Source organism: Streptomyces sp. NPDC048584, assembly GCF_043199595.1.
In the GTDB taxonomy this organism is placed as follows: domain Bacteria; phylum Actinomycetota; class Actinomycetes; order Streptomycetales; family Streptomycetaceae; genus Streptomyces; species Streptomyces edwardsiae.
This window is the reverse complement of sequence record NZ_JBICWF010000021.1, coordinates 1-54,605: the sequence shown is the minus strand read 5'-3', so window position 1 is coordinate 54,605 and position 54,605 is coordinate 1. Positions and strand designations below refer to the sequence as shown.

General features: G+C 70.2%; 54 protein-coding genes and 1 pseudogene (1 of these 55 running past the window's edge). 30 read left to right on the top strand and 25 right to left on the bottom strand.

Features of this window, described 5'->3' with window-relative positions:
- Window positions 1-777: the 3' portion of an ABC transporter permease gene (locus ACGFR9_RS33595; protein WP_030222384.1), read on the top strand. The gene continues 42 nt to the left of window position 1, outside the view; the window shows 777 of its 819 coding nt (coding positions 43-819); its start codon lies beyond the left edge, outside the window; it ends in the stop codon at window positions 775-777.
- On the opposite strand, the gene ACGFR9_RS33590 is transcribed toward ACGFR9_RS33595, so the two are convergent.
- The gene (locus tag ACGFR9_RS33590) at window positions 778-4,056 is read right to left on the bottom strand and encodes a BTAD domain-containing putative transcriptional regulator (RefSeq protein WP_393216388.1); all 3,279 of its coding nucleotides are present in this window, start codon (window positions 4,054-4,056) and stop codon (window positions 778-780) included.
- A 176-nt stretch (window positions 4,057-4,232) separates the two neighbouring features.
- On the opposite strand from ACGFR9_RS33590, the gene ACGFR9_RS33585 reads away from it, so the two are divergent.
- Window positions 4,233-5,033, top strand: a complete 801-nt coding sequence (locus ACGFR9_RS33585; RefSeq protein WP_393216385.1) for a site-2 protease family protein — start codon at window positions 4,233-4,235, stop codon at window positions 5,031-5,033.
- Here ACGFR9_RS33585 and ACGFR9_RS33580 read toward each other — a convergent pair.
- Complete coding sequence (locus tag ACGFR9_RS33580; protein WP_393216382.1) at window positions 5,023-5,241, bottom strand: hypothetical protein; 219 nt, start codon at window positions 5,239-5,241, stop codon at window positions 5,023-5,025. The two genes, ACGFR9_RS33585 and ACGFR9_RS33580, sit on opposite strands and share 11 nt — an antisense overlap.
- Before the next feature lie 98 nt (window positions 5,242-5,339).
- Complete coding sequence (gene npdG / locus ACGFR9_RS33575; protein WP_393216379.1) at window positions 5,340-6,059, bottom strand: NADPH-dependent F420 reductase; 720 nt, start codon at window positions 6,057-6,059, stop codon at window positions 5,340-5,342.
- 143 nt (window positions 6,060-6,202) lie between these two features.
- Here npdG and ACGFR9_RS33570 point away from each other — a divergent pair, with 143 nt between their 5' ends.
- Window positions 6,203-6,805: a hypothetical protein gene (locus ACGFR9_RS33570; protein WP_393216376.1), complete on the top strand. Its 603-nt coding sequence runs from the start codon at window positions 6,203-6,205 to the stop codon at window positions 6,803-6,805.
- 8 nt (window positions 6,806-6,813) lie between these two features.
- Here ACGFR9_RS33570 and ACGFR9_RS33565 read toward each other — a convergent pair whose 3' ends face one another.
- Entirely contained in the window at window positions 6,814-7,044 is a 231-nt protein-coding gene (locus ACGFR9_RS33565) for a hypothetical protein (RefSeq protein ID WP_030222400.1), read from the bottom strand.
- A gap of 68 nt (window positions 7,045-7,112) precedes the next feature.
- Here ACGFR9_RS33565 and map point away from each other — a divergent pair, with 68 nt between their 5' ends.
- Together map and ACGFR9_RS33555 are read left to right on the top strand one after the other, a co-directional pair.
- Window positions 7,113-7,970, top strand: a complete 858-nt coding sequence (gene map, locus ACGFR9_RS33560) for a type I methionyl aminopeptidase (RefSeq protein ID WP_393216373.1) — start codon at window positions 7,113-7,115, stop codon at window positions 7,968-7,970.
- Between the two features lie 138 nt (window positions 7,971-8,108).
- Window positions 8,109-8,756, top strand: a complete 648-nt coding sequence (locus ACGFR9_RS33555) for a heme oxygenase (biliverdin-producing) (RefSeq protein ID WP_393216370.1) — start codon at window positions 8,109-8,111, stop codon at window positions 8,754-8,756.
- Window positions 8,757-8,983: 227 nt separating this feature from the next.
- Here ACGFR9_RS33555 and ACGFR9_RS33550 read toward each other — a convergent pair whose 3' ends face one another.
- Genes ACGFR9_RS33550 through ACGFR9_RS33540 form a run of 3 tightly spaced genes read right to left on the bottom strand, consistent with a single transcriptional unit; the run spans window position 8,984 to window position 10,450 of the window.
- Window positions 8,984-9,199: a hypothetical protein gene (locus ACGFR9_RS33550; protein ID WP_393216458.1), complete on the bottom strand. Its 216-nt coding sequence runs from the start codon at window positions 9,197-9,199 to the stop codon at window positions 8,984-8,986.
- A complete protein-coding gene (locus ACGFR9_RS33545) occupies window positions 9,171-10,286 on the bottom strand; it encodes an AAA family ATPase (RefSeq protein ID WP_393216368.1) in 1,116 nt (371 codons plus the stop codon). Before ACGFR9_RS33545 ends, ACGFR9_RS33550 begins: the two co-directional genes overlap by 29 nt.
- A gap of 23 nt (window positions 10,287-10,309) precedes the next feature.
- Window positions 10,310-10,450: an AAA family ATPase gene (locus tag ACGFR9_RS33540; protein ID WP_393216365.1), complete on the bottom strand. Its 141-nt coding sequence runs from the start codon at window positions 10,448-10,450 to the stop codon at window positions 10,310-10,312.
- 27 nt (window positions 10,451-10,477) lie between these two features.
- On the opposite strand from ACGFR9_RS33540, the gene ACGFR9_RS33535 reads away from it, so the two are divergent.
- Window positions 10,478-14,611 carry a polymorphic toxin-type HINT domain-containing protein gene (locus tag ACGFR9_RS33535; protein ID WP_393216362.1) on the top strand — a complete coding sequence of 1,378 codons (4,134 nt, stop codon included), beginning with the start codon at window positions 10,478-10,480 and terminating at the stop codon, window positions 14,609-14,611.
- A complete protein-coding gene (locus ACGFR9_RS33530) occupies window positions 14,583-15,119 on the top strand; it encodes a hypothetical protein (protein ID WP_393216359.1) in 537 nt (178 codons plus the stop codon). The genes ACGFR9_RS33535 and ACGFR9_RS33530 overlap by 29 nt, the downstream gene beginning before the upstream one ends.
- Window positions 15,120-15,239: 120 nt before the next feature.
- On the opposite strand, the gene ACGFR9_RS33525 is transcribed toward ACGFR9_RS33530, so the two are convergent.
- Genes ACGFR9_RS33525 through ACGFR9_RS33515 form a run of 3 tightly spaced genes read right to left on the bottom strand, consistent with a single transcriptional unit; the run spans window position 15,240 to window position 18,456 of the window.
- Window positions 15,240-16,547, bottom strand: a complete 1,308-nt coding sequence (locus tag ACGFR9_RS33525; RefSeq protein WP_393216356.1) for a tyrosine-type recombinase/integrase — start codon at window positions 16,545-16,547, stop codon at window positions 15,240-15,242.
- Complete coding sequence (locus ACGFR9_RS33520; protein ID WP_393216355.1) at window positions 16,547-16,738, bottom strand: helix-turn-helix domain-containing protein; 192 nt, start codon at window positions 16,736-16,738, stop codon at window positions 16,547-16,549. Before ACGFR9_RS33520 ends, ACGFR9_RS33525 begins: the two co-directional genes overlap by 1 nt.
- On the bottom strand, window positions 16,735-18,456 hold the full coding sequence (locus tag ACGFR9_RS33515) for a replication initiator (RefSeq protein ID WP_393216352.1): 1,722 nt from the start codon (window positions 18,454-18,456) through the stop codon (window positions 16,735-16,737). The genes ACGFR9_RS33520 and ACGFR9_RS33515 overlap by 4 nt, the downstream gene beginning before the upstream one ends.
- A gap of 319 nt (window positions 18,457-18,775) precedes the next feature.
- Here ACGFR9_RS33515 and ACGFR9_RS33510 point away from each other — a divergent pair, with 319 nt between their 5' ends.
- The 8 genes from ACGFR9_RS33510 to ACGFR9_RS33475 all read left to right on the top strand — a co-directional run bounded on the left by ACGFR9_RS33510 (window position 18,776) and on the right by ACGFR9_RS33475 (window position 23,688).
- A complete protein-coding gene (locus tag ACGFR9_RS33510; RefSeq protein WP_393216349.1) occupies window positions 18,776-19,207 on the top strand; it encodes a GntR family transcriptional regulator in 432 nt (143 codons plus the stop codon).
- Window positions 19,208-19,859: 652 nt separating this feature from the next.
- On the top strand, window positions 19,860-20,243 hold the full coding sequence (locus tag ACGFR9_RS33505; RefSeq protein WP_393216346.1) for a type II toxin-antitoxin system RelE/ParE family toxin: 384 nt from the start codon (window positions 19,860-19,862) through the stop codon (window positions 20,241-20,243).
- 50 nt (window positions 20,244-20,293) lie between these two features.
- Window positions 20,294-20,578: a helix-turn-helix transcriptional regulator gene (locus ACGFR9_RS33500; protein WP_232381479.1), complete on the top strand. Its 285-nt coding sequence runs from the start codon at window positions 20,294-20,296 to the stop codon at window positions 20,576-20,578.
- A 14-nt stretch (window positions 20,579-20,592) separates the two neighbouring features.
- Window positions 20,593-20,829, top strand: a complete 237-nt coding sequence (locus tag ACGFR9_RS33495) for a helix-turn-helix domain-containing protein (protein ID WP_393216343.1) — start codon at window positions 20,593-20,595, stop codon at window positions 20,827-20,829.
- Between the two features lie 501 nt (window positions 20,830-21,330).
- Window positions 21,331-21,837 carry a hypothetical protein gene (locus ACGFR9_RS33490; protein WP_393216340.1) on the top strand — a complete coding sequence of 169 codons (507 nt, stop codon included), beginning with the start codon at window positions 21,331-21,333 and terminating at the stop codon, window positions 21,835-21,837.
- Window positions 21,838-21,992: 155 nt separating this feature from the next.
- Window positions 21,993-22,538: a transposase gene (locus ACGFR9_RS33485; RefSeq protein ID WP_393216338.1), complete on the top strand. Its 546-nt coding sequence runs from the start codon at window positions 21,993-21,995 to the stop codon at window positions 22,536-22,538.
- Window positions 22,448-23,086, top strand: coding sequence for a transposase (locus ACGFR9_RS33480; protein ID WP_393216335.1), 639 nt, complete (start codon window positions 22,448-22,450; stop codon window positions 23,084-23,086). The genes ACGFR9_RS33485 and ACGFR9_RS33480 overlap by 91 nt, the downstream gene beginning before the upstream one ends.
- Window positions 23,087-23,166: 80 nt before the next feature.
- A complete protein-coding gene (locus tag ACGFR9_RS33475; RefSeq protein ID WP_393216332.1) occupies window positions 23,167-23,688 on the top strand; it encodes an SUKH-4 family immunity protein in 522 nt (173 codons plus the stop codon).
- Here ACGFR9_RS33475 and ACGFR9_RS33470 read toward each other — a convergent pair.
- From ACGFR9_RS33470 to ACGFR9_RS33455, 4 genes are all read right to left on the bottom strand, one after another.
- Window positions 23,685-23,876, bottom strand: a complete 192-nt coding sequence (locus ACGFR9_RS33470) for a hypothetical protein (RefSeq protein WP_393216326.1) — start codon at window positions 23,874-23,876, stop codon at window positions 23,685-23,687. The genes ACGFR9_RS33475 and ACGFR9_RS33470 overlap by 4 nt on opposite strands.
- Window positions 23,873-24,112 carry a hypothetical protein gene (locus tag ACGFR9_RS33465; protein WP_393216324.1) on the bottom strand — a complete coding sequence of 80 codons (240 nt, stop codon included), beginning with the start codon at window positions 24,110-24,112 and terminating at the stop codon, window positions 23,873-23,875. Before ACGFR9_RS33465 ends, ACGFR9_RS33470 begins: the two co-directional genes overlap by 4 nt.
- A gap of 112 nt (window positions 24,113-24,224) precedes the next feature.
- Window positions 24,225-24,869 (bottom strand): PhzF family phenazine biosynthesis protein, encoded by a 645-nt coding sequence (locus ACGFR9_RS33460; protein ID WP_393216321.1) that lies wholly within the window; start codon window positions 24,867-24,869, stop codon window positions 24,225-24,227.
- Window positions 24,870-24,904: 35 nt separating this feature from the next.
- Complete coding sequence (locus ACGFR9_RS33455) at window positions 24,905-25,225, bottom strand: hypothetical protein (protein WP_393216318.1); 321 nt, start codon at window positions 25,223-25,225, stop codon at window positions 24,905-24,907.
- A 106-nt stretch (window positions 25,226-25,331) separates the two neighbouring features.
- On the opposite strand from ACGFR9_RS33455, the pseudogene ACGFR9_RS33450 reads away from it, so the two are divergent.
- From ACGFR9_RS33450 to ACGFR9_RS33430, 5 genes and pseudogenes are all read left to right on the top strand, one after another.
- Window positions 25,332-25,598: pseudogene (locus ACGFR9_RS33450) on the top strand (hemin ABC transporter ATP-binding protein); the annotation flags it as partial.
- Window positions 25,599-25,807: 209 nt separating this feature from the next.
- A complete protein-coding gene (gene efeO / locus ACGFR9_RS33445; protein ID WP_393216315.1) occupies window positions 25,808-26,959 on the top strand; it encodes an iron uptake system protein EfeO in 1,152 nt (383 codons plus the stop codon).
- A 10-nt stretch (window positions 26,960-26,969) separates the two neighbouring features.
- Window positions 26,970-28,211 carry an iron uptake transporter deferrochelatase/peroxidase subunit gene (gene efeB / locus ACGFR9_RS33440; protein WP_393216312.1) on the top strand — a complete coding sequence of 414 codons (1,242 nt, stop codon included), beginning with the start codon at window positions 26,970-26,972 and terminating at the stop codon, window positions 28,209-28,211.
- A 3-nt stretch (window positions 28,212-28,214) separates the two neighbouring features.
- A complete protein-coding gene (efeU, locus tag ACGFR9_RS33435; RefSeq protein ID WP_393216309.1) occupies window positions 28,215-29,096 on the top strand; it encodes an iron uptake transporter permease EfeU in 882 nt (293 codons plus the stop codon).
- Complete coding sequence (locus tag ACGFR9_RS33430; RefSeq protein WP_393216306.1) at window positions 29,047-30,033, top strand: hypothetical protein; 987 nt, start codon at window positions 29,047-29,049, stop codon at window positions 30,031-30,033. The genes efeU and ACGFR9_RS33430 overlap by 50 nt, the downstream gene beginning before the upstream one ends.
- 4 nt (window positions 30,034-30,037) lie before the next feature.
- On the opposite strand, the gene ACGFR9_RS33425 is transcribed toward ACGFR9_RS33430, so the two are convergent.
- Entirely contained in the window at window positions 30,038-30,775 is a 738-nt protein-coding gene (locus ACGFR9_RS33425) for a bifunctional DNA primase/polymerase (protein ID WP_311644764.1), read from the bottom strand.
- Between the two features lie 123 nt (window positions 30,776-30,898).
- On the opposite strand from ACGFR9_RS33425, the gene ACGFR9_RS33420 reads away from it, so the two are divergent.
- Complete coding sequence (locus ACGFR9_RS33420; RefSeq protein ID WP_393216303.1) at window positions 30,899-31,738, top strand: glycerophosphodiester phosphodiesterase; 840 nt, start codon at window positions 30,899-30,901, stop codon at window positions 31,736-31,738.
- Here ACGFR9_RS33420 and ACGFR9_RS33415 read toward each other — a convergent pair.
- Window positions 31,716-32,336, bottom strand: coding sequence for a TetR/AcrR family transcriptional regulator (locus ACGFR9_RS33415; RefSeq protein WP_393216300.1), 621 nt, complete (start codon window positions 32,334-32,336; stop codon window positions 31,716-31,718). The genes ACGFR9_RS33420 and ACGFR9_RS33415 overlap by 23 nt on opposite strands.
- A gap of 99 nt (window positions 32,337-32,435) precedes the next feature.
- On the opposite strand from ACGFR9_RS33415, the gene ACGFR9_RS33410 reads away from it, so the two are divergent.
- Window positions 32,436-32,693 (top strand): DUF6243 family protein, encoded by a 258-nt coding sequence (locus tag ACGFR9_RS33410; protein ID WP_393216297.1) that lies wholly within the window; start codon window positions 32,436-32,438, stop codon window positions 32,691-32,693.
- On the opposite strand, the gene ACGFR9_RS33405 is transcribed toward ACGFR9_RS33410, so the two are convergent.
- The 3 genes from ACGFR9_RS33405 to ACGFR9_RS33395 form a co-directional block, all read right to left on the bottom strand.
- Window positions 32,621-33,613 (bottom strand): small ribosomal subunit Rsm22 family protein, encoded by a 993-nt coding sequence (locus ACGFR9_RS33405; protein ID WP_393216294.1) that lies wholly within the window; start codon window positions 33,611-33,613, stop codon window positions 32,621-32,623. The two genes, ACGFR9_RS33410 and ACGFR9_RS33405, sit on opposite strands and share 73 nt — an antisense overlap.
- A gap of 376 nt (window positions 33,614-33,989) precedes the next feature.
- The gene (locus ACGFR9_RS33400; RefSeq protein WP_393216291.1) at window positions 33,990-35,156 is read right to left on the bottom strand and encodes a serine hydrolase domain-containing protein; all 1,167 of its coding nucleotides are present in this window, start codon (window positions 35,154-35,156) and stop codon (window positions 33,990-33,992) included.
- Complete coding sequence (locus ACGFR9_RS33395; RefSeq protein ID WP_393216288.1) at window positions 35,117-36,469, bottom strand: multidrug effflux MFS transporter; 1,353 nt, start codon at window positions 36,467-36,469, stop codon at window positions 35,117-35,119. Before ACGFR9_RS33395 ends, ACGFR9_RS33400 begins: the two co-directional genes overlap by 40 nt.
- 141 nt (window positions 36,470-36,610) lie before the next feature.
- On the opposite strand from ACGFR9_RS33395, the gene ACGFR9_RS33390 reads away from it, so the two are divergent.
- Window positions 36,611-37,693, top strand: a complete 1,083-nt coding sequence (locus ACGFR9_RS33390; protein ID WP_393216286.1) for a Gfo/Idh/MocA family protein — start codon at window positions 36,611-36,613, stop codon at window positions 37,691-37,693.
- On the opposite strand, the gene ACGFR9_RS33385 is transcribed toward ACGFR9_RS33390, so the two are convergent.
- Window positions 37,680-39,320, bottom strand: coding sequence for an alkaline phosphatase D family protein (locus tag ACGFR9_RS33385; RefSeq protein ID WP_393216283.1), 1,641 nt, complete (start codon window positions 39,318-39,320; stop codon window positions 37,680-37,682). The two genes, ACGFR9_RS33390 and ACGFR9_RS33385, sit on opposite strands and share 14 nt — an antisense overlap.
- 134 nt (window positions 39,321-39,454) lie before the next feature.
- On the opposite strand from ACGFR9_RS33385, the gene ACGFR9_RS33380 reads away from it, so the two are divergent.
- Window positions 39,455-40,222 (top strand): SDR family oxidoreductase, encoded by a 768-nt coding sequence (locus ACGFR9_RS33380; RefSeq protein WP_393216281.1) that lies wholly within the window; start codon window positions 39,455-39,457, stop codon window positions 40,220-40,222.
- A 231-nt stretch (window positions 40,223-40,453) separates the two neighbouring features.
- On the opposite strand, the gene ACGFR9_RS33375 is transcribed toward ACGFR9_RS33380, so the two are convergent.
- Entirely contained in the window at window positions 40,454-41,434 is a 981-nt protein-coding gene (locus tag ACGFR9_RS33375; RefSeq protein ID WP_393216278.1) for an aldo/keto reductase, read from the bottom strand.
- A gap of 78 nt (window positions 41,435-41,512) precedes the next feature.
- On the opposite strand from ACGFR9_RS33375, the gene ACGFR9_RS33370 reads away from it, so the two are divergent.
- Complete coding sequence (locus ACGFR9_RS33370; protein WP_393216276.1) at window positions 41,513-41,881, top strand: MazG-like family protein; 369 nt, start codon at window positions 41,513-41,515, stop codon at window positions 41,879-41,881.
- Window positions 41,882-41,972: 91 nt separating this feature from the next.
- Window positions 41,973-42,635, top strand: coding sequence for a LysM peptidoglycan-binding domain-containing protein (locus tag ACGFR9_RS33365; RefSeq protein WP_393216273.1), 663 nt, complete (start codon window positions 41,973-41,975; stop codon window positions 42,633-42,635).
- Between the two features lie 645 nt (window positions 42,636-43,280).
- On the opposite strand, the gene ACGFR9_RS33360 is transcribed toward ACGFR9_RS33365, so the two are convergent.
- Window positions 43,281-44,012 carry a hypothetical protein gene (locus ACGFR9_RS33360; RefSeq protein WP_393216270.1) on the bottom strand — a complete coding sequence of 244 codons (732 nt, stop codon included), beginning with the start codon at window positions 44,010-44,012 and terminating at the stop codon, window positions 43,281-43,283.
- Window positions 44,013-44,196: 184 nt separating this feature from the next.
- Here ACGFR9_RS33360 and ACGFR9_RS33355 point away from each other — a divergent pair, with 184 nt between their 5' ends.
- Window positions 44,197-49,242: a class I SAM-dependent DNA methyltransferase gene (locus tag ACGFR9_RS33355; protein WP_393216267.1), complete on the top strand. Its 5,046-nt coding sequence runs from the start codon at window positions 44,197-44,199 to the stop codon at window positions 49,240-49,242.
- 68 nt (window positions 49,243-49,310) lie between these two features.
- Here ACGFR9_RS33355 and ACGFR9_RS33350 read toward each other — a convergent pair whose 3' ends face one another.
- The 3 genes from ACGFR9_RS33350 to ACGFR9_RS33340 all read right to left on the bottom strand — a co-directional run bounded on the left by ACGFR9_RS33350 (window position 49,311) and on the right by ACGFR9_RS33340 (window position 51,200).
- The gene (locus ACGFR9_RS33350) at window positions 49,311-49,505 is read right to left on the bottom strand and encodes a DUF397 domain-containing protein (protein WP_393216264.1); all 195 of its coding nucleotides are present in this window, start codon (window positions 49,503-49,505) and stop codon (window positions 49,311-49,313) included.
- Window positions 49,502-50,353: a helix-turn-helix domain-containing protein gene (locus tag ACGFR9_RS33345; protein ID WP_393216261.1), complete on the bottom strand. Its 852-nt coding sequence runs from the start codon at window positions 50,351-50,353 to the stop codon at window positions 49,502-49,504. Before ACGFR9_RS33345 ends, ACGFR9_RS33350 begins: the two co-directional genes overlap by 4 nt.
- 466 nt (window positions 50,354-50,819) lie before the next feature.
- Window positions 50,820-51,200 carry a winged helix-turn-helix transcriptional regulator gene (locus tag ACGFR9_RS33340; protein WP_393216258.1) on the bottom strand — a complete coding sequence of 127 codons (381 nt, stop codon included), beginning with the start codon at window positions 51,198-51,200 and terminating at the stop codon, window positions 50,820-50,822.
- 97 nt (window positions 51,201-51,297) lie between these two features.
- Between ACGFR9_RS33340 and ACGFR9_RS33335 the strand changes: the two genes are divergently transcribed.
- The 3 genes from ACGFR9_RS33335 (at window position 51,298) to ACGFR9_RS33325 (ending at window position 54,515) form a co-directional block, all read left to right on the top strand.
- Complete coding sequence (locus ACGFR9_RS33335; protein WP_393216255.1) at window positions 51,298-52,227, top strand: NADP-dependent oxidoreductase; 930 nt, start codon at window positions 51,298-51,300, stop codon at window positions 52,225-52,227.
- 206 nt (window positions 52,228-52,433) lie between these two features.
- On the top strand, window positions 52,434-54,152 hold the full coding sequence (locus ACGFR9_RS33330; RefSeq protein WP_393216252.1) for a SulP family inorganic anion transporter: 1,719 nt from the start codon (window positions 52,434-52,436) through the stop codon (window positions 54,150-54,152).
- 12 nt (window positions 54,153-54,164) lie between these two features.
- Complete coding sequence (locus ACGFR9_RS33325; RefSeq protein ID WP_311647769.1) at window positions 54,165-54,515, top strand: metalloregulator ArsR/SmtB family transcription factor; 351 nt, start codon at window positions 54,165-54,167, stop codon at window positions 54,513-54,515.
- Window positions 54,516-54,605 lie beyond the last annotated feature (90 nt).

Sequence of the window (54,605 nt, the reverse complement as noted above, 5' to 3'; positions counted from 1 at the left end):
CGCATCCCGTTGCGGGCCCATCTGCGGCACACCGGGGCGCTCGTACGCCGCAATCTGCTGTGGATCCGGCAGGACCCGGAGTCGATGTTCGACGCCGTGCTGTTCCCCATCGTCTTCACCCTGCTGTTCGTGTACGTCTTCGGCGGCTCGATCGGGCAGTCGCTGGGCGGCGGGCAGGACGCCTATGTGCAGTACATCGTGCCCGGTCTGATGGCCATGATGGGCATGAACATGGCCCAGGGGGTGGGCACGGGGTTCAACCAGGACTTCAACACCGGGGTCATGGACCGCTTCCGTTCGCTGCCCATCGGGCGCGGCTCGGTGCTGTTCGCGAAGATCTCGGTCGAGATGGTGCGGATGCTGATCGCCACCGCGATCCTGATGGTCGTCGGTGTGCTCGTCGGCTTCGACATCAACAACTGGCCGGGGCTGTTCGCCGCCGTGGGACTGTCCGCCGTCTTCGGCTCGGCCCTGATGTGGATCTTCCTCACGCTGGGTGTGGTGATGAAGAACGCGCAGTCGGTGCAGGCGATGGGCTTCCTGGTGCTGATGCCGCTGCAGTTCGGTTCGTCGATCTTCGCGCCGACGCAGTCGATGCCGGGCTGGCTGGAGTCGTTCACCCAGGTCAACCCGTTGTCCGCGCTGGCGGACGCCGCACGCGGGCTGATGGTGGGCGGCCCGGTCGCCCACGACCTGTGGATGACGCTGGCCTGGTCGGTGGGGATCACGGCGGTGATGGCGCCGGTCGCGATCCACAAGTTCCGTACGAAGAGCTGATCACGCCGGGTCGAGCAGGGCGAGGGTCTGTGCCGGGGAGAGACCTTCGCCCTCGGCGTACGCGGTCTCGTACCCCGTGTCCCCGATCGCCGTCCGGATGCGTGCCTCGGCCTGTGCGCGGGCCTCGCGTTCCATGCGCGGGGGAAGGTGCTCGGGCGGGAGCCAGGAGTCGGCGGCGCCGAGGCAGCGGGCCGCGTCCGCGGCGTGCCGCCCGCCGTCGACCCCGGCGAGGGCGGTGGCGCCCATGGTGACGTACGCGGAGCGCATATGGGGTGCCATGGCGGCGGAGAGCGGGTCGCCGGCCTGCCGGACCGCCTCGCGCAGGACGACGAGGGCCTGGTCGTCCTTGCCGTCGGCGACCTCGAGCCAGCCCTCGGCTCCGAGGATGAACGCGTCGAAGACGACGTAGTGCGCGATACGGAACTCCTCGCGCAGTTCCCGCAGATGCTGCCGCGCCTCGTCCGTACGGCCGGTCAGGCAGAGCCAGCCGGTGAGGAAGAGCCGGGCGGCGGGCAGGGCCTCGAGGTGCCGGCCGCGGGTGTCGTCGATGACCTCGCGCAGCAGCCGCTCACCGCGTTCGGCCTCCCCCGCCTCCAGCAGGGCGTTGCCCAGCCGGGCGGTGAGCACGGAGGTGTGGGCGCGGGCGCCGAGCCGCCTGGCGTGCTCGATCGCGGCCTCGTAGTCGACGGCGGCCTCCTGGTACCCGCCGGCCATCTCGCGGGCCTCGCCGCGTGCGGAGAGGGCCTCCGCGATGCCCCAGGTGTCGCCGAGCCGCCCGTAGATCTCCAGGGCCTCGTCGGCGTCGCGGCGGGCGTCGCCGGCCCAGTCGCTGCGGTTGGCGAGGAAGTTGGCGCGCAGCTGGAGGTTGGAGGCCAGCTCCCATTCGAAGCCGGGGTTCTCCCGGCAGGTGCGGATCGCGGCGTCGACGATGTGGTGCAGCCGGTCCATGTCGCCGGTGAGCATCACGGCGAACACCCAGAGCAGGCCGGGCGGGCGGCAGGCCTGCGGCATGCCCGGTTCGTACGTGGCGGCGACGAGGCGCAGCTTGTGCTGGGCCTCGGGGGTCTGCCAGTCGTCCAGCTCGGTGTCCATGTGGGCGAGATGGGCGAGGTGCACCCCGCGCCGGGCCTCGGTGAGGAGTTCCCCGGTCAGCGGGGGCGGGGCGTCGGTGCAGCGCTCCCACAGCGGTACGGCGGGCCGTACCGGTTCGCTGAACGGGTCGGGGGCGAGCGCCATCACCTCGGAGCACCAGTTGCGGGCCTCGATGCGCAGGTCGCGCATCTGCCAGTACCAGACGAGCGACAGGGTGATGAGGAGGGCCTCCTGCTCGTCGCGCAGGGCGAGGGCGTGGCGCAGGGCCGTACGCACGTTCTCGTACTCCCGTTCCAGCAGGGCGATCGCGTCCACCTGGCGCGGGCCGCGCAGCAACGGCTCGGTTGTGCGGACGAGTTCGCGGAAGTACGTCAGATGCGCCCGTTCCGCGTCCGCGCGCCGGCCGGACTCGTCGAGGCGTTCACCGGCGTACTCGGCGACGGTCTCCAGGAGCCGGTAGCGCATCTCGCCCCCGCCCGAAGGGGCGGCCACCACGAGGGACTTGTCGACGAGGGAGCCGAGCGCGTCGAGTGCGGCCGGTCCGCAGACGGCCTCGGCGGCGGCGAGGTCGCAGCCGCCGGCGAAGACCGACAGGCGCCCCAGTACGTCGCGTTCGTCGGCGTCGAGCAGGTCCCAGGACCAGTCGACGACGGCCCGCAGGGTCTGCTGCCGGGGCAGTACGGTGCGGCTTCCGGAGGTGAGCAGGCGGAAGCGGTCGTCGAGCCGGTCGGCGATCTGGCGCGGGGTGAGCATCCGCAGCCGGGCGGCGGCGAGTTCGATGGCGAGCGGCAGTCCGTCGAGGCGGCGGCAGATCTCCGCGCAGGCCGCCGCCGTGCCGGTGTCGGCGTCGGTGCGGAAGCCGGGGCGGGCGGCGGCCCCCCGGTCGGCGAGCAGGCGCAGCGCGACCGGTTCGGGCAGCGGCTCCACCGGGCGCAGCAACTCGCCGCGTACACCGAGCGGTTCGCGGCTGGTGGCGAGGACGGTGAGCCGGGGGCAGCGTTCCAGCAGCGCCTCCACGAGGTGGGCGGCGGCCTCGACGACATGCTCGCAGTTGTCCAGGATCAGCAGCATGCGGCGCGGGCCGCAGTGTTCGGCGAGGCGTTCCACGGGGTCGGCGTGCCGGTCGGTGACGGCCCGCATGCTCTCGGCGCCGGCGCCGTACAGCACGGTCTCGCGGGCGCCGACGGCGGTGAGGACGGCCTCGGTGACGGCGTCCGGGTCGTCGACCGGGGCGAGTTCGGCGAGCCACACCCCGTCGGGCACGGTCTGCCGTACGGTCTCGGCGGCCTCCTGGGACAGCCGGGTCTTGCCCGCCCCGCCGGGTCCGAGCAGGGTGACGAGCCGGGCGGCGGTGAGGTCCGCGCGGATGGTCTCGATGTCGGCCTCCCGGCCGACGAACGAGGTGAGCCGGGCCCGCAGGTTGCCGGGCGGCGCCACCGCCCGGGGTGCGGGCGCCGGTTCGGGCCGCAGCAACTCGGCGTGCAGGGCGCGCAGTTCGGCGCCGGGGTCGGAGCCGAGACGGTCCGCGAGCAGCCGTCGTACGTCCTCGTAGGCGGCCAGGGCCTCGGCGGCGCGGCCGGTGTCGCGCAGGGCGCGCAGCCGGAGCGCCTGGAGGGGTTCGTCGAGGGGGTGGCCGTCGCACAGTGCGGTCAGTTCGGGCAGGGACTGCTCGGCGTCGCCGAGGGCGAGGGCGGCGGTGTGCCGGCCGCGCAGCGCGTCCAGCTGCCGTGCCTCGACCCGGGCCGCCTCGGCGGTGCGGTCGGGCAGCCCGGCGAGGCCGGGGCCCCGCCACAGGGCGAGGGCGTCGTCGAGGAGCGTGGCGGCCTTCGCGGGGTCGCCGTCGGCCAGGGCGCGCAGGCCCTCGCCGGTCAGCCGTTCGAAACGGTGCAGGTCGATGTCGTCGGGCGCGGCGGTGAGCCGGTAGCCGCCGTCGACGGAGGCGATCCGGTCGGCGCCGAGGGTGCGGCGCAGCCGCCCCACCAGCGCCTGGAGCGCTCCCGTGGCGTCGGCCGGCGGATCACCGTCCCAGACCTCGTCGACCAGCAGCCCGACGGGCACCGTACGTCCGGGCCGCAGGGCGAGCACGGTCAGCAGGGCACGCAGCCGCGCCCCGCCGACCGGGACGGCGGTGCCGTCGGGACGGAGTGCCTGGGTGGTGCCGAGGATGCGGTAGCGCACGGGGTCCATTCTCTCCGGTGACGGACACCCGGGTCACGGGGCCGACGACGGGGGTGTGTCGCCCCCCACCCTGCGTGGAACCGGGCGCGGGCGCGAGACGTTTTTCCCGGTGCGCCCGGTACCGTCGGGCAGTCCGCCCGCCCTGGCCCGCCCGTCACCCCGTCGCCCGTCGTCCGAGGAGCCCCATGAGTACCGCCGCCACCCGTCACAGCGACCGGAGGATCAGCCCGGTCTTCCTGGGCATCCTCGCCGTGACGGCGGTCACCGGGTGGGCCACCTGGTCCGGGTTCGCCTCGCAGCCGGGCGTGGCCGTGTTCCTGTTCGTGACGGCCGCCTGGATCGTCTCCCTGTGTCTGCACGAGTACGCGCACGCGCGCACGGCCCTGCACAGCGGTGACATATCGGTCGGCGCGAAGGGCTATCTCACGCTGAACCCGATGAAGTACACGCACGCGCTGCTGAGCATCGTGCTCCCGGTCGTCTTCGTCATCATGGGCGGGATCGGTCTGCCGGGCGGTGCGGTGTTCATCGAGCGGGGCCGGATCCGGGGGCGCTGGCGGCACAGTCTGATCTCGGCGGCGGGCCCGCTGACGAACGTGCTGTTCGCGGTCGTGTGCACGGCGCCGTTCTGGCTGGGCGCGCTGGACGGCGTACCGGCGGACTTCCGGTTCGCGCTGGCGTTCCTCGCGCTGCTCCAGGTGACGGCGGCGATCCTGAACTTCCTGCCGGTGCCGGGCCTGGACGGCTACAGCGTGATCGAGCCGTGGCTGTCGTACGGTGTGCGGCGGCAGGTGGAGCCGTTCGCCCCGTTCGGTCTGCTGTTCGTCTTCGCACTGCTGTGGGTGCCGTCGGTGAACGGCGTGTTCTTCGACGTGATCCACTCGCTGCTGGGCGCGCTGGACATCCCCGAGGGGGACACGTACTGCGGTTACGACCTGTTCCGCTTCTGGCGGGAGTCGGACCCGTTCTGCTCGGTCAGCCCGTGACCGGCCCGCTGTCGCGCGCCGCCCGTCCGCGCTTGACGTAGTACCAGGTCATGTTGGACGACAGGCCGGCCAGCAGCACCCAGACGATGCCGATGAGCATGCTGCCCTGCACGAAGGAGACGACCGCCGCGGCGACGGCGAGGAGGCAGACGGCGAGGGCGTAGACGGCGAGTCGCCGGGCCTGGGCGGGTGGGGGCAAGGGGGGCATGACGGGGGCTCCTGTCGGGGGACACTGCTGACGTACCGCTGCGGCACCGGTATGGCGCTGCTGAGGCGCTGCTACGGCGTCCAGTGTCCCCCATCGCCTCATACGTCCGTGACGCGGAGCCCGGCGTGTGCCTTGTAGCGGCGGTTGACGGAGATCAGGTTGGCGACCAGCGACTCCACCTGGTGGGCGTTGCGCAGCCGCCCGGCGAAGACGCCCCGCATGCCCGGAATGCGCCCGGCCAGGGCCTGCACGATCTCGACGTCGGCGCGGGCCTCGCCGAGCACCATCACATCGGTGTCGATCTCGTCGATCTCCGGGTCCTGGAGCAGGACGGCCGACAGATGGTGGAAGGCGGCGGTGACGCGGGAGTCCGGCAGCAGCGCGGCGGCCTGCTGGGCGGCGCTGCCCTCCTCGGGCTTCAGCGCGTAGGCGCCCTGCTTGTCGAAGCCGAGCGGGTTGACGCAGTCGACGACGAGCTTGCCGGCCAGTTCCCCGCGCAGGGATTCCAGGGTCCTGCCGTGGCCGTCCCAGGGCACGGCGACGATCACGATGTCGCTGCGGCGGGCCGTCTCGGCGTTGTCCGCGCCCTCGACGCCGTGGCCGAGTTCCTCGGCCGCGGCCTGCGCGCGTTCGGCGGCGCGGGAGCCGATGATCACCTTCTGCCCGGCCTTGGCGAGGCGGTACGCGAGGCCCTTGCCCTGGGGGCCGGTGCCGCCGAGTACGCCGACGACGAGCCCGGAGACGTCGGGCAGGTCCCAGGGGTCCTTGGCGGGGGCCTTCGCGGGCCGCTGTGCGCTGTCACTGTCACTGGAGGTCATGGCCCGACTCTATGTCCGTGACGGTGCCGGGTCCGGACCGCGTGAGCGGTGTCACGGAGCCGGGGGGGGGCGTGTCCCCGGTTCGTGGGAATCCGGTCCGAACACCGGGACGCGGGCAAGCGGTTGGGGCAGTATGCGGCCGTATGGACGCCGTACGGGTCGCGCTGCTGCGGGAAGTGCTCGCCGGGACGAGGTGGCTGGGTGACACCCGGCACTTCGCGGGGACGCTGCGCGGGTCGGTGGTGTCGCACGGCGGGGGGCTGCTGCTGGTGGGGACACCGGAGTACGAGCCGTGGCATCTGGCGGCCCATCTGGTGGACGAGGCCGCCTGGTCGGGCACTCCGGAGCTGTCCCCCACGCTCGTACGGCATGCCGCGCGGCCCGGTGATCCCGCGCAGCTGGCGGTGGGCCTCGGGCGCCTTGAGGCGGCGCGGCGGGGTGAGACGCTGCTGGTGGTGGCGCCCGGGGAGCCCGCCGCCCCGCTCCTGGAGCGGGTGTGCGACGCCCGCCGGGCCGGGGCGACGGTGCTGTCGCTCGGCCCCGCCGCGGGTGAGCTCCCGGCGATGGCGCACGAGAACCTGGCCGTCCCCGACGGTTCGGAGCTGGACCTGGACACCGTGCAGCACCTGGTCGGCGCGGCGGCCGGGGAGAACGCCCGGCCGGTCCACCGGGGCCCCCTCCGTTTCCGCGACCGCCTGTCCCGCCTGGCCGACCTGCTGACGGCACCGCCCCCGACCCGCTGGTAGGCGCCGGGTCAGTCCTCGTCCCGTCCGCCCGCGGGGGCGTCGTGCCAGCGGGAGTCGTTCTCCCACTGGAGGTTGCGTTCGCGGGCCGTCTCCATGGCGTGCTCGGCCTCGGCGCGGCTGGCGTACGGGCCGAAGCGGTCCTTGCCGGGGCAGTCGGGACCCTCCTCGACCTTCTTGTGCTCCAGGCAGTAGTACCACTCGCCGGGCTTTCCGACCGTCCGCTTCTTGAACAGGGGCATGACCGTTCTCCTCTCACCTTCTCGCCACGGAGATGGTCCCCCGTCGTCGCTGAATTAGACTCGCCGACATGTCTGGCCAGTCGCTGCTCGTCCCTGGGGAGCTCTCCCCCACCCGCACCGTGCCCGGGAACATCCGCCGGCCCGAGTACGTCGGCAAGCCCGCGCCGACGCCGTACACCGGTCCGGAGGTGCAGACGCCCGAGACGGTCGAGGCGATGCGCACCGCGGGCCGGATCGCGGCGCGGGCGATGGAGGAGGCCGCGAAGCTGATCGCGCCCGGCGTGACGACGGACGAACTGGACCGGGTGGCGCACGCGTACATGTGCGACCACGGCGCCTATCCGTCGACGCTCGGCTACCGCGGTTTCCCGAAGTCGCTGTGCACGTCGGTCAACGAGGTCATCTGTCACGGCATCCCGGACACGACGGTGCTGCGCGACGGCGACATCGTCAACCTGGACGTGACGGCGTACATCGGCGGGGTGCACGGCGACAACAACGCCACGTACCTGGTGGGTGACGTGGACGAGGAGAGCCGCCTGCTGGTGGAGCGGACCCGGGAGTCCCTGGCCCGCGCGATCAAGGCGGTCAGGCCGGGCCGGCAGATCAACATCATCGGCCGGGTGATCGAGTCGTACGCCAAGCGCTTCGGGTACGGGGTGGTCCGTGACTTCACCGGTCACGGCATCAACTCGTCGTTCCACTCCGGTCTGATCGTCCCACACTACGACAGTCCGCACGCGACGACGGTGATGCAGCCGGGGATGACCTTCACCATCGAGCCGATGCTGACGCTGGGCACCCATGAGTACGACATGTGGGACGACGGCTGGACGGTCGTGACGAAGGACCGCAGGCGCACGGCCCAGTTCGAGCACACGCTGGTGGTGACGGACACGGGGGCGGACATTCTTACGCTGCCGTAGAAGTCGTCCCGCCTCGGCCCGCCCTTCCTCCGCGAGGGGCGGGCCTTCGCATGCCGTGGCAGGCTGGGGGCAGGGTTACCGACAACCCGTCGGCAACCTCTTGACTTAGGTAAGCCTAACCATAGAAGATCTGGACTCATGGACTCCTTCGCGACCCTCATCCGCACCGCCTCCCACGAGCAGCACGTGCAGGCGGAGACGTCGACGTTCATGAGCGATCTGCTGGGCGGCCGGCTGGGCGTGGAGGCGTACGCGCGCTACACGGAGCAGCTGTGGTTCGTGTACGAGGCCCTGGAGTCCGGCGCGCACGGGCTCACGTCGGACCCGGTGGCGGGCCCGTTCATCCAGCCGGAGCTCTTCCGCCTCCCGTCCCTGGAGCGCGACCTGGCCCATCTGCGCGGCCCCGGCTGGCGCTCCACCCTGGCCGCGCTCCCCGCCACGCGGGCGTACGCGGCCCGCGTCACGGAGTGCGCCCGCACCTGGCCGTCCGGCTACGTCGCCCACCACTACACCCGCTACCTGGGCGACCTCTCCGGCGGCCAGATCATCCGCGGCAAGGCGGAACAGACCTGGGGCTTCGCCCGCAAGGGCGACGGGGTCCGCTTCTACGTCTTCGAGGACATCACCAACCCGGCGGCCTTCAAGCGCGGTTACCGAGAACTCCTGGACGCGATCCCGGCGGACGACCTGGAGAAGCAGCGCATGGTCGGCGAGTGCAAGCACGCGTTCACCCTGAACACGGCGGTCTTCGGGGCGTTGGGCGAGGAGTTCCCCCTGTCGGCGTGACACCCGCCGGCGCCACCGAACCTCGCGCCATCTGGGCGGCAAGCTGCGCTTCGAACTGGGCGGCGAGGGGATCCGGCCGGTCCGCGCCACTCCGACTGGGCCGTCTCCGTCAGCGTTGCCGTCAATTCCTCACGGTAGCTGGGAGAAGAAGGCGACGCAGTTCTCGTGGTGCTTGTCCTTGGCGTTGAAGAACGCCACCAGCGGGCCGGTGTCGAGGACCGTGGTGATCACTCGCCGGCGCTCCGCTCGCGTTCCGCGCGCTCACGGATGTAGTCGTCGTGCCGCTCGGCGTAGTCGGCTGGTGCTTCGATGCTGCCGGACAGTGCGAGGAAGCTGGCGGGCAGGAGATCACCGTCATCGCCCCCTCCGGCCGCGTCCGGGACCTGCTGGTCGACCTGGGAGAGTTCCTCGTCCTCAGTGATGATCAGCCGCAAGCGCCGCACCTGGGTCGGGCTCAGCCGGTCGACCAGGTGGTGCAGGTGCTCGTAGTCGTGCGCTGCCGTCATGGCTCAAGTCTGGCACGCCCCCGGCCCGCCTGCCCTGGCTCTTTGACCTCCAGGTACTTCCGCACTTCCAGGGGGTGACAGACGTCCCACGCTCACCGCTGACGGCCACCTTCCGGGCCCGGGGCAGCCGGTGGGGCGGATGACCGTCGCCGAACCGGGTGACGGTGTCCAGGAACACCACCGAATCCGGGGCGTCCTCCAGCGCGGCGGCGAGCGCGACCGGTGAGTGGGTGGTGATCAGGATCTGCCTTCCGTCACCGGCGGTGAGCATCGCCGGGTCACTGGTTCTGCCCTTGAGCCGGGACAGCAGCTGCGGGACGCGGGTGGGGTGGAGGCCGTTCTCGGGTTCCTCGATCAGGAGGACCCCTTCATGTGCGGGATCGTGGGCCGCGGCGAGCAGCGCCAGAACGCGCAGGGTGCCCGCCGACGCCGCGCCAGGGGTCACGCGGTGCTGGAGCCAGACGCCCCACTGTCCCCACTCGGCGTTCGCCTCCACCGTGATGTCCACGAGGTCGGGGAGCAGCGCCACGGTGTCGGCGCGGAAGTCGTACCAGCGCTCCGGGTCCCGGGCGATCCGGCCCAGGACGGCCCCGAGGTTCTTGCCGTCCTCCGCCAGGGGCGCGGTGTCGTAGGTGGAGGGGACGACGCGCATCGCCTTCGGCGAGGGTTCGAGGATCCGCCACTTCCTGGTGGCCCCGGCCAGCTCCCTGCGGTACGCGGCGTCCTGCACGGGGACTTCCGTGCAGTGCAGCTGACCGGTTTCGTCGAGGTTCAAGTACGGCAATGCGGGCGGAGTCCAGTCCGCGCCCGCGTAGTGGTCATGGACGTTGAGCACCTCGGTGTCGACGCGCAGGGGGTCCGGCGGATCCACGTACGTCACCCGGGCCTCGACCCGGAGGTGGCAGTACCCGATGTCACCGTGCACCAGCACATGGGCGGCGATCCGCATGACCCCGACCGGCGCGCCGTCCGGCCCGCGCCGGAACAGTTCCTTCGGGCCACCCCGGCGGGCGTGGTCGACCAAGGTCTGGCCGGTCGGCTCCCGGATCAGCCGGCCCAGCAGGTCGACGGCCTCCAGAGGTTGGACTTGCCCGAGGCGTTGGCTCCCACCAGGACGGTGAACGGCGACAGGTCGAGGGCGAAGTCGTCGAAGGACGTGTACCCGTCGATCTCGATCCGTGTGATCACCCTGCCACCTCCTCTCCACACGGCCGCATGTGCACTGCGCCACATTATCCGCAGGGATCTCCCACCCGTACGGTCAACGGTTCCACGCACCTGCTGAAATCGGTCCGCACCAGCTACGACAACCTCGGCCACAACGCCACGCCGCTCAAGGGCCTGCCCACCACCGTCGCCGAATCCAACGGCGAGGGCGACGCACACAACGTCATCACCACCACCACGTACGATCCGCTGGGCCGTATCCGCAAGGTCACCAGGCCGGATCAGGGCACCACCGAGAACATTTACACGCCCGCTGACAGCGGAGGCCCGCTCACCAGCCTCAGAACTGTCAACGCTCTCGGACACGCCACCACGACCACGTTCGACCCAGGCCGTGCCCTCCCCCTCACTGTCACCGACCCCAACGGCCGCGTGACCCGGTACGAGTACGACGGGCTCGGCCGCCTGGTCAAGGGCTGGTCCCCGATCCGCTCCAGTGGCACCCAGACCCCCGACGTCCAGATCAGCTACCAGCAGGCCACCGCCACCTCCTCCAGGACCAGTCCTGCTGCCGTCACCACCAAGACGATCAAGGATGACGGCAGCTACGTCTCCTCGGTCACCATCTATGACGGCCTGCTCCGCCCGGTCCAGACGCAGAACGAAGCCCACGGCCCCGGCCGCATCATCGCCGACACCCACTACGACGACCACGGCCGCGCCAGCATCGTTACCAGCGGCTACCTCGCCGCAGGCCAGCCGACCACCACCCTGTTCGCACCCAAAAGCACGACACTCATCCCCAGTTACGTAAAGACCCAATACGACGGCACGGGTCGCACCGTCCGCCAAGCGACCTACCACGACGGTGACTTCAAGTACGAGACCTTCACGTCGTACGGGCCGAACACCGTGCACGTGAACCCCCCGGGCAACACCTCTCCGGCCACGTGGACCACCACCGACGCCCTCGGCAGGGTCACCGAGATCGAGCAGTACACCGACGCCGGCCAGTCGGCCACCCGATCGACGCGCTACGCCTACGACGTCCGCGGCAACCGCTCGGAAGTCACCGACCCGGCCGGTAACAAGTGGACGTACAAGTACGACGTACGCAGCCGAATAGTCGAGGCCACCGATCCAGACACCGGCACCACCAAGACAACCGCGTACGACGGCGCCGACCGTCCCCTCGTCACCCTCGACGCCAACGGCAAGTCCCTGTACACGACCTACGACGTGCTCGGACGAGTGACAGCTGTCCGCGAGGGCTCAGCCACGGCCAGCCCGAGCAAGTCCTTCACCTTCGACGCTGTCGGCGCCCTCGGCATGCCGGCCACCTCGACCCGCCACGCGGCGGACGGCGACTACGTCACCAGGACCACCGGCTACACCCCCGACTACCAGCCCACCGGGCAGGACATCACCGTCCCCGCCAACGCCAAGACCGCCGGGCTTTCAGGGACCTACAGCTACACCTACGGCTACACGCCGACCGGCAAGCCCCTCTCGGTGACCTACCCATCGAAGGGCGGCATCGCCTCCGAGAAGGTGGTCACCCGCTACAACGAGGACGGCCTGCCCGAGTCCACATCCGGCTCCAGCTGGTATACCGCTGACGTCACCTACTCCCCCTTCGGCGACGTCCTCCGTACCGTCTCCGGCTCCCAGCCCCACCGCGTGTGGACCACCAACTTCATCGACCCGCACACCGGACGCCTCCAGCGCACCGTCGCCGACCGTGAGACCGCTTCACCTCACCGCATCACCGACAGCTACTACTCGTACGACGCGTCCGGCACCATCACATCGAATTCCCGCAAGCTGAGCGAACCCTCAGGCTCCACCTGGGACACCCAGTGCTACACCTACGACGCCCTCGGTGAACTCGTCCACGCCTGGACATCCACCATCGCCCCCACTGGTACAGGCAACGGCTGCAAGACCGCCAACGGTGCCGCCTTCGGCTACCGCACCGACTACGCCACCTCGTCCGGCCCCGTCGCAGACGCCCCGAACGCGGCCAGCGACACCTCCAGCCCGGACGCCTCGCTGACCAGCACACTCGCCGCAGCCGCCCCGGCCGCCGGCACAGTGGCGACGTCCGCCACCGCCTACCGCCAGGCATTCACTTACGACTGGATCGGCAACCGCTCCACCCTCACCGAGCACAACGTCACCGACCCCACCAAGAACATCACCTATCACTCCGGCTACGGCACCACCGCCGGAAACGGCGCCACCGAACCGGTCACCACCCAGCCCCACACCCTGGCCTGGGTCTCCACCACCCCCACCGGCTCCGGCAGCGCCTACACCTACGACCCGGCCGGCAACACCACCAAGCGCGACCTCGCCAACGACACCCAGAACCTCACCTGGACCAGCGAGAACAAGCCGGCCACCGTGACAACCGGCGCCACGACCATCAACTACACCTACGACACCGGCGGTCAACGCCTCCTGGAGAACTCCAGCGAAGGCTCCACTCTCTACCTCCCCGGCGGCGAACTCACCACCGACGCCACCGGAAAGATCACCAAGGCAACCCGCAACTACGCCCACCCCGGCGCCCCGACAGTCGTCCGCACCTCAAACGGCACCAGCACCGGCCACACCCGCAACATCCAACTCGCCGACCATCTGGGTACTGCCAACACCACCGTTCAGATGGCCGCCAACCAGCCGGTGACCAGACGGGCCTTCAAGCCCTTCGGCGAGGCCCGCGGGCCCCAGCCGTCCTCCTGGCCGGACAGGCGCAGCTACCTGGGCGTCGGTATCGACGACGTCGCCACCGGACTGACGCACATCGGCGCGCGCGAGTACGACCAGGCCAACGGCCGCTTCATCAGCGCGGATCCGCTGCTGGACATCACGGACCCGCTGCAGATGAACGGCTACTCCTACGCCAAGAACAGCCCCATCAGCACCAGCGACCCCGACGGCCTGAAGCCGGCCACTGACTGCGGCAGCGGCTGTCAGGACGGAAATTTCGTCTACCGGGACTGGTTGGTCCCGGACGGTGAGGGAGGTTGGGATTACCGTTTTGAAGGCAGCACTTTCACCTATGACGTAGTGGGTGACCTCCACAGCGTCAACCGATTCGGTAGCTACCATCCGCCTCTGGGCACAAGGACCGTCGAAAAACCGTACGATACGGATGCACAGAACAGCGTTTTCAAATTTGTTTCCTCCCTGGTCATTCCTGACGTCGAGTCATGGAAGAAGGTGATTCAAGGAGAGGCGAGCGGTTGGGACTACCTTGGTGTCGTCTCGGACATCCCCTTCGCGAAGGCCGTGAAACTAGTACCCGATTGGGTCGTCAAAAAGGGCAAAGAAGCCGTCGATAAGTGGCTCAAGAAATTCGCCTCGGGATGTAAGTGTTTCCTTGCTGGCACCCAAGTGCTCATGGCTGACGGCGAGACCAAATCAATCGAAAAGATTGAGGTCGGCGACGAGGTTGTTGCCACAGACCCGGAAACAGGGGAGACCCGCCTCCGGAAGGTCACCCGCCTGATCGTCACCGAAGACGACAAGCACTTCAACGAACTCACGATCAAAACGTCCGACGGACCCGAGAAGCTCACAGCTACACACGAGCACCCGTTCTGGGTTCCTGAAATCGGCGCCTGGGTCGAAGCCCGCAACCTCGTTGCCGGCATGACTCTCAGGACCCCCGACGGCACCACCGTCCGCATCATCAGCAACCGCGCCTACACCAAGCACGCCCGGACGTACAACCTCACCGTTGACGACCTGCATACGTACTATGTGCTGGCGGGCGCTACGCCGGTCCTCGTTCACAACAGCAACGGATGTCCTACGGGTAAGGCGCCTGAAGCTCCTACCATCGACATCGGCAACTACCGAGGTAGGTTCCAGGCGTACTTGCACCGCAGCGGCATGAAGCGGCTGCCAGATGATTGGGATGCCCACCACGCCATCCCGCAGGAGTATCGAAACCATCCGGAGTTTGGTGACTTTGATTTCGATGCGCCATCCAACATGCGTGGAGTGCCCGGCAGTAGGATGAAGTCCCGTGGAGCCAACGTGCATCAAGAGATAACCAACCAATGGAAATGGTTCCATGACATGAATCCGAACCCCTCGCGAGCTCAAATAGAAGACTTCGCGGGGCAGATCGATAGGGGATATGGTGCCTATTTCTGGGCCGAACGTTGATAGCTGGATCGACGAAATGTCGCGCCTGGCCTCACGGTTCGTCGCAGGGTTCGAGACCATGTACGGGTATCCACCAGGTGAGCACTATGTGTCAAGAGCCGCTGATAGCAGCGGTCGCGACGCGCTCGCTGCGGTCTTGAGCGACGCGGGTGCGAGGGATTTGATCGAGTTCTATTCGCACGTTGCGCAAATCTCCTTGCCTGATGTCGGTCCAGGGTTCTTTGTCGATGAGGCCGAGTATGTGGTTGAGGGGTTGCGTGGTGCTCAGCCAACACAGGTGAGTAGCGTGCCCAATCGGACTGTCGCCGTGTTTGGCTCTGACGGTGGCGGTGCATTGTTTGCTGCCGATCGTCAAACCGGAGAGATTGTTCGGCTGGAAGGTGGATCCCTCATCGGTGATGTCTACGAGGTGGAAGAGTCTGGGGTACAGGTGATCGCCCGAGATTTCGAGGGATTCATGCAATTCCTGTCTGGTGAATTGCTGCGACAGATTCCCCCTGGGGGATAGGCAACTGATCGCGCCCGAGCATATGCCGAGTCCGGCATATGCGACAGCAATGCACAAGCCCCGTCAGGTGCGCCCTGGCGGGGTTTCTGCGTGGGGTGACGGCAGTAGTTGACGGCAACGTCAGCGGACGGGGGTGGCGCAAGGTGGTGGTTCGTCGTTGTCGCCGTTGGCCGTCTCGGTGATCTTCGGGCTGCCGAGGGCGGTGCTGAGGGTGTCGATGGCGTCGCGCTGGAGGCGGAGTCGGACGTGCGCGTAGACGGTGGCGGTGACGCCGATGTGGGCGTGGCCGAGGAGTTCCTTGATCACGACGAGTTCGACGCCCTGTTCCAGGAGCAGGGTGGCGGTCGAGGGGCGGAGGTCGTGGAAGCGGATGCGGCGGAGGCCTGCCTTGTGGAGGAGCGTGGTGAAGGCGCGGGTGAGGTTGGTCGGGTCGATCGCTCTGCCCTGCGCAGTGGTGAACACGTGCCCACTGTGCTGCCACTCGGCCCCAGCCGCGTCACGGTCGCGCTGCTGCTGCTCTCCGTGGAGCTTCAGCGACTGGAGGCAGCGGGCGGGGAGGGCGATGCGGCGCTCGGAGGCCCGGGTTTTGGTGGGCAGTGTGGTGAGCCCGCCTGCGCTGGTGCGCTGGAGTGTGCGGCGGATGGCGGCGGTGCCGGTGTCGAGGTCGAGGTCTTCCCAGCGCAGGCCGAGGAGTTCGCCCTTGCGGAGTCCGGTGTGGAGCGCCAGTTCGAACAGGGCATGGAGCCGGTGCCCGCGCGCGGCTGTGAGGAACTGGCGGGCTTCGTCGGCGGTAAGGGGTTCGAAGCGTCGGGGGCGAGGTGTGCCGGTGCGGACGTTACGGGCCACGTTGCGAGGGATCTCCTCCTCGCGCACGGCGTGTTCGAGTGCGGACTTGAGCACGGAGTGGATGTAAGTCAGGGTCAGCGGAGAGAGCCGCTTGGAGCAGCATGTTCCGACGGCGCAGCAACGGGGCTCATCACGCCCCGCATCGATGCCACGCGCGCAGCACTGGCAGGTGGTACGGAGCTGGTTGAGCCAGGTACGAACGTCCTTGGCAGAGAGCTTGGCGAGCTTCTTCTTGCCCAGGCCCGGGACGAGGTACCGGTTGACGCAGGCGGTGTATCGGGTGTGCGTGTTCTCGCGGAGGTGGTGGACGGCAACGGCATCGAGCCAGTACGTCAGGTACGCGCCGACGCTGCCCTGTGCGGAGGGCACGGGGAGGCCGCGGTTGCTGGTGGCGATCTTCTCGGTGAGCTTGGCCAGGGCTTCCTTGCGCGTCGTGCCGTAGACGCGGACGCGGCGGCGGGTGTTGCCGGGGGCGAGGACGTATCCGGCGGCTTCCCAGCGGCGGTCCTTGCGCTGGTAGACGGTTCCGTCGCCGTTGGCGCGGGTACGGCGGGAGGCGGGGGTGTCGCGGGGTGTGGTCATCAGGCGGCGGCTTCCTGTTCGAGGCGGGTGTGGATGAGGTCGGTGAGGGCGTGGGTGGGGATGCGGCGGGCGCGGCCGAGGGTGAGGGAGGGGAGTTGGTGAGTGCGGATGAGGTCGTAGACGGCGGTGCGGCCGAGTTGGAGGCGTTCCATGACCTGGGGGACGGTGAGGAGTTCCGTGTCGGCGGTCACGCGACGGCCCCCGGCCGGGCGGCACTGGTCAGCTGGTCAGTGGAGTGACCGGCCGAGTGACCGGCGCGGTCACCGGAGCGGTTCGAGCGGCGGGTTCGGGTCGGTTGCTTGGGGCGGGTCTGCCGCTTTGCGGCGAGAAGGTCGGCGAGGTGTTCGAGTTCGGGCAGGAGGCCCGTTCCGGCGTACTGCCAGTGGGAGATGACCAGGGTCGTGTCCGAGTCCGCGCGCTGACCGGTGATGTTGCGGTGACCGGGGGCCAAGTCAGTGGGGTGTCGGGTGCGGTCATCGACCGGACTGCCGTCCGCCTGACCTGCCTGCGTCTGAGTCGACGCTGGGGCGGGAGTCTGGGTGTCGGGTTGGCTGGTTCGCCAGGTGGTGCGTTCGGCTCGGAGGTGGGTGAGGGTGGTGGAGTAGTGGCGGGTGCGGGTGGAGAAGTGGCCTCGGAAGCCGAGCATGTGGGCCCATTGGCGCAGGCGGAGGTGGGCGTGTCGACGGTTGGTGGCGAGGTGCCAGGTAGTGCGGATCATGCGGCGGGCGTGGTCGGTGATGTCGTGGGTGGCGAGTTCGGCGAGGAAGCGCAGTCGGCGGTCGGGGGTGCCGGTGGTGGTCTCGGCGCCCTTGGTGGCGTACTTGGCGATGTAGCCGGCGACGTGCCGCTCGGTGACCGGGCCGCCACCGGTGAAGTCGGTGCCGCGGATCGCGCGGACGTCGATCTGCCGCCCGAACCGGAACACCAACCGCCCCGCCCGATCTGAATCTTGAGGCGGGCAGGCGGGGACGTCCCCGGCGGGCTGCGGGCGTTTCGGCGGTTCGCCCTCGTGGTGGACGCGGGTGCGTTGGGCGGCGGCGCGGACGGCGCGGTCGAGGAGTTGGGTGGTGGCCCAGGCAGGCGGGGTGCTGGTGGGGCCGGTGGGTCCGTCGAGGCGGATGACGGCGTGGAAATGGACCTGGCCCCGTTTCTGGTACTCGGCGACCTTGGCATAGGAGAGCGTGGCGTGGTGGCGCAGGGCCCGCTGCGTCAGCCCCGCCGTCTTGGCGATCTCCCGACGCAGGTGGGTGGTGAAGCGTGCCCACAGGGCCGGGGCGTGCGCGTTCCACAGCACCGCGCCCGCGTAGTCGTAGCGGTCGAGGTCGAGCGGCGTGCCGAGGAGCGGGTCGTCGTCGGGGTGGACCTGGTCGCAGTGGCAGCGGCCGGTGTCGGGCTGGTTGTGGACGGGCCCGAAGCCGGGCGCGGTGAGGGTGGCGAACACGCGCGGGTGGGCGGCCACGCTGGTGGGGACGGTCTTGCCGCCGCGCAGTCCGGCGGCGATGAGCTGGTAGGTGTCAAAGCGGTAGACGGTGGAGCAGGAGGGGCAGCGGGTGGCGCGCCGGTTGCCGCAGCGGACCAGCAGTTCGCCCGCCGGGAGCCGGCCGGAGTCGAAGTGGTCGAGGATCGCACCGGTAACGGCGTCCAGGCGCGTACGGTGCCCGGTCAGGCGGATCGGGTGCGCGCAGCCGCCGAGTCCGGCTATCTGCCGTGTGAGGCGCGCGAGTTGGCCGGTGGCGGCGAGCTTCGCCAGCTTGGCGGTCAGCCTGGCGCGGCGCTCCAGCGCCGACCGCCCTGCCGCCGCAGAGACGCTGAGGCCCTCTGGGCAGGTCGGCGTAGTGAACGCCGATGACGAGGGACCCGAGGCGGCTGGAACGGTTGCGGGGTAAGGGAGTTGGAGGTGTGTGGGCATGCGGGAAGGGCCTTTCGGCGGGAGCGCGGAAGCAGTACGGCGCGGGGCGAGGTGGGCAGGCCGAAGTGATCGGCTCACAGGGGAACGGGGCGCCTCGAAGCTGGGCGCGGGGGCCGGACCAGTTGGGCCTGGTCGGCGAGGCTCGGTGGTGATCACCGGCGGGTGTGGGACGTTAACATCGCCTCACCGGCGCATTCAAGTGCATCCCTCCTGATTCCTTTCTGGTGGGTGGTGGGGCGCGGGTAGTGTGGGGTCGGTTTCCCGGTTTGGACGGGCCGGATTTCGCTGGTAGAGGGCATGGAGAGCGAGGTGGCTGGGCGTGGTGGCGGGGCGGCGCGGGCGCAGGCCGACGGGCAGCGGGGTGCCGCTGACGTTCGAGGTGATCGCCGAGACCCTGCGCGAGCGGATCCGCTCGGGCGGGTTGCTGCCGGGGGACGCGTTGCCGACGCAGGCTGTGCTGATGCGGGAGTTCGGGGCGGCGAGCCTGACCGTGCAGAAGGCCATGGCCCTGCTGAAGCAGGAGGGGTGGGCGGTCTCCCGCCCTGGCAAGGGAGCCTTCGTCGCTCCCCACGACCACGTCGCCGACAACGCTGATGACCTCGACGGCCCAGAGGCGACCGCACCCGTTGGCGGGATGGCGACCCGCGTCGAGGCGCTGGAACGTGCGCTGACCGAGGCTGTTCAGCAGATTGCCGACCTTCGTGGCCGCGTCGAGGCCCTGGAGTCAGGCGGCGGTGGGCGGGGCCGCTGACCCGCCATGCCGGGACGTCGGTCAGGGCTGCGTTCAGATTTTCTGTACGAGGTTCAAGGCGGGACCCGCCCGTCTGAGCTGGTCGAACATCGCCGACCGACCCACTGTCGGGCAAGCAGCCGACGCCCGTCCTGGGCGTGGCGGGCGGTCGGACCCAGGCGTGAGCTTGGCCCAACATGGTGCCGCCGGAGCCAAGTTGCGGCGTGGAGCCCTCGCGCTTCGCACAGCAAGTTGTCGCTTACGACCGTCCTACGGCCGGATCGTGCGCACAGGGGCTGGCCAGGGGGCCGTCCCTCATGTTTGTCGCCGGTCTCACCGAGGGCGGTGGTCGGCGTCGCCTCCGGCGGGGAGCGAAGCTCCCGGCCACCCGTCGGCGGCCGCCCTTCCCGCCCCGGCCTCGCGCTGTCAGACTGGGCGACGCACCAGCCCGGCCGCACGCGGCCTCTCCCGCTCGGGCCCGATCCTGCCGAAAGAAGCCGACCCTGCGCCGCCTCGGCAGGTTGCCGCTGGTTTGCGGGCGGCGCCGTGGCGTCAGGACGAAGGGGGGAGGACGGGGTATGCGACGCTGGAGTGGCTGCGATCGCGGCAGCGGCACACCGACCTGAACTACGAAGTCGTGCTCTCGCACCCCGTGCCATATATCATCGGTGCTATGGACAGCGGGCGGTACTCAATCGAGATCGAGCCGGAGGTGCGGCTGTGGCTGGAGAACATTCCCGCCCATCACTACAAGCAGGCCGAACGCGTCGCCGACCTGCTCGCCGAGCAGCCCACCACGCTCGACGAACCGCACTCCCGCCACCTGGGCGGCAAGCTCCGCGAGCTGCGCTTCCGCCTGGGCGATGCCCATCAGCGGATCACCTACTGGCTGGCGCCCGGCCGACGTGTCGTGCTGCTCACCGTGTTCCGCAAGACCAAGATGCGCGAGCAGGCCGAAGTGGACCGCGCCCACGCCGCACAGCGATGGTGCGAGGCAGAGCATGAAGCCGCCGCCGAGCACGACCTCTACAGCCGCAACCTCAAGGAGAACCGATGAACCACAGCGAATGGAGGACCCGTCGCCATCGCCAGCTGCTTGGCGAACACTTGGACGCTGACCCCGAGTACGACCGGGTCTACGAAGAGGCCGGCCTCGCCATGACGTTGGGCAAGGCCGTCTACGACCGGCGTAAGCAGCTGGGCCTGAGCGAGGCCGACCTCGCCGAGCGCATGCACGTCGACGTCGATGACATCGAAGGCATCGAGACGGCCACCGAGCTGCCGCCCATCGCAGTCATCATGCGCCTGGCCCGCGCACTGGACCTCACGGTGGACGTACACCTCGCCGGCGGAGACGAGCCCACCGTCACCATCGTCGCCCCAGCGGCCTGAGGCGGGGAGGAACCATGCAGGACCCGCCTTCCGGGCTCGCCCGTGAGCTCGGGCAACTCGTCCAGGACCGGCGCATCGAGCTCGGGCTGTCCCAGGCCGAGCTGGCCGAGCGGTGCGGGATGAAGCAGCCGCAGATCTCCCGCTTCGAAGGCGGCGGGACCGTGCCCACGCTTCCCCTCCTGCGCCGCCTGGCTCACGCTCTCGGCGCCGACCTGACCATCAGCCTCACCCCGCACGACAAAGCCGCTTGACACGCATTCGGAATTCCTGGAATTCCCCAGGCGGTGTAGAGCACTGACGGCAGTAGTGACGGCAACACCAGCGGACTCCAGCGCATGAGCACGAACATCCGGCGACTTCAAATCGCCCGCTGACCAGCAAACTTGCAGGTAGGGGCGGCCTGGCCTGCACACGTACTATGTGCTGGCGGGTAAGACTCCGGTCCTCGTTCACAACAGCAACTTCTCCATCGGGTCGGTGACTGGGCCTGCTGGAGAGGTATTGCCACTGCCTAAGGGGGCTGCTGGCACACCGGTTGCCACAGGTAAGGGCTGGGCTTACGACATTCCGGCCGGAACTAAGGGCCTCGATCCTCGGGTGGTGCAAGTTCGGGTGATGGACCCTGTCACTACCGGCAAGTATCAGTACCCGAACGGTTATGTGGTGTACATGAACAAAGCAGGTCAGTCAGTCAATCCCCTAACTGGGCAGACGGTCAGCAAGGCTGACCCCTACAATCACATCCCGATCCCATGATCTCGATAAATGATCTCGTCCATGCCAGGCCATATCCGGAATTTCTCGGCTCGGTTGAAGTGGATCCCCTGCGAGAAGAGGACGCGCTGCAAGAGGCGCAGCTGCTCGACTCTCGGGTGTGTCACTTGACCTCTACGGCGGCTCTTCTCTTCGAACTGCGCACCTCCTTGCAGTTTGAAGTGGGAAATTCTGCGCTGCTTGTGATCCGGGGTCTGCGCTCGTTCGACTGGAAGTCACCGACAAAGCAGGTTCCTCTCGCGGCACTGACGGTAGTATCCAGTGTTGCTGACCGGTTGGGCGATTCTCTTCGCGCGAGATTCGAATTCTTCCCGGAGGCGCACCTTGCAGTGGCGGGCGAACTGGCGGAGTTTTATGTCCTCGAAGTGGAAGGAATCGGCGACGTGCCACCCGACTATTCGAGCGTGGACTTGAAAAAGGTTCAAGGCGCCTTGCCGTCTTGGTCCTCCGCGTGCAGCCTGCTTCAGGCGTCAATTTCGCACTGAGGTAGCAACGCGGGGGTTGGCGATGTTCCCGCTAGCGAATCGAAGCCCCGCCAGGCGTAGTCTGGCGGGGCTTCGCTGGTGTTTGACGGCAGTAATTGACGCTGGCGTTGAAAGGGTGGGGTGACAGCGGGCGTTGGCGGTGCTACATCCTCGTCATGAGGTACGCGGATGGCGGCGGTCTGACCGCTGCGGGGCGGGCGAAGCGTGAAGTGGTGCGTTTCGGGGCCGCGGAGATGTTCGAGCAGGGGGTGCGGCCGCCGGAGGTGGCCCGCCGGTCATGGGGGTCGCGGAAGTCGGCGTACGCCTGGCATGCCGCCTGGTGTCAGGGTGGCAGAACGGCTCTGGCGTCCAAGGGGGCGGGCGGCTTCCCGAGTCAGCTCAGCGACGGCCAGGCAGAACGCCTGCAGGTCGAGTTGGGGGCCGGCCCGGCCGCGCACGGCTGGACGGAGGACCAGCGGTGGACTCTTGCCAGGGGCGCGGAGCTGATCCACTGCCTGTTCGGCTATCGGTACACCCCGCGCGGGGTGTCGTATCTGCTGCACCGACTGGGCTGGTCGCCGCAAGTGCCCACGCACCGGGCGGCAGAGCGGGACGAACGGGCCGTCGCCCGGTGGCGGACGGAGCAGTGGTCACGGGTAAGAGGTCGGCCCAGCTCGTGGGCGCGTGGATCGTCTTCGAGGACGAGGCCGGGCAAGACCTGAAGTCCGGCAAGGGCCGGACCTGGTCGAGGCGGGGCCGGACTCCGCTGGTCAAGGTGACTGGGAAAGGTTCGGGCCGAGTCCTGATGGCCGGGATGATCTGCGTCAGACCCGGCCGCGAGACCCGTCTGATCTACCGGACACAGACGTACCGAGGCCGCACGGGCGAGAAGAAGGGCTTCCGCGCCCGCGAGTTCGCCGAACTGATCACCTCCGCACACCAGCAGCTCGGCGGCGCCCCTCTGATTCTGGTCTGGGACAACGCCAGCACCCACCACGCCAAAGCCCTGCGGGAGTTCTGCGACCGCAACGGCGACTGGCTCACCGCCGTCGAGCTCCCGCCCTACGCACCCGACCTCAACCCCGTTGCCGGAATTAACCCAAGATCGGTAACACGGATATATTCGGAGCGGATTCCTTGCTCGGAATGCAGGGTCGGCATTGGGGCCAACTACCCTAGCACTCTTATCTCGTATAGCTTGAAGGGTGCGAGGGAAGAGAACTATGTGGACCTGCTTGGTTTCATGAACCGACGAAGAGGTGGAGTATAGGCGAACTTGTGAGTTCGCCTAGGGCAGGTCAAAGACGGATGTAATTTCCATTTACAAGAGGGTGAGTCGGATTGGTCGGCATGCTAGAGCGTACGCGCGAAATTTTGAATCAGCCCCTGGGAGTGGTGGTTGTTTCGGCTGACCAGGCGACGGCCGCTGACTTGACGGTCATGAATCAATGGTCAGTCCCCCCAGGGCATCGGAAGGCGCTTGCGCAGTGGGGGCTTCCCTTGCTGGAGGATTACCGGCTTGTCGCAAATATTCAAGAGGAGATCGCGCCGACGGAAACTGATGACGGGCGAAAATTCTACAGTCTCGGGACCTGGCTTGATTTTGAAGTGGTCGCGGCCAGTCCCTCCGGTGAAGTATGGGGCCTCCCTCTTACTGACTGGCGTCCCGCAGGCTACTTCATCAACTCTTCGATCGCAGGCTTCGTTGAGTCGGCGTGGCGCTGGTATCGAATCTCGCGAGTGGTTAATTCCGAGGATAGCGTTGAACGCTATGAGTGCTTGCGGGTTTTTTTCGATTTCATCTCGGCACGTGATATCAAAGTTGTAGCCCATCGCAACTCTCTTTGGCGAGAGGTTCTTATGGGCGATTAATGCAGCGTCCACTCCATCAGTTCGAGGATTGTTGCGGCGGGAAAGTCGAAAACGACGACGAGGGGGGTACCGTTGCTGCGGTGGCGGTCCGCTTCCTGTTGGGTGATGAGAAGTAGGTCGGCCAGGTTGCGGTAGTGGCGGCACACCGTGCGGTACGCCTGCTCGATGCGCTCGAGGTTCGCCTTCAACGGGGAACGCTTGCCGTCCCGCCAGCACGCAGGGCGCGGTCGGTGACGGTCAAGCCCGCCTCGCGGGCCGCGGCGCAGGCGTGGTGGGTGCAGGTGAGGTAGTGCAGGCGGGCGGGGAAGCCTCGTCGGACGGTGATCGGTGTGGCTATGTAGCCGTCAAGCGCGGCCAGTTGACGGGCGACAGCTTTGAGGCCGCAGGTGCCGTACTTGCCGAACTCGATGTTCGGCTCAGGCATTTCACTTCAGCGGCACCTTTCTGCTGTCAGGCCATCAGACCGACCAAGTCGGCTGAAGAGTCAGGGCTGATGGTCCCACTCAAGGGAGACCTCCTCACCGCCCAATGGTTTGTCAGCGTTCCAGGTAGACCCGGCCGCCGACCTCCGTCCAGCCCTCCGGCTGGGGGGCCGTGAGGATCTGGGAGCCTGTGCCCTGGGTGATGTTCAGGGCGCGGCCCAGGTGGTCGGTGAGGAGGAGGGCCGCGGCGCCGGTCGCCTCGTCCTCGTCGATGCCGTCGTCGCGGCCGGGGAAGGCGCGGGCGCGGATGCGGCCGGCCGCCTCGTCCAGCCAGGCCCAGGCGTAGATCCACTCCCCCTTCGGCGGCACGGGCAGGGCGTCGACCTCGGCGGCGGTGGCGTACTGGCGCAGGGTGCGCGGCGGGACCCACTCCGCCCGCGCCTCGATCCAGCAGAACTCCCCGTCCTGCCGGGCGCCCACCACGCCGGCCGGCACGACCAGTTCGGGTACGTCGAGCAGCCAGGCCGTGCCGACACAGGGGTGCCCGGCGAAGGGCAGGCGCAGGGTGGGCGTGTAGATGTCGATCACCCCGCGCTCGGGGTCGTCGACGAACACGGTCTCGCTGAACCCCAGCTTCGCGGCGAACTCCTGCCGCTCCTCCCGCTCGGGCATCACGGCCCCGTTGCGCACGACGCCCAGTTCGTTGCCGTACCCGCCACGGGGCCCGCAGAAGACGCGCACCACGTCGTAATCAGTCACGGAGGCATTCAAGCACCGGGCGCCGCCTCGGCCGGTCACGGACCGGCGACGTCCCCGACCCTCTTGAGCACGGAGGTGATCCTGTCCCCCACGGCGTCGCGTCGCCTCGCTCGCGCCGCCCGGTCCGCAGGCACCAGCCGCTCGGCGGCCTGCACGGCGTAGGCGTCCGGGTCGCCGAAGGCGGTCCGCGGGTGTTCTCCCGTCTCCGCGCAGTGCGTGGTGACCTCCTTGACCGCCTGGAGCACGACCGTCCGGTCCACGCCCGGCTGCATGGCCAGGCGCACCTGGAAACGCGCCATCCACTTCTCGCGGTCCTTCTCCTGCGCCGCGTCCGTCGTCCGGTCCTTCTTCGCCACGTGCTCTCCCGGGTGATCTGCGGTCGTCCGTCGTGAAGTTGGACGCCGGGACACGGAGGCGGGTTGCGCGGACGAGGGATCGATTCCGGCAGCGAATACGGGTAGGGCAGCCCTCGACCTGCGCCATCGGGAACGGGTGCCGCGGCTGTGCCGGGTGCGGGCGCACGCCGGTGACGCGGTGGTCGTCGTCCCGCACGACCTGGGGCTCGCGGCGGCCTGCGCGCACCGGGTCGCGGCCGGCGGGCCGTCGGAGGAGGTCCTCTGGCGGGCCCTGCTGCCGGAGGTGTACGAGCAGCCCGTCGAGGTGTTCCCGCATGCGCGGACGGGGGCCGTCCTGGTGCTTCCGGAGCGCGAGGCACCACCCTCCGATTGACCTCCGCTTGACCCGCCCTGACAACTTCTTGACCTGACCATGGCGTTCGTTTTGAGCCAGCGTGATCGGGCCGTGCTCATACCGCGTTCATGAGAGCTGAATCACCGGATACACAGGTTTCTCCCAGGAAATCCAGCGGTAGGTTAGGCCAGCCTCACCTACCTGGAGTGAGGCCGATCACGCATCATTCCGGCCATCCTGGAGTCCTCATGCGACCCGCCAGACTCTCCCTCGCCACCGCCGTCGCCACCGTGGCGGCCCTCGCCGCCGTCACCGGCTGCACGGAGAAGGGCGGCGGCTCGGACGGCGACCGGGTCGTCGACGTGACGGCCACGGACGACAGGTGCGAGGTGTCGAAGAAGGAGTTCCCGGCCGGGCACGTCGAGCTCGCCATCGAGAACAAGGGCTCCAAGGTCACCGAGGTCTACCTCCTCTTCCCCGACGACCGTGTGGTCACCGAGCGGGAGAACATCGGCCCCGGCACCAAGCAGCGCGTCACCGCCGAGGTGAAGGCCGGCGACTACCGGATCGCCTGCAAGCCGGGCATGCGCGGCAAGGGCATACGCCAGGACGTCAGGGCCACCGGCGGGAAGACCGTCACGCGCGACCCGAAGCTGGACGCGGCCGTGGCCGCCTACCGCGCGTACGTACAGGCGCAGGCCGACGAGACGCTGCCGAAGGCGGAGGCCTTCGCGAAGGCCGTCGAGGCCGGGGACGTCGGGGCCGCCAAGAAGGCGTACGCGCCCTCCCGTATCGGCTGGGAGCGCACCGAGCCGGTCGCCGAGTCGTTCGGTGACATCGACCCGAAGGTCGACGTCCGCGAGGACGGTCTGGAGGACGGCCAGGACCCGGCGACCGACTGGACCGGCTGGCACCGCCTGGAGAAGGCCCTCTGGCAGGACGGGAGGATCGGCGGCCGGGAGAAGGAACTCGCCGGCCGGCTGATCACCGACCTGAAGGACTGGCGGAAGCGGGTCGGCTCGGCCGAGATCACCCCGACCTCCATGGCGAACGGCGCCAAGGAACTCCTCGACGAGGTCGCCACCGGCAAGGTCACCGGCGAGGAGGAGCGCTACTCGCACACCGACCTGGTCGACTTCAAGGCCAACGTCGAGGGCGCCGAGAAGTCGTACGCGCTGCTGAAGCCGGTCGCCGGGCAGAACGACCCGGCGCTGGTGAAGGACCTCGACAAGCGGTTCGCGGCGCTGAACACGCTGCTCGACCAGTACCGGCCCGACGCGACGTCGTACGACTTCACCTCGTACGACAAGGTCGGCAAGGCCGGTCGCAAGGAGCTGTCGGACGCGGTCAACGCGCTCGCGGAGCCGCTGTCGCGGCTCGCCGCGGCCGTGGTGAAGTAGGGGCCCGGCGATGACGGACAGCGGCAACACACCCGCGCCGTCGCGGCGTTCGCTGCTCGGCTGGGGCGGTGCCGGGCTCGCGCTCGGTGCCGCCGCGGCCGGCGGGGCCGTGGCGGTGGCCCGGAGCGATGACGGACCCGGCGCGGACACGGGCGCGGCCGTGGAGTTCCACGGGGCGCACCAGGCGGGCATCGCGACGCCCGTGCAGGACCGGCTGCACTTCGCCGCGTTCGACGTGACGACCGACGACCGCGCCGAGTTCGAGGAGCTGTTGAAGGAGTGGACGGGGGCGGCGCGCCGGATGACGGCCGGCCGTGCGGTCGGGGAGGGCGCGTACGGCGGTCCGGACGAGGCGCCGCCGGACGACACCGGTGAGGCGCTGGGCCTGAAGCCGTCCCGGCTGACGCTGACGATCGGCTTCGGGCCGTCCCTGTTCGGGAAGTTGGGCCTGGCGGGGCGGCGTCCCGAGGCGCTGGTGGAGCTGCCGAAGTTCGCCGGGGACAATCTGGACCGCGATCGCAGCGGCGGGGATCTGTGTGTGCAGGCGTGCGCGGACGATCCGCAGGTCGCGGTGCACGCGATCCGCAATCTCGCCCGGATCGGGTTCGGCCGGGTCGTGGTGCGCTGGTCGCAGCTCGGCTTCGGCAAGACGTCGTCCACGACACCCGACGCGCAGACGCCCCGCAATCTCTTCGGTTTCAAGGACGGCACCCGCAACATCTCGGGGACCGAGAAGGACCGGCTGGAGAAGTTCGTCTGGGTCGGGGAGAAGGACGGGCGGGGGTGGATGGCGGGCGGGTCCTATCTCGTGGCCCGGCGCATCCGGATGCACATCGAGACCTGGGACCGGACCCCGTTGCGGGAGCAGGAGGACATCTTCGGCCGGGACAAGGGCGAGGGAGCGCCGGTCGGCAGGGCGAAGGAGCGGGACGAGCCGTTCCTGAAGGCGATGAAGCCCGACGCGCACGTCCGGCTGGCGCACCCCGACGCCAACGCGGGGGCGACCCTGCTGCGCCGGGGCTACTCCTTCACCGACGGCACCGACGGACTCGGCCGGCTGGACGCGGGCCTGTTCTTCCTCGCCTATCAGCGCGATCCGCGCACCGGGTTCATCCGCGTCCAGCGGAACCTGGCGAAGGACGCGCTCAACGAATACATCCAGCACGTGGGTTCGGCCGTCTTCGCCGTCCCGCCGGGCGTCCGCGACCAGGACGACTGGTGGGGCCGGGCGCTGTTCTCCGAGGAGGCGTAAGGCGTGTTCTCCAACTATCTGATCGGTCTGCGGGAGGGCCTGGAGGCCAGTCTCGTGGTCTGCATCCTGATCGCCTACCTGGTGAAGACCGGGCGGCGGGACGCGCTGAGGCCGGTGTGGACGGGCGTCGGGGTCGCGGTCGTCCTGGCGCTCGGCTTCGGCTGCGCGCTCGAATTCGGTTCGCAGGAGCTGACGTTCGAGGCGCAGGAGGCGCTCGGCGGTTCGCTGTCGGTGCTCGCGGTGTGTCTGGTGACGTGGATGGTGTTCTGGATGCGGCGCACCGCCCGGCACCTGAAGGCGGAGCTGCACGGCAGGCTGGACGCCGCGCTCGCGATGGGCACGGGCGCGCTGGTCGTCACCGCGTTCCTCGCGGTGGGCCGGGAGGGGCTGGAGACGGCCCTGTTCGTGTGGGCGTCGGTGCACGCGGCCGGTGACGGCAGTCCGCGCCCGCTGGTCGGGGTGGCGCTGGGGCTGGCCACGGCGGTGCTGCTCGGCTGGCTGTTCTACCGGGGCGCGCTCAGGATCAACCTGGCCAGGTTCTTCACCTGGACCGGCGGCATGCTGGTCGTCGTGGCGGCGGGTGTGCTGGCGTACGGCTTCCATGACCTCCAGGAGGCCGACTGGCTGCCGGGGCTGACGGATCTGGCCTTCGACATCAGTGGCGCGATCCCGCCGGACAGCTGGTACGGCACGCTGCTGAAGGGCGTGTTCAACTTCCAGCCCGATCCGACCGTCCTCCAGGTCACGGTGTGGCTGCTGTACCTGGTCCCGGCACTCGCGCTGTTCCTCGCCCCGGTAGGGTTCGCCTCCGGGAAGGGGAAGGTGAAGGAACCGGATGAGCAGGGATCACGGCCTTCGAAGGCTCCGCAGGCACCGCAGGACTGACGTGGGCGTGCTCATGGCCGCTCTGTCGGTGACGGCGAGCGGCTGTGTGGTGGTGCACGGTGAGCGCGAGGTGCTCCCGGCCACGACCCGCGCCGAGGCGGCGGAGGCGCTGGAGGAGTTCACGGCCGCGTACAACGCCGCCGACAAGGCGTACGACGGTTCCCTGGACGCCGATCACACCACCGGTGCCCTCGCCGACATCGACGGGGCGCGGCTGGAGGCCGGGCGGGTCAACAGCCCGGAGGGCAACACCCGGCACACACCGCTGAAGCTGACGGACGCGAAGTTCACCATCCCGAAGAAGGCCGGCTGGCCGCGCTGGTTCCTCGCCGACGCGGCCGGGAGCAAGGGCGCGGGCTCGCGCTGGCTGCTGGTGTTCACGCGCGACGGTGTCGACGAGACGTGGGAGGCGGCGTATCTGACGCTCGTCGCCCCGGGCGACGTACCGGAGTTCAAGACGGACGCGGACGGGTGGGCCGAGGCCGTGCCCGCGAACTCGACCGGACCGGCCGTCGCGCCGGGCGAGTTGAGCAAGGACTTCGCCGCCTATCTGAAGGACGGCGGGACCGCGTTCGCCGAGGGTCCGCACACCAGCGGGTGGCGGGCGCAGCGGGAGAAGAAGTCGTCGCGGCCGGGGCTGGCCACGCAGTACATCGACGAGCCGCTGACGAACGGCGACTACGCGCCGCTGGCGCTGCGTACGAAGGACGGCGGGGCGCTGGTGTTCTTCACGACGCGCCACTTCGAGAAGCAGACGGCGGCGGCGGGGGCGTCGGTTCCAGCGCCGAACAAGGACGTGCTGGCGCTGACGGACGGGGAGATACGGCAGTCGCTGACGATGGAGTTCGTCTCCAACGAGGTGGCGCTGGACCCGGCCGACGGCCCGGTGGAGATCCTGGGGCGGATCCAGGGGCTGACGTCGGCACAGGGCGAGTAGGCCGTCAGTGCCGTGAGGGCCAGGCCGCGCTCGCGTGGTCGGGCCGCTCTTCGGCGTAGCGGGCGCAGGAGTCGGTGAGGACCTCCAGCAGGCTCAGCGGGTCCGGGAGCGGATGCTCCGGTCCGCGCACCCAGCGCACCGAGCGGCCGTCGTCGCCGGGGAGGCGGGCGGGCGGTACCAGGACGTAGGAGCCGCGGCAGTGCCAGCGCAGGCCGGGGTGCTCGTCCATGGTCTCCGGGTGGCAGTCCAGCTCGCAGGGCCACCACTCGTCCTCGTCCTCGGGGGTGCCGCGGGTGAGGGTGAAGAACAGCATGCGGTCGTCGTCGCTCTCGGCGACCGGGCCGACCTCGATCCCGGCGTCGAGCAGACGGGTGAGGGCCTGGCGGCCGGCGTCGAGGGGGACGTCGAGGACGTCGTGCACCATGCCGGTGGCGGTGATGAAGTTGGCCTGCGGCTGGTGGCGGGCCCAGCGCTCGATCTGGCCGTGGTCGGTGGTGGACTGCGTCTGCCAGGCGAACGACACCGGGTGCCGGGCGGGGGTCGGACAGCCCACGCGGTCACAGGAACAGCCGTACTGGGCGGCGGGGTGGGCGGCGGGCGCCAGCGGCAGTCCCGCGTCGGCGGCGGCGAGCAGCAGGGCCTCACGGCCGCCCTCGTCGGCGGGCGGTTTCGGGCGGCGTCCGCGCAGCCACTGGGAGAGCCTGCCCTGCCGGCCGCTTCGGCCGCCGAACTCCGCGCTCATCTATCCCCTCGCCTCGCCGTCGTACGCATCGACATGCCCCATCGTCCCACGTTCGTGCGCGTGGTGAGACGGATGGGGTGTCATTGCACACTTTGCCCGCATACACGCACCTACCGTGACCATATGGTCACAAGAATCGCGTCGACGGGCCTCGCGGCCGTGGCCTCCGTGATCTCACTGGCCCTCACCGGCCAGGGCTCCGCCCGCCCGCTGGAGTGGGGTCCCGGGCCGCTGACGGTGGACGCGCTGCCCCGTATCCCGTACGTCGCCCATCGCGGCGGGGCGCGGGAGGTCCCGGAGAACAGCATGTCGGGGCTGGCGGCGGCGTACCGGCGCGGTACGGCGCAGGTGCTGGACTTCGACACACGGGTGCTGCGGGACGGCACGCCGGTCGTCTTCCACGACGCGACGCTGAACCGCACCACGTTCCTGGGCGGCGAGGTGAGCGGGCTGGACGCCGGGGAGTGGCGGGGCGTACGGCTGCGGCCGCGCGACGGGCTGCCGGGGAGCTGGCGTTCGGAGCGGCCGCCGACGGTGGCGGAGGTGCTGGACCGATTCGGCGGGCGGACCGTGCTGATGCTGGAGGCGAAGGACCCGCGCGGGCTCGGCCGGCTGGCGGCGCTGATCCGCGAGCGGGGCCTGACCCGATCGGTGTTCGTGAACACCAACGACCCGGAGGCGGCCCGGCGCGTCCACGCCCTGGGCCTGCTGACCCAGCTCTGGCGCTCGGCCCGTCAGCTCCGCACCGACCGCCCGGAGCGCTGGCGCCCCTACGTCGACCTGCTCGACGTGGACATCAGGGCCCAGGACGCCGATCTGCGCCGCGCGGTCCACTCCGGCATCCCGCGTGTCTGGGCCCACACGATCGTCACCCCGGCCCAGCGCGACCGCGCCCTGTCCCTGGGCTGCAACGGCGTCATCACGGACGCGCCGGGGCGGGTCAGCGGGGTGCGAGGCCGTTGAGGGCGTAGTCGACGAGGGTGTCGGTGTAGTCGTAGGTGATCGGGCCCGTGTACTGGAGCCAGCGCTGGGCGAGGGGGGAGACGAAGAGTTCCAGGGCGATACGGGGGTCGACCTCGGGGCGGACGTCGCCGGCGTCCTGGGCGGCGCGCAGACGGTCGACGTAGAGCTGGAGCTGGGGTTCCAGGAGCCGGGCGACGAACCTGCGGCCGAGCTCCTCGTTGACGACGCCCTCGGCGGCCAGGGCACGGGACGGGGCCTCGAAGGCGGGGTCGCGCAGTTCGTCGACCGTGGCACGCAGGACGAGTCTGAGGTCGGCGGCGAGGTCGCCGGTGTCCGGGATGGTGTACGGGACCTGGCCGGCGGCCCGCGCGGCCTGCTCGCCCATGTCGAGGAACGCCTCGAGGAGGACGTCCGCCTTCGACGGCCACCAGCGGTAGATCGTCTGCTTGCCGACGCCGGCGCGGGAGGCGATGCCCTCGATGGTGGTCCTCGGGTAACCGACCTCGACGACGAGGGCGAGGGCGGCTTCGTAGATGGCCCGTCGGGAGCGCTCGCTGCGGCGGGTGACGTCCGGGGCTGCTGACTGGTTCGTGGACATGGGTCGAATTTACCAGTTGACAAGACGGTGCGTCTCGCCGGAGAGTGGTGGAACCGAAAGCGAGACGAAACGTCTCGTATTCAGAATCCAGGTGAAGGAATGATGACCATGACCCGAGGTGGGCCCGGAAACATGCTGGGGGTCGGCGGCACCCGGCAGCACATGGGGCGCGCGGCCCTGCGCGGCGGCGGTCGCGGAGGGCCGCGCGTCGGGGGCGGCGGTCTTGACGCCCAGACGCGGAAGCGGGAGCTGCTGCGCACGCTGCGGGAGCGGCGGGAGGCGGATCAGCCTTCGGCGGACTCCGCGGACGGCGGCGGCCAGGAGTCGCCCCAGTCGGTGTCGCGGGCCGCGCGGTAGAGGTCGCCGTGGCGTTTGGTGACCGTGGTGCGGTGCAGGGCCGGGTCCTTCTCGCACAGGTCGAGGAGGACCTGGCCCTTGCGGATCTGCGGTCTGCGGACGACGCGGGCGGGGGCCGGGGCGACGGGCAGGCGGGTGGCGGCGACGTAGGCGAACTTCTCGTCCTCGTAGGCGAGGGAGCCGCCCTTGATCTGCCGGTGCAGTGAGGAACGGCTGACCCGCGCGGAGAAGTGGCACCAGTCCGTGCCGGGCGCGATGGGGCAGGCGGCGCTGTGCGGGCAGGGGGCGGCGATGTGGAAGCCGGCGGAGATCAGGCGGTCGCGGGCCTCGATGACGCGGGTGTAGCCGTCGGGGGTGCCGGGTTCGACGATCACGACGGACTGCGCGGCGGCGGCCACGGTGTCGACGAGGGTGGCGCGGTCGGGGGCGGTGAGCTCGTTGAGGACGTAGGAGACGGTGACGAGATCAGTGCTCTCGATGGTGAGCGCCGCTCCGATACGAGAGCGCTGCCAGCGGGTGTCGCGCAGGGCGGGGTTGGCGGCGGCCAGCTCCCGGCCGAGGGCGAGGGCGGGCTCGGCCCAGTCGAGGACCGTCACGGGGCGCTTCCCGCCCCACACGTCACCGACCGCCCAGGCGGCGGCGCCGGTCCCCCCGCCGACATCGGTGTGATCACGGGGCGCCCAGCCGGGCACGGCGTCCGCGAACGCCTCGAGCGCGGAGCGTACGGCCTCGAAGGTGGCGGGCATCCGGTAGGCGGCGTAAGCGGCGACGTCGGCCCGGTCCCGCAGGATCGGCGCCTCGGTCGGGGTGTCCCCCCGATAGCTGGCGATCAACCGCTCCACGGCCGACCCGACCTGCCGGGCCGGAATCCCGTCGAGCAACGCAGCGAGCGCGCTGTGCAGCGAAGCAACACCATTCACCCGGCAATCCTACGAGTCGCCGGCGCCTCCGCCGCCCGTGGGCACCGCAGGTGCGGAGGGGGGCCTGGGGCGGGTTGCGCGACCCGGCGCGGGTGCGGGACGGGGGAGGTCTCGTGGCCCGGCGCTCGCGGGGTGCCGTCGCGCCCACCCGTGCCGCCCTGCGGCACGATTGCCCGCGGAGTGCGAGGGGGCGGCGTGCGCGGGACGCGGGATGCGCGGGACGCGGGATGCGCGGGACGCGGGATGCGCGGGACGCGGGATGCGCGGGACGCGGGATGCGGGGGACGCCGTAGGCGGCAGGCGTCGTGGGCGGCAGGCGTCGTGGGCGGCAGGCGTCGTGGGCGGCAGGCGTCGTGGGCAGGCGGAGGCGCGCGCCTCACTTCCCCCGTACCGCCCGGGCCACCCGGCTCCCCACGGACGCGCGAGGCGTGCTGTCCGGTCGCCCCGGCCGCCGAGGATGCACCGTGTTCGCCAGCAGCACCGCGAAAGTATCCGTACGCCGGTTCAACACCAACGACGTCCCCGTGAACCCCGTATGCCCCGCCCCACCCCCCGCCAGCCCGCCCATGAACCACGGCTGATCCAGCGCGAAGCCCAGGCCCGGCGGGGTGAACAGCAGGTCCACGAAGTCGGGACCGAGGATGCGGGCGGGGCCGTACGAACCCCCCGCCAGCAGGGTGCGGCAGAAGACCGCCAGATCCCGCCCCGTCGAGAACAGCCCCGCGTGCCCCGCCACACCCCCCAGCGCCCACGCGTTCTCGTCGTGCACGACCCCCCGCAGCATCCCCCGCTCCGCCTTCCCCCACGGCCGCCGCTGGTCCTCGGTCGCCGCCGCCCCCGCGCACGGCCCGAAGGACGTCGCCGTCATCCCCAGCGGCCGTGTGATCCCGTCCCGTACGAGGACGTCGAGCCCCCGCCCGGTGACGCGCTCCAAAACATGCTGGAGCAGCAGCATGTTGAGGTCGGAGTAGCAGTAGGCACCCGGCACCCCCACCGGCCGCTCCGCCCGCAGCAGCGCGAGCCGCTCCGCGTCGTCCGCGCAGTCGTAGAGCGGGAGTTCGGGCCGCAGCCCGGACGTATGGGTGAGCAGCTGCCGCACGGTGACCCCGTGCCGCACCACCCCCGTGAACTCCGGCAGATACGCGCCCACGCGCGCGTCGATCCCCAGCGTGCGCCGCTCGATCTGCTGCACCGCCGCCACCGAGGTGAACAGCTTCGTCAGCGACGCCAGGTCGAACGGTGTGGTCACGGTCACCGGGACCCGTTCACCCGTCGGCAGTTCGACCGGCGCGTCCGCCTCCTCGTCGTACCGGGCGTACCGCACCGCCCACCCGGCCGCCTCCTCCACGGCGACGACGGGCCCGCGCCCGACGACCACGACGGCCCCCGCCGCCCATGGCCGCTCACCGCTCACCAGGGCGTGGATCTCCCGCACCAGGAGCCGGAGTTCGCCCGCGTCGAGCCCCGCCCGTTCCGGGGTGCCGACGCGCAGTCGCGGGGCGCTCAGATGCCCCCGCCCTTCATGCCCGTCCGTCCGTTCCACGGTCGGCACATGCCCAGGAAGCAGACGAGTGCCACCAGGGCGGCGGCCAGTTGGACGACGGCCATCGGGACGGCGGTGTCCTCGCCGGCGATCCCGACCAGCGGGGAGGCGATCGCGCCGATGAGGAAGGACACCGTACCGAGCAGGGCGGACGCGGAACCGGCGGCGTGCCGGGTGCGCATCAGGGCGAGGGTCTGGGTGTTGGGCAGGGTGATGCCCATCGCGGACATCAGCACGAACAGCGCGGCCGCCATGGGGACGAGCCCGACCTCGCCGAAGACGCCGAGCGACATCAGCAGCAGCGCGACCGCCGCGCCTACCACGACGGTGAGCCCGAGTCCGAGCACCGTGTCCAGCCGGACCCGGCCGACCAGCACCCTGCCGTTGATCTGCCCCATGATCACGAGGCCGATGGAGTTGAGCCCGAACAGCAGGCTGTACGTCTGCGGCGAGGCGCCGTAGATCTCCTGGACGACGAACGGGGAGGCGGCGACGTAGGCGAAGAGGGCCGCGAAGGCGAAGCCGCCGGTGAGCGTGTAGCCGGTGAAGGCGCGGTCGGCGAGCAGCCGGCGCATCGAGGCGAGCGTCGCGCCGACGCCCCCGCCGTGCCGCTCGGCGGGCGCCAGGGTCTCCGGGAGTTTCGCCCAGACGACGGCCGTCAGCAGCAGCCCGACGCCGGTGAGGACGACGAACACACCCCGCCAGTCGGTGATCCGCAGGATCTGCCCGCCGATGAGCGGCGCGATGATCGGCGCGACGCCGGAGATCAGCATGAGGGTGGAGAAGAAGCGGGCCATGGCCACGCCGTCGTACAGGTCACGGGCGACCGCCCGCGCGATGACGATCCCGGCCGCGCCCGCGAGGCCCTGCAACAGCCGGAAGGCGATGAGGAGTTCGACGGTGGGGGCGATGGCGCACAGCGCGGTGGCGACGATGTAGACCGCGAGGCCGGCGAGGAGCGGACGGCGGCGGCCCCAGCGGTCGCTCATCGGGCCGACCACCAGTTGTCCGAGGGCCATGCCGGCCATGCAGGCGGTGAGGGTGAGCTGGACGGTGGCGGCGGGCGCGTGCAGCGCCTGGGTGACCTCCGGGAGCGCGGGGAGGTACATGTCCATCGCCAGGGGTGGCGTGGCGGTCAGTCCGCCGAGGACGAGTGTGACCAGCAGGCTCGTGCGGCGGGCCGAGGTCGCGCGGACCGCCGCCTCGGCCGCCTTCAGATCGTGTGCGGCCGGACCCCGCACCGCCCTGCCGTCCGTCGGGTTCGCCGCCGTATTCGATACGGAGTTCGATATGGACGCCCCACCCTCGGGCATGTGACCCCTCCCTTTTCACGCCATCGGCTCCCTATGCTCTCAGCTCGTACGGAGTGCTCGGCGTCAACGGCGATGTCATGGGAGCGCTTCCAACGACATCCCTTCACGATGTGACGAACGACACGAGCAGGTGGGACACGCATGACGGAGCAGAAGGTGCGCTGGGGCGTCCTGGCGACCGGCGGGATCGCCGCGACGTTCACCGCGGATCTGGTGGACATGCCGGACGCGGAGGTCGTCGCGGTGGCGTCGCGGTCCGCGGAGCCGGCGAAGGCGTTCGCCGAACGGTTCGGGATACCGCGCGCGTACGGCGACTGGGAGTCGCTGGCGTACGACGACGGGATCGACGTCGTCTACGTCGCCACCCCGCACTCGGCGCACCGGGCGGCGGCCGGGCTGATGCTGGAGGCCGGGCGGAACGTGCTGTGCGAGAAGCCGTTCACGCTGAACGCGCGGGAGGCGGCGGAGCTGGTCGCGCTGGCGCGGGGCAACGGGCGCTTCCTGATGGAGGCCATGTGGATGTACTGCCACCCCATGGTGCGGCGGCTGAAGGCGCTGGTCGACGACGGCGCGATCGGTGAGGTGCGGCATGTGCGGGCGGACTTCGGCCTTGAGGGTCCGTTCCCGGCGACGCACCGGCTGCGGGACCCGGCGCTGGGCGGGGGCGCGCTGCTGGACCTGGGCGTGTATCCGGTGTCGTTCACACAGCTGCTGCTCGGGGAGCCGTCGGACATCGCGGCGAGAGCAGTGCTCTCGGAGGAGAGCGTCGATCTCCAGACGGGTGCGGTGCTCTCCTGGGAGAGCGGTGCTCTCGCTTCGGTGCACTGCTCCATCGTGGGCGGTACGGCGACCGCCGCCTCGATCACCGGTTCGCAGGGCCGTATCGACGTACCGGACGGCTTCTTCTTCCCCGACCGCTTCGTCCTGCACCGGGCCGGCCGCGACCCCGAGGAGTTCACGGCCGACCCGGCGCACGGCCCCCGCGCCAGCCTCAAGCACGAGGCCGCCGAGGTGATGCGGGCCCTGCGCGCCGGTGAGACGGAGTCCCCGCTGGTCCCCCTCGACGGCACCCTCGCCGTGATGCGGACGCTCGACGCGATCCGGGACCGCGTCGGCGTCCGCTACCCGGGCGAGCGGGCGGACACCCCCGGCTCCCCGGAGATCACCCCGGAGGTCACGTCGGAGGTCACGCCGGAGATCGCCCCGGAGGTCACGCCGGCTTGAGTCCCGGCTCCCCCGCCTCCGTGACGAAGGAGGCGGCGGTCGTGAGCGGCGCGCCCTGCGTGGTCACGTGGGACACCGTCTTGAAGTCGGTGCGCGCCAGCTCACGGCCGAGCGACACCGTCGCGTAGCCGCGCAGCCCGTTGTAGAACCGCATGTGCGGGTTGGCGGCCGTGAGGGTGTTCCAGTTGGCGGGCTTGGCGGAGCCGTTGCCGCCGCTGGTGAGGGAGGACGTGACGATCTCCGTGCCCACGGTCCGGGAGTCCGGGTCGGAGAAGTCGCGCTTGACGTCGAAGCCGTAGTGCACGTGCACGTCGCCGGTGAGGATCATCAGGTTGTCGGCACCGGCGGCCTGCGCGCCGGCCAGTACCCGCTCGCGGGAGGCCGGGTAGCCGTCCCAGGAGTCCATGGAGACCTTGGACGGCGGGGTGGTCGTGTCGTGCCGCTGCGAGAAGGTGACCTGCTGGGGTACGACGTTCCACACGGCGTCCGACCGGTGCCAGCCGTTGATCAGCCAGCGCTCCTGGGCGTCGCCGGTCAGGGTGCGCGACGGGTCCTCGGACTGGGGGCCGGGGTACTGCCAGCCGTCGCCGTAGGCCTGGTCGGAGCGGTACTGGCGGGTGTCGAGCACGTCGAACTGGGCGAGCCGGCCCCAGTGCAGGCGGCGGTAGAGCCTGAGGTCGGGGCCGTCGGGGAGCTGGGGCCGGCGCAGCGGCATGTTCTCCCAGTAGGCGCGGTAGGCGGCGGCCCGGCGCAGCAGGAACTCCTCCGGCGGGACGCTGTTCTCCGGGGTGTCGTCGGAGTAGTTGTTCTCGGTCTCGTGGTCGTCCCAGGTGACGACGAAGGGGTGCGCGGCGTGCGCGGCCAGCAGGTCGGGGTCGGACTTGTAGAGGGCGTACCGCAGGCGGTAGTCCTCGAGTGTCACCGTCTCCCGCTTGAACAGGTCGGGCAGGGTGCCGGCGGGGTAGGCGCGGGAGCCCGCGACGTCGTTGACGGCGTACTCGTAGAGGTAGTCGCCGAGGTGGAAGACGACGTCCAGGTCCTCTTCGGCGAGGTGCCGGTACGCGGTGTAGTAGCCCTGGTCGTAGCGCTGGCAGGAGACGACGCCGAAGGTGAGTCCGGCGGTCCTGGCGCGGTCGGCGGGCGCGGTGCGGGTACGGCCGACGGGGCTGACGAAGCGGCCGGCGCGGAACCGGTAGTAGTAGACGTGGCCGGGTGCGAGGTGGGAGACCTCGACGTGCACGGTGTGGTGGAACTCGGGGTGGGCGGTGGCCTTGCCCCGTTTGACGATCCGGCGGAACCGTTCGTCGAGGGCGAGTTCCCATGCGACGGTGACGCGTTTCGCGGGCAGCCCGCTGTCGGCCTGGTACGGGACGGGGGCCAGGCGCGTCCACAGCAGGACGGAGTCGGCGTGCGGGTCGCCGGAGGCGACGCCGAGGGTGAAGGGGTCGTCGGCGATCCGCGCGGCGTCGAGTTCGGCGGCGGCCGCGGTGCCGGTACCGGGCACGTCGACGGCGAAGGCGAGCGCGGCGGCGGCACCGGTGACGGTCACGAAGCGGCGGCGCCCGATGTGCCGGGCGGCCGCGCGCAGTTCGGGGGCGTGCTCTGACTGACGGAACTCGGAAGTCATCCGATCCTCCCCTGACGTATGGACACGGGAGGAATTGGAGTGGCCGGGAACGACCAACCGTGGACGCGTACACAGCATTCAGGCGACGTCCACATGAGATCCGGGTGCCGTCCCCTCCCGTACGCTGCGGGCCCATGAATACGGAGCGAACGGACGGACGGACGAGGATCGCCGTGGTCACCGGGGCCGGTTCCGGTGTCGGGCGGGCGGTGACGTGGGAACTGCTGCGCGCGGGCTGGTCGGTGGCGCTGGCGGGGCGGCGTGCGCAGGCGCTGGAGGAGACGGCGGCGCGGGAGGGCGGTGCGTCGCTCGTCGTGCCGACGGACGTGTCACGGCCCCACGAGGTCGGCGCGCTGTTCGCCGCCACCGTAGGCCGCTTCGGGCGGGTCGACCTGCTGTTCAACAACGCGGGGACGTCCGGGCCCGGCGGGGTGCCGGTGGAGGAACTGCCGTACGAGGCCTGGCGGCACGTGGTGGACACCAACCTCAACGGGGCGTTCCTGTGCGCGCAGGCGGCGTACCGGCAGATGAAGGAGCAGGACCCGCAGGGCGGCCGGATCATCAACAACGGCTCGGTCTCCGCGCACACCCCGCGTCCCCTCTCGGTCGCCTACACGGCGACCAAGCACGCGCTGACCGGCCTCACCAAGTCGCTCTCCCTGGACGGACGTCCGTACCGGATCGCGGTGGGCCAGATCGACATCGGCAACGCGGCGACCGACATGACGCGGCGGATGGGCACGGGTGCCCTCCAGGCGAACGGGGAGACCGCCCCGGAACCGGTGATGGACGTCGCGGACGTGGCCCGCACCGTCCGGCACATGGCGGAGCTGCCGCTGGAGGCGAACGTGCAGTTCGCGACCGTGCTGGCGACCACGATGCCGTACATCGGCCGGGGCTGAGCGGGACCACCACCCGAGCCTGCACAGACGGAATGTGAACGTCCGCACTATTGCGGCGGGTAGTAGGCCTATGCTCAAATCTTCCACACCAAAGCTTCACAGTTGGAGCAAGCGGCTTCCGCAGGCCATCTCCAGGGGGGAGGCGGCAGCCGTTCCATGCACCGGGGTGGGGGGACCCGCGAGGGACCGCGGGTACACACCGGTGGGTGGAACGGCTGCCGCACAAGAAGCTCAGCGGCCGAGGATCCGCTCGGCCTCCGTCATCCGCGCGGCGCTGAGCGCCCCCTTCTCCAGCGCCCCCGCGTTCTCCTCCGCCTGGGCGACCGACCGGAATCCGGGGATCGGCACGGTGCGGGGGCTGCGCGCCCACAGCCAGGCGAGGGCGCCCTGGGCGAGAGTGCGGCCGTCGCTCGTGAGGACGTCCCGGAGGGCGTCGACGCGTGCCAGCCACTCCGGGTCCGCCCCGGTCCCGGCGCCGAACCCCTGCAGCCAGGCGGGCGGCCTGCTGCGGATGTCCCCCTCCTGAGGCCGCCCGCCGTGCTTCCCGGTCAGCAGGCCCATCGCGAGCGGACTGCGGTTGACCGAGGCGAGTCCGGCCTCCTCGCAGAGCCGCAGCATCTCGGGCGCGTCCGTGAGCACGTTGAGCGCGTGCTGTACGGCGGCGCAGTGCGGCCCCTCGGCGAACACGGCGGCGCGGGCCGGGTCGTCGGTGCTCCAGGCGTACGACCGGATGAGCCCGTCCGCCACCAGCTCCTCGCAGGCGTCCCGCAGCCGGGCGGCCCGTTCCGGGCCGGCGTCGGCGAGGTGCAGCTGGTAGAGATCGATGTAATCGGTGCCGAGCCGGCGCAGCGAGGCGGTCAGGGCACGGCGCAGATGCTCCGGGGAGTCGTCGCTCCCGGTGAGGGTGCGGGTGTCCGGGTCGAAGAGGTTGCCCCACTTGGTGGCGACCACGACCTCGCCGCGGCGCCGTCCGAGGGCCCGCCCGAGCACGGTCTCGCTGTGCCCGGCGCCGTAGACGTCGGCGGTGTCGAAGAAGGTGACGCCCAGGTCGAGTGCGCGCCGGACGGCCCGCGCCGACTCCTCGTCGTCGACCTTGCCCCACCCCAGGGGCTGACCGCCCGTGTCCTGCCACTCCCCGCCGATCGCCCAGCAGCCGAACCCGACGGCGCTGACCTCGATCCCGCTGCGTCCCAGTGTCCGTGTGATCTCCATACCGGCGACGCTAGGAGTTGGAGCGCACGCGAAGACAAGCCCCGGGAGTGTCAGTGCCGTGTGCCAGGGTCGTACGTCATGAGCGACGAGCACCCGTCCACCGATCCGTGGGACTCCATCGAGGGCCTGTACGCCTGGCTGGACGCGAACCGTCCGGTGGACGGCCGGGAGGGCCTGCTGCTGCGGATCCTGAAGCTGTCCGAGGAGGTCGGCGAGGTCGCCGAGGCCGTGATCGGGGTGACCGGCCAGAACCCCCGCAAGGGCACCACGCACACCTGGGACGACGTCCGGTCGGAGTTGTGCGATGTGGCGGTCACCGCGCTGATGGCGCTGCGCACCCTCACCCCTGATGCCCGCGAGGTCTTCGCCGAGCACCTGGCGAAGGTCAGCCGCCGCGCCGGCACCACGCCGCGGCCCCCGATGGAGGGCGCACGGCGCGCCCGATGAGCTGATCGGCCCAGTGGCCGCGCTCCCTGACGTGCGACGACTTAGCGTAAGGGTCAATCACCGTACGCAATCGTATCGCAGGAGGTGGGACATGGGGCACATACGTCGCCGGGGCCTGGCTCTGGTCATGGTCGGCGGCCTGGCAGCCGGCCCGGTGTTCATGGGAGCGGGTCCGGCAGCGGCCGTGGAGACCACGGACCGGCCGCATCACTCCGCCGGGGGAGCGCCGCACCACGAGACCCGCACCGTGACGCGCGGCACCACCTTGTGGGAGATCGCCGACGAGCGGTACGGCGACGGCGTGAAGTGGTGGGCCGTCTTCGCGGCCAACGCCAAGGCGATCGAGAGGACCGCGCGGGGCCACGGCCTCGAGGGCAGCGGCCTCGGCCACTGGATCTACCCCGGCGAGGAACTGGCCGTCCCCGCCCCGGAGATGGTGAAGGCCCAGGAGAGGACCTTCCACGAGGTCCTGGACCGCGTCCTGACCCGGCACCCCGGACTGCTCGCCGGCACACCGCCGTTCTGCCCCGGCACCCGGTCCCCCGCAGACCTCGGCGCGTGCGTCATGAGCCTGCTGGAGCAGGTGCCTCGGCTCCTGGAGGGAATCGACGTCCTCCAGGAGATCCCCGTCACCACGCTCACGGCCGTGCTCGAACCTCTCCTCACCTGTGTGACGGAGGAGGACGACCCCGTCGGTTGCCTGACCGAAGCCCTGGCCGAGGCGCTCCCCGAGCTGCTCCCCGACGCCCCCTGACCCGCACCCGCCGGGCGGCAGGTCACGGGCAGTCGTCGGGCCGCAGCCGGAACGCCGTGTGTCCGGTCAGGGGGCGCACCATGCGGCCTTGCGGCAGGCCGCGTGCTCGGGAGCGTCCGCGGTACTGGGGGGTACGGGCCGATACCTCCCGGAGAAACGCCGGGCAGCGGCGGGAAAAGGCTCCGGACGTGGCGGAGCCCGGGAGTCGTATCCAGCTCCCGGGCCCCTGGGGTAGCCACCCATTTGCGCACGCCGGTGGCGTTTAAGAGGACGGATCAGTCATGAAGCCGTCGTGTTCTTCCTTTGAACTACCGCACCAGGTGAGAGGTGCAGACGAGATTCGAACTCGCATCCGATGGCGTATGTCCGTCCCCGGTCGATCCGGCGATCGGCGGCGAATGCTGAGACTGGAGCGAGAGTCTGAGATTGACCGCGGCTGCCTCTGCCATGTTGGGCTACCCCGGCCCGCTGTCGGGCTAGTTGTGCCGGGGGAAGGACTCGAACCTTCACTGTCACCGCTTCTTCAGGCTGAACTTCAGTGTCAGCTTGCGCTCCTGACGCGAACCGGACCTCATTCCGGCCCGCGCTGGTCGCGCACCCCCGCGCTCGCACGCGGGGGCGATCATGGGGCCACCGTGCCCGGCGTCAGCCGAGCAGGTAGCCGAAGACCGCGTCGCCGACCCGCTGGTCGGTGACCTCGGCCCCGTTGGCCTCCTCACGGGCGAACTTCACGGCCTGCTGGAGCTTCTCCACCCGCTCCACCAGCTCGTTCACCCGCCGCGCGGGCAGCGCGCCGGAGAACTTCACCGTCGTCCAGTATCCGATCGGCACGTCCTCGTAGTACACCTCGACCTGCGCCGGGTGCTTCTCGGTCGCCTCCGCCTTGACGTGGTTGCGGGGGACCTTCTTCGTACGGATCGTGCGCACCGGGTCGGTCTTCCACCAGTCCGTGGACGGGTCGTGGGACCAGGACTCGGCGGCGTCGAGGGTCGGGAGCTTCTTGACGAAGGTGTGCAGGTCGGTGAGCTGCTTCTCCAGGAAGAGCAGATAGCTGACCGGCACGTCGGCGACGATCGTAAGCCCGTCGACGGTGACGTCCGCGCGGGCCCGGCAGTTCGCCCAGTCCTTCGTCGCGGTCACGTCGAACAGCCGGGTCAGCGAGGCGGCCATCTCCCGCAGCACGTCCTCGCCCTGCACCTGCACCCGCGTGGACTCGGGCGGCAACTGCTCGCCCTCCTCGTCCTTCGGCTGGTACGTACGCGAGATCCCGGCCAGCAGCACCGGCTTCTGCACCTTGTGGTGCGCGGCGGTGATGTCCTGGAGCGACTTGCTCTTGACACCCTTCTCGACCGCGATGATCTGATTCAACTTCGCCATGTCAGGCCCCCCTTCGAACAGGGGAAACCTATCGCACCGGCTCGAACACACGCCCCCCATTTAATCGCCGCCGCGCCTTGACCTGCTGATCTGCCCGGTGAGGGTGGTTCACGCCGTATGCCGTACGTAGGGCAAAGTAGGGCGGTACAACAACGGCGGCGACGGCACGCACGACGGGACGGACATGACGTACGACTCCCTGGTCAACCGCGGAGACTACTTCTCGGCGCATTACCTCGCCGAGGTGCTGCCCAAGGATCTCAAGGCGGGGCTGCTGCACACCTGGAAGCAGCGCGAGGACGAGGCGAGGGACGGGGAGGGGGAGGGCGGGGAGCCGCTGCCCGTCACCCCCCGCGTCGGCCTGCGGGACCTGCGCCGCCGCTACTTCCGCGCCCGCTCCTCCTTCGCCCTCCCCGAGGACGAGGACGGCACCGCCGCCGCCCCGGACACCGAGGACGACACCGCGACCTACGCCTCCCCCGCCTGGCGGGACCGGGTCCGCGCGCTCAACGGGGACGTCCTGCGCGCCCTCGGCTACGACGCCAAGCCCCGCACGCTGACCGTCACCCGCGCCGACCGGCCGTACGAGGTCCGGGTCGCGCACGCCGAGAAGGATCTGGTCGCGGTGGACTGCGGCTGGGCCGCCGAACCCGACGCCGCCCTCGACCCCCGGGGCCCCGGCCGTCTCCTCGACCCCGTCCCGCTCGACGGCCGCGACACGGTACCCACCGGCTCCAAGCTGGCGAGCTTCCTCTTCGCCTGCGACGACGCCCCGCGCTACGTCCTGCTGCTGGTCGGCGGTGTCGTCGTCCTCGCCGACCGGGCGGCCTGGGGCGAGGGCCGCTATCTCGCCGTCTCCCTCGACACCGCCCTCCAGCGCAACGACACCAAGGCCGGCGGCGAACTCGACACGATCGCCGCCCTGTTCGGCGCGGACTCGCTGCGCACCCCCGAGGAGGGCGGCGGCAACCCGCTCGCCGAACTGGTCGACAAGTCCGCCAAGCACGCGGTGGGCGTCTCGGGCGAACTGCGCGACGGGCTGCGGTCCAGCGTCGAGCTCATCGCCAACGAGGTCCTGGAGCGGCTGCGCGAACAGGGCGTCCGCCCCGAGGACATCGGCGAACTGCCCGAACTGGGCCGTCAGTTGACCCGCGAGTCACTGCGTTACCTGTATCGCGTCCTGTTCCTGCTGTACGCGGAGGCCCGCCCGGAGCTGGGCATCCTGCCCGCCGACTATCCCGAGTACCAGCAGGGGTACGGCCTCGGCCGCCTGGGGGAGCTGGTCGCCGAGCGGGATCTCGTCGACGAGAAGTCCCGCCGGGGCTTCTACCTGTACGAGTCCCTGGACCTGCTCTTCCGCAAGGTCCAGGAGGGCCACCGCCCCCGCCGCACCCACGGCGTGGTCGACGCGACGACGTCGGAGGACGCGGGCCTGCGCTTCGAACCGCTGCACTCCAAGCTGTTCGAGCCCGAGTCGATCGAGCTGATCGGCAGGCACGCGGTACCGGACCCCCGCGTCGACCCCGACCGGGAGGGCGGCCCCCGCTATCTGGACACCCGGCTGCGCAACGAGACGCTGTACCGGGTGCTGCGGCTGCTCATGCTCACACGAGGGAAGCGGCGGGAGCGCGGGGGGTTCATCTCGTACGCGCAGCTCGGGATCAACCAGCTCGGGGCCGTGTACGAGGGGCTGATGTCGTACTCGGGTTTCGTGGCCGGCGAGGAGCTGTACGAGGTCGCCAAGCACGGTGATCCTGCGGACGGTTCCTGGCTCGTACCGGCGACCAAGGCCGACGAGTATCCCGACGGTGTCTTCGTACGGCACACGGACGCCGATACGGGCGAGCAGCGGCGGGTGCGGTACGCGCCGGGCTCGTTCGTGTACCGGCTGTCCGGGCGCGACCGGCAGACGTCGGCCTCGTACTACACGCCCGAGTCGCTGACCCGCGTGACCGTGCAGTTGGCCTTGCGGCACCGGCTGGACCAGGACGACACGGTGACGAGGGCCCGTGAGCTGCTTGAGTGGAGGATCTGCGAACCGGCGCTGGGTTCCGGCGCGTTCCTCAACGAGGCGATCAATCAGGTCGCGGCCGAGTATCTGCGTCGGCGGCAGGACGAGTTGGGCCTCGCCATCGACACCGAGAAGTACGCCGTCGAACTCCAGAAGGTGAAGGCGTACGTCGCCCTGCACAACTCGTACGGCGTCGACCTCAACGACACCGCCGTGGAGCTGGCCGAGGTGTCCCTCTGGCTCAACACCATGCACCCCGGCATGGAGGCCCCGTGGTTCGGGCTGCATCTGCGGCGCGGCAACTCCCTGATCGGCGGCCGGCGGGAGGTGTATCCGGCGGAGCGGCTGAAGAAGGCGGCCTGGCTGGGCACCACCCCGGAGCGCTTCCCGCTGACGGAGGCGGGCGGCGGCCTCCCGGTCACGGTGACCGAGCGCACCACCCGCAGCGGCACGGTCCAGCGGGTCACCGAGAACGCCGTGCACCACTTCCTGCTTCCGGCAAAGGAGTGGGGCGCGGTCGCCGCCGAGAAGGAGGCGAAGGCCCTCGCCCCCGAGGCCGCCCGCACCCTCGCCGCCTGGCGCAAGATGATCACCCGGACGCCCACGGCCAAGCAGGCGGAACGGTTCCAGGCGCTCGCCCGGCGCGTGGAGTTCCTGTGGGACCTCGTCGTCCGCCGACTGGAGATCTCCGAGCGGGACATCTCGCGGCGGATCGCGGTGTGGGGTGCGGAGGACGGCTGGCTGCGCTCGCCGGAGGAGGCGGTGCGGCGAGAGAAGGTGGTGGCCGATCTGACCGCGCCGGACACTCCGTACTGGCGACTGAAGACGCTGATGGACGCGTGGTGCGCGCTGTGGTTCTGGCCGGTGCGGAGCGCCGCGCTGCTGGACGGGTCGGACGAGGTGTACACGCGGGCGGAGACGCTGCCGGACGTCGGGGCGGAGGCCTCGCAGGTGCTGCTGTCCTGGGAGACGGAAGACCTGTTCGGCGAGGTCACCGGGGGCGGTGAGCTGACGGCGGGCTCGGTGGAGCGGAAGCGGGCCGGTCGTCGTAAGGAGGCCGTGGCCCAGCGGAAGCGGGCGGCGGTACCGCTGGCGGGGCTGGACGACTGGCTGGAGTTCGCCGAGGCGCTGATCGGCACGGAGGATGTGCCGGCGGACTCGCTGGTGGCGGAGTTCGGGTCACTGGCGGAACTGGAGCCGTACGAGGACGCGTTGCCCGGCCTGATGGGCATGGAGCACTTCTACGAGCTGGAGTCGCGGTTCCCCTGGGCCTCGGTGGCGCGGGATGTGGCGCGGGAGCAGGGGTTCTTCCACTGGGAGTTGGACTTCGCGCAGGTGTTTGTGCGGGGTGGGTTCGACTTGCAGGTGGGGAATCCGCCTTGGGTACGGCCACGATGGCAGGAAGGTCCGCTGCTGGCGGAGCTGGAGCCCTGGTTCATGCTGGCGGAGAAGCCGAGTGCGGAGGAATGGCGTCTGCGGAGGGAAGAGGCGCTGGCCGCGCGTGCGGACGGCGCGAGTTTCCTCCTCGGCGAGCTGTCCAACCACGCAGGTGCCGTCGCGACGCTGGGCAGTCCGGTGGCGTATCCACTACTGGTCGGCACACAGGGCGACCTGTATCGGGGGTTCATGTCCCGGGTGTGGGAGCACACGGGACCTGGGGGCAGTGCGGGGCTCATTCATCCGGACACACACTTCGGGGGTGTACGCGAGGGGGCGATTCGCGCGGCCGCGTATCGGCACCTGCGGGTGCATGCGCACTTTGTGAACTCGGCGAACTGGGCGTTCGACGACCTCAACCGCTCGGCGGAGTTCGGGATGCACGTCTACGGGACTGCGCAGGAACCGAACTTCCTGCACCTCAGCGAGCTGCGCGGCATCGAGGTGTTGCCCGATTCTCTGGCCCATGACGGCCTGGGAGAAACACCCGCCATCAAGCACAACGGCTCCTGGGACGTACGTCCACACAGTGAGCGTGTGGTGCATGTGGACGAGACGTTGCTGGCCAGCTGGCACGCCCTGGCGGACTCCGTGGGCGGAGCTGCGGAGGCTCCGCTGCTATACCCGGTTCTTGTCGGCGAGCAGGGGGCAATCGAGGCACTGGCCACCTATTCCCACAGTCTTGCCGACTATGATCCAGCGATCACAAGAGGATATGACGAAGCAGGCGCCAAAAAGGCCGGGCTGATCCGTTGGGGAAACCAAGCCGTCCCTGAACTCAAGGATGTGATCCTTCAAGGACCGCACTTCGCGTCGGCGCTTCCCTTCTCGAAGGAGCCGAGGGTCCCCTGCAAGAGCAATCGTGACTGGGACCTGCTCGCTCCAGCGCAGCTGCCCGAAGCGTTCACCCCGGTGACCAACTACGTGCGGGCGACCGACGAGGGAACCTACCTCGCAGCGCAGGACTCCTGGAGCGGAAAGCCGTACACCGCGCACTTCCGGCTGGCCTGGCGAAGAATGATTCCCTTCGACAGTAGCCGCTGCCTGCACGCTGCTCTCATCCCGCCTGGCCCGGCTCACATCCATGCCGTGCAGTCCATGGCCTTGCCGGACAACCGGCTCACCACACTCAACGCCGGCTTCTGGGCAGCGCTCCCGCTGGACTATCTACTTCGCATCACCGGCCGCTCTGATCTCCAAGTTGTCGAAGCACGCAAGATGCCCGCTCCTGACCCGAAGCATCCCCTTGCCGCGCCTCTCCTCCTCCGCGCCCTTCGCCTGAACGCCCTCACCTCCCACTACGCCCCTCTCTGGGAAGAACTGTTCAGCCCCCAGTGGGCTGGCTACGAGGACTGGGCCAATCCCGACTGGCCGTATCTGAAGCCCCTCGCCGCCAGTCTCAAGCCAACGTGGGAGTACGCCACACCCCTCCGTACCGAACACGAACGTCGCGCTGCTCAGGTCGAACTCGATGCCCTCGTTGCCGTATGGCTAGGCATCACAGCCGATCAGCTCGCCGCGATCTTCAAGTCCCGCTACCCGCAGCTCTACGCCTACGAGTCGGAAACGTACTTCGACGTCAACGGCCGCAAGATTGCCGCCGACTTCAACACGTACGGCCACGGTCAGACCAAGCAGGACTATCTAGACCTCCTCGCCCACCTGGAAGACCCGGAGCGCACCCCGCCCCCGGGCGGCTACCAGGGCCCCTTCTATAAGGCAGACCGCGAAGCCGAAATGCGCGCAGCCCACGCACACTTCAAGGCGCGGCTGGACGCCTGACCGCCCCGGGCACGCCTGTGCCCTGTGACTCCCACGGAGCCACAGGGCACAGGCCGTGCAGCGACGATTCAGCCGGCCTGATCGGCGGCGAACCCGACGAACGCGGACCACGAGTCCGAACCGACCGCCAGACCACAGCGCTTGGTGTCCTTCGAGTCCCGCACGTGCACGGTGTGGGGGCGGACTGCCACCTCCACGCAGTCACCACCCTCACCGCTGCTGTAGGTGCTCTTGAACCAAGCCAGTTCCGTTGCAGCCTTCATGACTCTCCCAGCAACCTCTCGACGAAGGCCATCGACTCCCGCGGAGTGAGAGCCTGGGCCCGGATGATCCCATACTGCGCCTCAAGCTCCCGAACAGGCGTCCGCTCCGTGTAGAGGTGGCTGCTCTTCTGGACCTCCGCGTAAGCGATGCGCTGCCCGCTCTTCGTCTCGATCAGGGTGAACGGCCCTGAAAGCCCCGCGTGATCCTCACGCGCCAAGGGCATGACTTGGATCTCGACGTTGCGCTTGTGCCCGATCAGCAGGATCTGTTCCAGTTGTCCACGCAGGACCTCAGCACCGCCGATGGGCCGCCGCAGCGCTGCTTCCTCGATGACGAAGCTCATCAATGGTGCGGGCCCGGCGGAAAAGATCTCCTGCCTGGCCAGACGAGCCGTGACCCGCTGCTCGATCGTCTCCTCGTCCAGGAGAGGTCGCCGCATGGTGAACACAGCCCGCGCATACTCCTCGGTCTGCAACAGCCCCTTCACCACATGTGTGTCGTAGGCATGCAGCTCAACCGCCTCCGCCTCCAACCGGGCCGCATCCCGGAAGAACGCCGGGAACTGCGCCCGTGCGACCTCGTCCTTCATCTCCTGGAGGACCCCGCCCGCGTCGAGCAATTCGTCCGCCTGGTCGATGAACCTCGGAGGCGGTACGCGCCGTCCCTGCTCGTACGACGCGATCGTTGCCGCCGAGTACCCCGTCTGCCCACCGAACTGGGTCCGATCAAGTCCCGCCCGGAGACGGAACCGCTTCATCTGCCGCCCGAACACCCGCAGGATCCCCGACCCCACTCCCGGCTCCGGGGAACCCGCCTCCCCGGCCGCCGCCGCCACTGTCTCGCTCATCGCCCGCTCACCTCCGCCACCCATCCGGCCGGTCCGCCCAACTCCCCCGCCCGACCGGAGGAAACGGCGCACCGCTCGTACACGCGCCGCCGGAACGCGTACAACGCCTCCGGTCGGTCACCCACGACCCACGCTAGGAGCCGACGCACAAGGGAACCGGTGAACGACCCCGGTTCACCTGATCGAGTAACCGGGCGCACATGCGATGCGTCACGTACCGACTACTGCACGAGGGCGTGCGGCCCGTGATCGGCGGTCCTCGGAGGCGGAGGACATCGGCGAGGCCCGGCCGGATGCGGCTGAAGCGCGGGCTGATCGACTCGCCGCTGCCGCGCATCGCCCTGCCCACGCTCCATCCGCGGTGTGCGTTGTGAAGTCGCAGGTCACGGGTCCGGTGTGAAGGGCGAGTTGGGTACGCGGACCCCGCCGGCCGGAATGTCGCGTCCGCCGTGTCCCGGCGGGGGCCTCAGTCGCTCTGGGCGACCGGCTCGGGATCGGCTTCGAGCGCATCGAGCACTGCGTCGCCGTTCGCCCTCGCCCACTCGGTCAGCACGTGGATCGGATCGATCAGCGTCGCCCCGAGCGGGGTGAGCTCGTACTCGACGCGGGGCGGCACCTCGGCGTAGGCGTGGCGGCGGATGAGTCCGTGCGCCTCGAGCCGTCGGAGCGTCTGGGTGAGCATCTTGCGGGAGACGCCGCCGATCAGCTCGACCAACTCGCCATGGCGCACCGGGCCCTCGCTGAGGCCGTAGAGCACGACCACCGTCCACTTGTCGGCGATCAGCTCGACCGCCAGACGCGCCGGGCAGTCGGCGAGGAAGAAGTCACCGGGACGGAAACCGCTCATGGCGCCAACGGTACCTGTCGGCTCCTTGAGGCACCTGCGGGTTCCTATCGGAAACATAGCCTGGGTTCTCTCCCCCCTTCCAAAGCACAGGAGAGTCATGCGAGTCATCAACCAGCAGGCGCTCGGCGGTCCCGAGGTGCTCACCATCGTGGACGCGCCCGAGCCCCGGCCCGTCCCGGGCGAGGTGCTCGTCCGCGTCAAGGCGATCGGGCTGAACCCGCTGGAGGCGCGTCTGCGCGCCGGCGAGTTCCCGCTGCTCGGCCGGCCGCCGTTCATCCTCGGCTGGGACATCAGCGGCGTGGTCGAGGAGGCCCCGCAGACGTGGCGGTTCAGGCCCGGCGCCGAGGTGTTCGGGATGCCGCTGTTCCCGCGGGCGGCGAACGCGTACGCCGAGGTCGTGTCGGCGCCGGCGTTGCACCTGGTACGCAAGCCGGCCTCGCTCTCGCACGTCGAGGCCGCTGCGCTTCCGATCGTCGGGCTGACGGCGTGGCAGGGGCTCGTCGACCTCGCCGGCGTCAGCGAGGGCGATCGCGTCCTGGTCCACGGCGGTGGCGGCGGGGTCGGCCACGTCGCGATCCAGATCGCGAAAGCCCTGGGCGCGCACGTGATCGCGACCGCCGGCGGGAGCAAGCGGGAGTTCGTCGAGGGGTTGGGCGCCGATGAAGTGATCGACTACACGGCGGTCGACTTCACCGACGCGGTCCATGACATCGACGTCGTGCTCGACACGATCGGCGGCGACACCGTCGAGCGGTCCCTCGGAGTGCTCCGCCCCGGCGGTCACCTGGTGACGGCGACCTCCGAGGACGATCCGGAACTCATCGCCACGTACGAGGCGGCGGGCATGCGCTTCAGCGGTATCGCCGTCGACCCCGACCGGGTCGCCCTCCGCGGTCTCGTCGACCTTGTCGAACAGGGGAAGCTCCGGGTCCACGTGCAGGAGACGTTCCCGTTCGAGCGCGTCGCCGACGCGCACCGGCTGCTCGAGGGCGGTCACCTCCAGGGCAAGCTCGTCCTCACCGTCTGATGCCGTCGTGGGGCCTCGCGTGAGCCGGGCCCCACGGGCCTCGGGGCCCGCGGGCGGCGGACGGATGCGGACTTGCAAAAATTAGCAATTGAGCAGATGCTTAAGTTGCTGTGCCCGCCGTCCGGTAGCCGCGGGCACAGCCATGCGTGCCCGTCCCCTGCGGGGCGGGCTGTCGGCGTCGTGGGAAGCGGAGGTCGTGCGGCGGGATGAGTTCGCTGATCAGCCGGGCCGGGGCCCGGATCGTGTCACTGCTGCCCACCCGCGCCGACCTGGCGGAGATGGGCCGCGCTCCCCGTCGGGACCTGCTCGCCGGGCTGACCGTGGCGATCGTGGCCCTCCCGCTCGCGCTCGGCTTCGGGGTGTCCTCCGGGCTGGGGGCGGCGGCCGGGCTCGCGACCGCCGTGGTCGCGGGCGCGCTCGCCGCGCTCTTCGGCGGCTCGAACCTCCAGGTCTCCGGGCCGACCGGCGCCATGACCGTCGTACTCGTCCCGATCGTCGCCCAGCACGGGCCGGGCGGCGTCCTCACGGTCGGTCTGCTGGCCGGCCTGATGCTGATCGCCCTCGCCGCGCTGCGGGCCGGGAAGTACATGCGGTACGTGCCCGCGCCCGTCGTCGAGGGGTTCACGCTCGGCATCGCCTGCGTGATCGGTCTCCAGCAGGTGCCGAACGCCCTCGGTGTGCCCGCGCCGGAGGGAGACCGGGTGCTCGTGGTCGCCTGGCGGGCGGTCGCCGAGTTCGCCGGAGCCCCGAACTGGACGGCGGTCGGTCTCGCGGTCGCGGTGGCCGTGGTCATGCTGGCCGGTGCCCGGCTGCGGCCCACCGTGCCGTTCTCCATCGTCGCGGTGATCGCCGCGACCGTCGTCGTTCAGGTCGCCGGGCTCGACGGGGCGAAGCCGATCGGCGACCTGCCCTCCGGGCTGCTCGCTCCCTCCCTCTCCTTCCTCGAACCCGGCGCACTGGGCGCCCTGCTCGCGCCCGCCGTGGCGGTCGCCGCCCTCGCCGCGCTGGAGTCCCTGCTGTCCGCGTCCGTCGCCGACGGCATGACGGTCGGCCAGAAGCACGACCCGGACCGGGAGCTGTTCGGCCAAGGACTCGCCAACATCGCCTCGCCCCTGTTCGGCGGCGTACCGGCGACCGGCGCCATCGCCCGTACGGCCGTCAACGTCCGCACCGGCGCGAGCTCGCGGCTCGCCGCCCTCGCGCACGCCGCCGTCCTCGCCGTGATCGTGTTCGCGGCCGCGCCGCTCGTCTCGGAGATCCCGCTGGCCGCGCTCGCCGGAGTGCTGCTGGCCACCGCGGTCCGCATGGTCGAGGTCGGCTCGCTCAGGGCGCTGATGAAGGCCACCCGCTCGGACGCGCTGATCCTCGTCCTGACCGCCGTGGCCACCCTGGCCCTGGACCTGGTCTACGCGGTGATCATCGGACTGGCCGTGGCGGGCGCGCTCGCGCTGCGGGACGTCGCCGGACAGGTCCGCTTCGACCAGGTGCCGCTCGACCGCGGCGACCACTGCGACGAGGAGCACGCGCTGCTGGCCGAGCACATCGTGGCGTACCGCATCGACGGTCCGCTGTTCTTCGCCGCCGCCCACCGCTTCCTGCTGGACCTGACCGAGGTCGCCGACGTACGGGTGGTCATTCTGCGCATGTCCCGGGTGTCGACGATGGACGCCACCGGCGCCCTCGTGCTCAAGGACGCCGTGGAGAAGCTGACGCGACGGGGCGTCCTCGTCCTCGCCTCCGGGATCCGGCCCGGCCAGCGCCAGGTTCTGGACTCCGTGGGAGCACTGGAACTGCTGCGGCACGAGGGCCGGGAGTACGCCACCACGCCCGAGGCGATCCGGGCCGCGCGCGGCCACCTGGAGGGAGCCGGTCTCCTGCCCGCGCTGCGGGCCGGGGAGGATGGTCCCCATGTCCGCGACGAGTGAGGCGACGGCACGATGAGTACGCCGCTGTACCAACTGAAGGCCGAGTTCTTCAAGACGCTCGGCCACCCGGCGCGCATCCGGGTCCTGGAGCTGCTGAGCGAGCGCGAGCACGCGGTCTCCGAGATGCTCCCCGAGGTCGGCATCGAGCCCGCGCACCTCTCCCAGCAACTGGCGGTGCTGCGCCGGGCCAACCTGGTCGTGACCCGCAAAGAGGGCTCGACCGTCTACTACTCCCTGACCAGCCCCCACATCGCCGAACTCCTCACGGTGGCCCGCACCATCCTCTCCGGCGTCCTCACAGGCCAGGCCGAACTGCTCGCCGACCTCCAGGCCGACCGGCCGGGGGCGGGACGGCGGGCCTAGGCCGTTTCTTTCGGATCACCTCGCCGACCAGATGAAGATGGCGGCGAGGTGCAGTCCGGCCAGGTAAATGGTGGCCGTCTTGTCGTAGCG

Bases quoted from the DNA above. Each gene is read 5' to 3' on its own strand.
- ACGFR9_RS33490 (WP_393216340.1), top strand. From the start codon at position 21,331: ATGATCTCGATAAATGATCTCGTCCATGCCAGGCCATATCCGGAATTT.
- ACGFR9_RS33465 (WP_393216324.1), bottom strand. From the start codon at position 24,112: ATGCCTGAGCCGAACATCGAGTTCGGCAAGTACGGCACCTGCGGCCTC.
- ACGFR9_RS33360 (WP_393216270.1), bottom strand. From the start codon at position 44,012: ATGGCGAAGTTGAATCAGATCATCGCGGTCGAGAAGGGTGTCAAGAGC.
- ACGFR9_RS33515 (WP_393216352.1), bottom strand. From the start codon at position 18,456: ATGCCCACACACCTCCAACTCCCTTACCCCGCAACCGTTCCAGCCGCC.
- ACGFR9_RS33420 (WP_393216303.1), top strand. From the start codon at position 30,899: ATGGTCACAAGAATCGCGTCGACGGGCCTCGCGGCCGTGGCCTCCGTG.
- ACGFR9_RS33525 (WP_393216356.1), bottom strand. From the start codon at position 16,547: ATGACCACACCCCGCGACACCCCCGCCTCCCGCCGTACCCGCGCCAAC.
- efeO (WP_393216315.1), top strand. From the start codon at position 25,808: ATGCGACCCGCCAGACTCTCCCTCGCCACCGCCGTCGCCACCGTGGCG.
- ACGFR9_RS33325 (WP_311647769.1), top strand. From the start codon at position 54,165: ATGAGTACGCCGCTGTACCAACTGAAGGCCGAGTTCTTCAAGACGCTC.
- ACGFR9_RS33430 (WP_393216306.1), top strand. From the start codon at position 29,047: ATGAGCAGGGATCACGGCCTTCGAAGGCTCCGCAGGCACCGCAGGACT.
- ACGFR9_RS33410 (WP_393216297.1), top strand. From the start codon at position 32,436: ATGATGACCATGACCCGAGGTGGGCCCGGAAACATGCTGGGGGTCGGC.
- map (WP_393216373.1), top strand. From the start codon at position 7,113: ATGTCTGGCCAGTCGCTGCTCGTCCCTGGGGAGCTCTCCCCCACCCGC.
- ACGFR9_RS33390 (WP_393216286.1), top strand. From the start codon at position 36,611: ATGACGGAGCAGAAGGTGCGCTGGGGCGTCCTGGCGACCGGCGGGATC.
- ACGFR9_RS33330 (WP_393216252.1), top strand. From the start codon at position 52,434: ATGAGTTCGCTGATCAGCCGGGCCGGGGCCCGGATCGTGTCACTGCTG.
- ACGFR9_RS33585 (WP_393216385.1), top strand. From the start codon at position 4,233: ATGAGTACCGCCGCCACCCGTCACAGCGACCGGAGGATCAGCCCGGTC.
- ACGFR9_RS33580 (WP_393216382.1), bottom strand. From the start codon at position 5,241: ATGCCCCCCTTGCCCCCACCCGCCCAGGCCCGGCGACTCGCCGTCTAC.
- ACGFR9_RS33475 (WP_393216332.1), top strand. From the start codon at position 23,167: ATGCTAGAGCGTACGCGCGAAATTTTGAATCAGCCCCTGGGAGTGGTG.
- ACGFR9_RS33565 (WP_030222400.1), bottom strand. From the start codon at position 7,044: ATGCCCCTGTTCAAGAAGCGGACGGTCGGAAAGCCCGGCGAGTGGTAC.
- ACGFR9_RS33395 (WP_393216288.1), bottom strand. From the start codon at position 36,469: ATGCCCGAGGGTGGGGCGTCCATATCGAACTCCGTATCGAATACGGCG.
- ACGFR9_RS33590 (WP_393216388.1), bottom strand. From the start codon at position 4,056: ATGGACCCCGTGCGCTACCGCATCCTCGGCACCACCCAGGCACTCCGT.
- ACGFR9_RS33505 (WP_393216346.1), top strand. From the start codon at position 19,860: ATGGACAGCGGGCGGTACTCAATCGAGATCGAGCCGGAGGTGCGGCTG.
- ACGFR9_RS33380 (WP_393216281.1), top strand. From the start codon at position 39,455: ATGAATACGGAGCGAACGGACGGACGGACGAGGATCGCCGTGGTCACC.
- ACGFR9_RS33335 (WP_393216255.1), top strand. From the start codon at position 51,298: ATGCGAGTCATCAACCAGCAGGCGCTCGGCGGTCCCGAGGTGCTCACC.
- ACGFR9_RS33535 (WP_393216362.1), top strand. From the start codon at position 10,478: ATGTGCACTGCGCCACATTATCCGCAGGGATCTCCCACCCGTACGGTC.
- efeB (WP_393216312.1), top strand. From the start codon at position 26,970: ATGACGGACAGCGGCAACACACCCGCGCCGTCGCGGCGTTCGCTGCTC.
- ACGFR9_RS33340 (WP_393216258.1), bottom strand. From the start codon at position 51,200: ATGAGCGGTTTCCGTCCCGGTGACTTCTTCCTCGCCGACTGCCCGGCG.
- ACGFR9_RS33425 (WP_311644764.1), bottom strand. From the start codon at position 30,775: ATGAGCGCGGAGTTCGGCGGCCGAAGCGGCCGGCAGGGCAGGCTCTCC.
- npdG (WP_393216379.1), bottom strand. From the start codon at position 6,059: ATGACCTCCAGTGACAGTGACAGCGCACAGCGGCCCGCGAAGGCCCCC.
- ACGFR9_RS33570 (WP_393216376.1), top strand. From the start codon at position 6,203: ATGGACGCCGTACGGGTCGCGCTGCTGCGGGAAGTGCTCGCCGGGACG.
- ACGFR9_RS33345 (WP_393216261.1), bottom strand. From the start codon at position 50,353: ATGAGCGAGACAGTGGCGGCGGCGGCCGGGGAGGCGGGTTCCCCGGAG.
- ACGFR9_RS33485 (WP_393216338.1), top strand. From the start codon at position 21,993: ATGAGGTACGCGGATGGCGGCGGTCTGACCGCTGCGGGGCGGGCGAAG.
- ACGFR9_RS33385 (WP_393216283.1), bottom strand. From the start codon at position 39,320: ATGACTTCCGAGTTCCGTCAGTCAGAGCACGCCCCCGAACTGCGCGCG.
- ACGFR9_RS33415 (WP_393216300.1), bottom strand. From the start codon at position 32,336: ATGTCCACGAACCAGTCAGCAGCCCCGGACGTCACCCGCCGCAGCGAG.
- ACGFR9_RS33530 (WP_393216359.1), top strand. From the start codon at position 14,583: ATGGTGCCTATTTCTGGGCCGAACGTTGATAGCTGGATCGACGAAATG.
- ACGFR9_RS33495 (WP_393216343.1), top strand. From the start codon at position 20,593: ATGCAGGACCCGCCTTCCGGGCTCGCCCGTGAGCTCGGGCAACTCGTC.
- ACGFR9_RS33365 (WP_393216273.1), top strand. From the start codon at position 41,973: ATGGGGCACATACGTCGCCGGGGCCTGGCTCTGGTCATGGTCGGCGGC.
- ACGFR9_RS33375 (WP_393216278.1), bottom strand. From the start codon at position 41,434: ATGGAGATCACACGGACACTGGGACGCAGCGGGATCGAGGTCAGCGCC.
- ACGFR9_RS33370 (WP_393216276.1), top strand. From the start codon at position 41,513: ATGAGCGACGAGCACCCGTCCACCGATCCGTGGGACTCCATCGAGGGC.
- ACGFR9_RS33350 (WP_393216264.1), bottom strand. From the start codon at position 49,505: ATGAAGGCTGCAACGGAACTGGCTTGGTTCAAGAGCACCTACAGCAGC.
- ACGFR9_RS33555 (WP_393216370.1), top strand. From the start codon at position 8,109: ATGGACTCCTTCGCGACCCTCATCCGCACCGCCTCCCACGAGCAGCAC.
- ACGFR9_RS33355 (WP_393216267.1), top strand. From the start codon at position 44,197: ATGACGTACGACTCCCTGGTCAACCGCGGAGACTACTTCTCGGCGCAT.